The following is a 57671-nucleotide window of genomic DNA, read 5'->3' on the forward strand; positions in this document are numbered from 1 at the left end:
AAACCAATACTATTGGATACCCTTTAAATGCTTCAGGAATATTGTTAAATTCTAATCTTTCTCTAATACCTGCTAACAATACAATTGCAATTGTAAACCCTAGTGCGGCACCTAATGCATAAACAACACTTTGAATTAATGAATAACCTTCTTGAATATTTGTAATTGCAACACCAAGTACAGCACAATTTGTTGTGATTAGTGGTAAGAAAACCCCTAATGCTTGATATAAAGTTGGACTCGCTTTTTGAATGATCATCTCAACCAACTGAACCAAAGATGCAATAACAAGTATAAAAGCAATTGTGTACATAAACTCTATATTTAGAGGATCTAAAATAAATGTATAAACAACATATGCAATGATTGAAGCCAATGTCATAACGAATGTAACGGCAAGGCCCATACCTGTAGCCGTTTCCACTTTTTTAGAAACACCTAAGTAAGGACAGATACCTAAGAATCTTGCTAATACAACGTTATTAACTAATGCTGCCCCAACAAATAATAAAATCAATTCCATCTAAACCCCTCCTTAAGCTTTCTTCATTTTTTTATTTTTAATATTATTAAATATTGCTAATAAGAATCCTAGTACGAAAAACGCACCCGGTGCAAGTACAAAGATACCAATAGCTTCGAACTGCTCACCAATTACTTGCAAACCAAATAATTGACCATCTCCAAGTAAATTATAAATAAAACCTGTAATAGCATTCATTACTTCAAAGCCAAAGATTGCTCCTGCACCAAGAAGTTCACGCACTGCACCAATTAATGTAAGTGCAAGGGTAAACCCAAGACCCATACCTACACCATCAAAGACAGCTGGCAATAATTTGTTCTTAGATGCATAGGCTTCTGCACGACCTAAAATAACACAGTTAACAACAATAAGCGGAATAAAAATTCCTAATTGATCATGTAAATTAGGTATATACCCTGCCAAAATTAAGTCAATCATTGTAACGAAAGATGCAATAACAACAATAAATGCTGGTATACGCACTTTATTAGGTATAATATTTCTAAGTAGGGAAATAACAAAGTTAGCAGCTATAAGAACGGCCATTGTTGCTAATCCCATCCCCATACCATTGTAAGCACTTGTTGTAACGGCTAAGGTTGGACACATACCTAATATTTGAATAAAAATAGGATTCTCTGTAAAAATACCAGTTTTTAGTCTATTTATAAAACCATTCATATTACTGTGCCCCCCCTAAATGTTCATTATAATAATTTACTGCTTTATTAACACCATTTACAACTGCCTCAGAAGATACAGTTGCAGAACTAATAGAATCAATTGTATTATCACCTGAAGTTCCTGATGAACCTAACTTAAACGGTTCAGCCACTTCATCTTTAAACTGGTTTTTGAATCCTGCTTCAGTGATCCTTGAACCTAATCCAGCCGTTTCTGTATGGCTTATAATTTCTATACCATTAATGGTACCCTCTGAACTAATACCAACTGCAATAGTAATTCTTCCATAATACCCTCTGTTATTATCAAGAATAAAATTATAACCAATTACAGCATTATCCTTAATAATCTCAAGAACTTCTCTAATCTCAATAGCTGTATCTCCATCATTAATTACATCAAGAGGGTTATAAGTATCCACTTCTGGGGTAATACTATCTAATGCAGCATATTGTCTTAACATTCCTTGTTCAGCGATTGCATCTTTTGTTAATTCATAAACCAAACCAAGTAATGCGCCAGATATTAATGTAATTGCAAATAAGATTAATGCATTTTTAAAGATATTATTTTTTCCCATGGGAATCCCCCTCTCCAAATGCTTTTGGAATAGTGAATCTCTCTATAATTGGAACCCATAAATTCATAAATAAGATTGCATAACTTACACCTTCAGGCATACCACTGTAAAGTCTGATTACAGCTGTAACAATACCTGCACCAATAGCAAAAATTATTTGCCCTTTAGGTGTTACTGGTGAAGAAGCATAGTCTGTTGCCATAAAGAAAGCCCCAAGTATTAAACCACCTGTAAATACATGGTAAGATAAATAATTAATATCAAAGCCATTGCCATTAAAAAATTGGATTGCAGCAATAACGGCAATAGTTGTACCGATATATACAAATGGAATTCTCCAAGTAATTACTTTTCTAATTAATAGATAAGCTGCTCCTATTAATAAGGCTGCTGCTGAAACTTCTCCTAAACTTCCACCGATGTTTCCTAAAAAGGCATCTTGAAGCGATGGCATATTTCTACCACCAGCTTTTAATATATCTAATGGCGTCGCTGATGTCACACTATCAAAGGACCAAATAGACATAATTCTTGGGAATGACAATACTAAAAATGCTCTCGCAGCTAATGCTGGGTTCATAAAGTTTTGTCCTAAACCACCAAAAATTTGTTTAACAACTATAATAGCAAAAGCACTACCTATCACAGGAATCCAAAAAGGAACTGTATATGGTATATTTAATGCTACGAACAACCCTGTAAGTGCTGCACTTAAATCAGTAACGGTATTTTTTCTACCCGTTGCCTTTTGAAAAAGCCATTCCGATGCAACAGCACCTAATATAGCTAAAATTGTAACAATTAAAGCCCTGCTGCCAAAGTTATACACAGCAAAAAAAGTTGCTGGTAAAAGAGCTATAATAACATCTCTCATAATGGTTTGTGTTGATTCATTTGAACGCATATGAGGAGATGAGGATACAACTAACATATTATCTGTCATCTAAACCACCCCTATTTTTTTCTATTTGCTAATATTTCACGTCTAGTCGTTTTAATTGTTTGTGCGATATGTCTTTTGGATGGACAGGTGTATGAACAACTTCCACATTCACAACATTCCATTCCTTTGTACTTTAAGAACATTGCTTCATCTTTTCTTAATGCGTATTGGTTAAGATACATTGGCAACAAGCCATTTGCACATGCACCAACACATTTCCCACATCTAATACAGCTAGATTCTTCAAATAACTCTGCTTCTTTTTTTGTTAAGCATATAATACCTGATGAACCTTTCATAATTGGTAAATCAGTTGAAAATACCGTTAAGCCCATCATTGGGCCACCTGCTATAATTTTCACAGGCTCTTCTATAAAGCCGCCTGCCGCTTCAATTAACTCTTCAAAGTTTGTTCCAATTCTTACTTTAATGTTTTTAGGCTCTTTTATAGCACCACCTGAAACAGTTACGATTCTGCGCATTAAAGGTCTTCCTCTGTGAATTGCTCTGTGGATTGCAATAACTGTATCAATATTTTGTACAATACAACCAACATCTAAAGGCAACATTCCTGAGACGAAAGTTCTTCCTGTAACAGCATTAATAAGCTGCTTCTCTGCACCTTGTGGATACTTAGTTTTCAGAGCTACAACTTCCATTCTTTCTTCGTCTTTTACTAACTCTTTAAGAATTTTAATACCTTCTGGTTTATTGTTTTCTATGGCAATTACACCTTTTGCTTCTGGGAATAATTTAAGAATTATTTTTAAACCTAGAATAATTCTATCAGGTTCTTCTAACATAACTCTATAATCTGAAGTAAGATAGGGTTCACATTCCGCACCATTTACCACAATATAATCAATTTTTTTCTCTGGTGGCGGTGTTAATTTAATATGTGTTGGAAAACAAGCACCACCCATTCCAACAATTCCAGCTTCTCTAATAATTTTTCTAATTTCTTCTGGTGTTAACTCATCAATATTCTCTCTTGGTTGAATGCTTTCATGTTCTTCATAAAGGCCGTCATTCTCAATAATAATAGCTTCTACTTTTGAACCGTTTGGTACTAGGACAGGCTTAATATCTTTTACTGTTCCAGATACTGAGCTAATAATTGGTGAAGCAAAAAACGCATCCGTATCTCCAATTTTTTCTCCTAATAATACACGATCACCTTTTTTAACCAATGGTTTACAAGGTGCTCCTAAATGTTGAATAAGCGGAAAAACCAAATCTCCTTTTGGAAGAATATACTCAACTGGCTTATTCATTGTAGCTTCTTTGAAATCTTTAGGATGAATTCCCCTTTTAAATGTCAAAGCCCCCATGATAGACCTCCTATTTATATATGATTATTGTATACAGTGTTAACTTTATAATAATACAAATAACCAATAAGCACAACGATTGATAAAAACTCTACAAAGGATGTAATCTCAACCAAATTCAAGGCCTTACCCTTGTTTCTTAATTTAATCAGTAGCCTTTCTCAACATTTTTTTACAAAATTTGTTGAAAAAAAATAATAATCATCTATTCATTGTGAAATGATTATCATTCTTTTGGTATTAAACACCAATAATTTTTATTATCTGTTAATGATTATAATTAAAATAACTAAATTATAACAAATTTTTAGAGTAAATAAGTCAATTTTACCTAAATATTATATAATTCACTAATATTTTCTTTGATGTATTCTTTTAACCATAGGTATATTTTAGGATTATTTATTGATAGTTCATTACCTAATATTTCATAAATTTCCTTAGATGTTATTTCAAATTTTTTATTGTTATATAAATGTCTGTAGCTAAAATTACTCTTGTCCATGGATATTATAATGCCTGCAATTGACGTTGGCAAATCACCTAACGGGGGCCTATCAATATGATTGTATGCCATGGAAGCAGTGATTTTAGTACCTTGGTTTTTTTTTGATTGTATTACTAGATTCCCATTACATTGGTTACAGGTTTGATCAAATAAGGGAATTCCTAAACCAATTTTTCTTAGTGTTCTACTGGTAACAAAAGGATCTTTAATGGTGAGTATTAATTCATCATCAATTCCGATCCCATCATCCATAATAATGACTTTTAATAAATTATTTATTAAATCCTCTACAACTTCAACAGTAATATTGTTGGCTTTTGCTCTAACACTATTTGAAACGATATCCGTTATATGCATTGAAATTTCTTTCATAGCTATCCTATTCCTATTTCTATAAGTTCTTTTATCATATCATAAGAAGATTTATTTGAAACTAAAATAGAGATATCTTCTTCATTCGCTTTAATAATTGCATCTTGGTCTATTTCAAAGCCCTCTGTAACTATAATACAAGCAATATTGGTTAAAACAGCTACAGCAACAATATTAATATGACTCTGAATGGTCACCCATACTTGCCCTTCTTTTGCATTTCCCATTACAACACTAAGCAAATCACCAGTAAATCCTCCTTTTACTTCTTTGTTAATCCCTTCTTCTCCTGCAACAATTTTAAGAGATAACTTTTCTATTAATTCCTTTACTGTCATATTTTTCCCACCTTATATTTTTTATTCTTTAATTGAACGTGGTAATTTTTCAGCAAGTTCAACCATACGTTCTGCAAGTTGACCAACTTCTTTTCTTAACATAAATATACAATCTTCAATATTAGCATTTTTTAATACAATGTCTTCTGCCAAAGCTTTACAAGTTGGGGAACCACAGGATCCACAATTAATTTTAGGTAGTTCTTGGTAAATCCTTTCTAATTCTTCCATTTTTTTTATGGCTTCTGATATATCTTCATCTAACCGTAACACTTCTTTAGGCTTTAGAGGTTTTTCCCATGCATAATCCAATGACTCTAATACAAAATGGATATCCCTAGTTTCAGGATGATTCTTATGGTACCTACTTAATTTATCCATTCTACATCGAGATACAAATGGATTCTCAACAGTTAATGGACCGCCTAAGCACCCCCCAGTGCAAGCCAAACATTCAACATATTCCACATTATTCAACTCATTATCTTCAATCATTTCTAGAATTCTAATAACATTTTCTATGCCGTCAACTGCCACATAATTAATGGTTTTTGAAGCACTCACCTCACCTCCAGGTGCCGCCCAAAACATACCTCTATTAGAACTTAATCTTAGATGTTCATAATGATGATCATTCTTTTTTATGGCCTTAACCATAGATTTGTATATGTCTTTAATGGAGATTACCCCATCAACCTCAGACTTCTCTATTAAAGTGGGGTACCTGCTATTGGTGATTTTTGCAGCACACGGAGATATAAAAAATACACCTATATCCTCATCCTTATACCCTTTATCCAAAAAATGGGTTCTTGTCATTCGACCAGTGATTTCTTTAGGCGATAATAATGGCAATATGTTTGGAATTAAAGTAGGAAATCTACTTTGAACAACTTTTACAACAGCTGGACAAGCCGAAGATATTATAGGCTGTTTCCTACTATTGTTTTTAATATATTCCTTCGTTTTTTCTGTTACCAACTCAGCACCTTTTGCAACTTCTATGACTTCATCAAATCCAATATCCTTTAATGCCATAAGAATTTTATTAACATTATGTATGCCCTTAAACTGAGTATATAAAGAGGGTGCTGGAATGGCAATTTTAACCTTATACTGATTAATAATACTTACATCATCTGCTTTGGCCTTCTTAGCCATGTTTTTACAAACTTTAATACACATACCACAGTCAATACATCTTTCATCAATAATAACTGCTTTTTTATTTCTTACTCGAATTGCTTCTGTTGGACACCTTTTGATACAATCTGTACAACCAGTACATCTATCTTTATCAAGATAAACCGAATGTTGCTTCACCATAAAAAAGTCAACTCCTTACAATTCAGTATTAGAAATCGTCAAAGTATCACATATTATTTTCATTCCAAATTTATCAATTAACCAGTCTTGTAGTTTCTGGAAGGTATATATAATTGAGTTGGCGTCGACCGGCTGAAAGGAAAGGCAACAATTCAACTTAAAAAAACAATAATCTCAACAACAGTTCCCTTCCCAACTTCACTAGTAATCTTCAAATCATCACTATGCCTCTTCATATTAGGCAAACCCATACCAGCTCCAAAACCCATCTCCCTAGCTCTTGCAGTAGCAGTAGAATACCCAGCCTTCATTGCCAACTTAATATCTTCAATACCTGGCCCTTCATCCTTTAAAACAATATATATTCTATCTTCATTAATATCACCATCTATTACCCCACCATTGGCATGAATAACCATATTAATTTCAGCTTCGTACATTGCAATAGCAACTTTTCTTACAATCTCAGCAGGGACTCCTAATTGCTTTAAAATCTTTTTCACTTTACTAGAAGCCACACCTGCATGGGTAAATTCATCTCCTAATACATCATAATGAAAAGTCATTGTGAGCAATCTCCTCTCCTAATAGACCTTTTTCAAATAATATGCCACAAGCACTAAACAAAGAATGTCTTGTTGCTAATACCACAATTTCTTTTCTTTTAGCCATGGATATAAATTCATCATCCACTTTTTTACCTCTTACAATAACAATTGCTTTAATGTCAAGAATATCTGCAGTTCTAATAACTTGTGGATGGGTTAAACCTGTAAGAAGTAAAACATTATTACTTACAAAAGCTAACACATCACTCATTAAGTCACAACCATAACCATAATCAATGCTTTCCATAAGCATTTCTTCTCCTGTCAGGACTGTTGCATCTAAATATTCCTTTACTTCTTTTAAAAGCATCGCTTTCCCTCCGATTCAAATGAAGGATCATTAAATTTAATGTCTATATTCAATAATCCGATTCCATACATCAAGATAAATTTCTTTTTCATATTCTTCTTCAAAATTTGGTATATTACCCAGTCTCCAAAGAGATAGTCCTTGAACACCAAATAATCTAGCCAATTCAATTTTTGCTTTAACACTTCTAGAATCTTCATACCATAAAACATTATAGCTATTATCTCTATCATCGTAAAAGTTAACAAATGGGTTTTGGTTAATGCTAGAATAACTTATACTTACATCTTTTATTAATCGATTTTTAATAGATTCATATGTTGGAGAATAAGGGTATTTATTGATTACTTTACCTTCTTGAAGCTTCCATTGTACAGAATCAAATGAAATTTGCAACATAATTTTACTTCTATCACTTATTCCTGTTTCTTCATTTGTTATGGCCATTAAGGCATAATATATTTCTTCAATTGGCGTTAAAGGGGTTAAGGTATACCCTAATGCCATATCGCGTTCTGATAATTGTTTGGCATTATAGTCATGAGCCATTAATATTACTCTATCTGCAATTTCTCCTATGGTTTTATAATCATACCCATCAAAGTAGGGTTGGCCTGTTCTTCTTTTAGGATGAACTGCAACATACAATTTTTTATTGTATTGACTTAATATTTCTTTTAACTCAGATAAAAAGTGATTAAATTCCCCAGCCAAATACTCACCTTTCATCTTTTCAAAATCTATAACAACACCATCAAATTCATACTGATCATTGCCATTAATACTGTTCAATTCTTTTACTATTTGACCAATGACTGTACTTCTCACATTTTTATTAGAAACAATATAGTCCACCAAAGGCATACTTTGACCATTTACAAGAATACTTTCCTCTCTAACAAAAACCATTAAGTGGGTAGATACATTCCTCTCATAAGCCAAATCAAGAGGCACTGTAAAACCCGATGGTATACCAAATTCATTGTTATTTCTTCTGCTTGTATTTAAAACAACATTATTGTTGGTATTAACCTCTAACCTGCTCCACCCAAAACCAACCGAATCTAGATCTTTTATAAATGCCATTTGATTAGCAGAACTGATGGCATAAAACCCATGAAGCTCATTAATCTTATTATTCTGAAGATGGTACATTCGCATCATCATTGTTGCAGCTTGCTCTCTTGTAGCCGTATCATAGGGCTTAAACTGATTTTTTCCCACACCGTTGATAATACCAAAGTCTTTAGCCATGTTAATATAGCCTATATTACCACTTACATCTTCAAAAGAATTGGGGAGATAGATAAGCTTACTTCCTAAGTCATTGTATCCAAGGGCCCTTACAATCATAATAGCCATTTCTTCTCGTGTGATAGGCTCATTTGGTCTAAAATGTTCTGTATCTCTAACTATTATGCCATATTTTACAGCCGTCTCAATGTATTTGTAATAAAAGTCATTTTTATTTTCATTGTCTTTAAAACTTCCTACTGTTGGTATTATTAAGTCATAGTTTAATAATCTTACCAGAAAAGTAATAAAGTCTCTTCTTGATATTGTATTCCCTACCCCAAATTGGTTATTCCCTATACCATTTGTTATATTTAAAATCCTTAGGTCATGTATGTGATCCTCAGCCCAATGCCCAGTAGGCACGTCGTCAAATCTATTTTTTTCATTTCCATAAGAAAAGTTAAAGGCAAAAAATATACAAAGTACTACCATACATACTTTTTTCATATAATCCCTCCTTTCATTAATTAATCTTTATCAAAAGTAATTCTTCCATCCCCTGTAATATTGATAACCTCACCTAAGTATGTTGGCTCTGGTTTAAAAACATTCACATATAAAAAGTCTTTATTTCTTGCTAATATTTCTCTTGTTTTAAACACACTCATCTTTGGATAAGTTCTTAAATCAGAAGTTACCCCTTGTGCTTCTATACCTAATTTTTTTGAAACATATAAAGCGCGCTTTAAATGGTATTCTTGAGTTACTATAATTAATCTTTCTACTTGAAATATTTCTTTTGCACGGTACACACTCTCATAAGTGCTAAAACCTGCATGATCCATAAAAACATCTTCTTCAGGAATCCCTCTAGCAACTACATAGTTTTTCATTGCATTTACTTCATCATAATCCAGTTGTCCATTATCACCACTTAGTAATAATTTTGGTGCTTTTCCCATTTCATAGAGTTCAACCCCCACTTTTAAACGATCCTCTAAAATATTTGAAACATTGCCGCTTTGATATACCAATGCACCTAATATCAAAATTGCGTCTGCTTCAAAGACATTATCTTTTGTCATAATTAATTGATTCCCTTTTTTTCTAACATGACCATCTATTGCTAATACGCTTGTTACTCCTAAAAGACCTACTATAACTAAACTAACCATAAACCTTTTAATACCTTTTCTCATCATTATCACCTATACCATATACAATTTTTCTTTCATCCAAAGGTAAGCCTTTTTTCCCCACACTTCGTGTTCCCCATTAAATACATCAATCTCAATATTATTGTCTGCATTATATTTGTTATATATTTCTTTAAGTTTAGAAACGGTTGTTTGAGCGCCTTTAAGAGGGAAGATAGGATCATCTACTCCTGATTCTATAAATAGATCTCTAGGGGCTATTAATCCAATGAGATCTGACATTTCACAACAATTAATAATTCCTGGAATATAATTATCCAGACAATGTCTCATAGCCATAATACTATCTTTAAAGGTATTTGTATAACCACTTATTACAGTTGCTTTAATTCTCTCATCAACAGCAGAAGTTAATGCTGTCACAAGTCCACCTCCTGAAAATCCCATACAGCCAATTTTAGAATGAATAATATCTGAACGAGTATTTAGATAGTCCATCGCTCGTATGGTTTCATAAACTCTATGACCTATTAAAGTTTGTCCCATCATTAATAAATTTGTTGCTAATCTATAACAGCTATTCTCCTTTGGGTCTTTATCTTGATCTTCTTCCAATCGTCTATCGCCAAAACCTAAAATTTCTGGAACCATAACTGTAAACCCATTTTTCACTAGTTCTAGAGCAAAGTTTTTATGAATGGTAGGGTCACCCTTATTAAAGGACCCATCTGGTAACAAGCCTATACACTCTTTACTACCATAACCATGTCCTGGACAAGCAATGACTGCTGGTCTTGTTTTTTGATTATTTTTAGGAATAATAAGATAAGCAGGAACCCTCATATGTAAATAAGTTGAATATTCTATTCTATCTATAGTATACTCTTCAAACTCTTCCTTTTGTATGACAATGGCATTCAGGGATTGCTTTTCTTCCGGAAATCCTCCAAGTAATTCTATCAGTTTTTCTTTTAATAATTCTTTTTGATCAATCCAAAGGCTAATACTGCTACTGTTAAAACCATAGCTTTGTTTTGTCATTTTATAGCGTTCTTCTAAGTATACATCCGGCGCCCACATTTATATTCTCCTTACAGTAACTATTGATTATACTAACATTATAACTTATTTAATATATAAAAAAAAGGTATACATACAAATGCATACCTCGTAAACTACACTATTATTTACTGCCCTACTTCTAAATAGGTGTATCCATATTAAAACAAATTTTAATGAATCTCTCATACAGTGAGACTTTTTTCATAATACACTCTAAACAGCCTAGAACAAAATGTCCTAGGCTTATATATAAAAACTTCTTGAAAGACAAGAAGTTATTTTCTCTATCAGGTATATGTTCTCACCTTTACTATATGTTATGCAGTATAAAAATTTATGTGATTTAAAACAAAAAAATAGATAAATATAGGCTGTTTTATATTATAACATCCTATATTTATCCACCAAATTATTTATTTAAGACCGATAATGGATTGCACCATCTCTGGATAACCGGTTATTATAACGTCTATATCATACTTCAATACACGTTTCATATTGCTCTCATTATTCACAGTCCAAACCCATATTTCCCTATCTATTCTTCTTGCATTATTTATTATCCTATTTGACAACATATTTTGTTCGATGGAATAAAAATCCACATCAAGTGTTGCTAAGTTACCTGTAACTGCATACATCAACTGTCCAATTTTAATGTCTGGATTAATTTTTCTTATTTCCTGTAAGACGGGATAGTTAAAGGATTGAATATAACACTGTTCTACCATTTCATATTTTTCTATTAATGCTACTAAATTTTCTGCAATATCTATTTTATTGCCATATGCCTTTATATCAAGAATGAGCTTAGCTTGATCTTTAACTTCAATTAAAACTTCTTCTAAAGTAGGGATTTTTTCTCCCATAAAGTCATCTGAAAAATGTGACCCAACCTCTAATACTGATAATTCTTCATAGGTTAAATCTATAACTCGATAAGGAACTCCAGCAACCCTTGCTAAATCCCTATCATGATTTAATACTATTACATTATCCTTTGTAATTTGTATGTCTATTTCAACAAAATCCACTTCTTTTTCAATTGCAGACCTCACACTACTAATGGTATTTTCAGGGCTATTATACATATCCCCTCTATGGCCAGCAACTGCTACACTTCTCCCAATATATGCTATATTATCTGTAACAGTATAATGAAAATATATTGCCATAATTAAATACACCGTTAGTAAAATCAAATTAAAAACACTCTTTTTCATAATAAATGTTGATATTTTATCTTCCATTTCATATATTTTTTTATTTTTAGAAATAATCAATTTGTCTTCAATTTCTACATCTTGATTAATATGATATCTATAAAACAATCTCGTAACAAATGTTATATTGATAGGGATTAGCATCAAAGCAAATACATATGTTATAAAACTTGATAAAGTAACTAGAGAATTATCTAAAAAAAACAAATTAATATCTGTAATTAATGATGGAATTAATGTAATGCCAGAAATTATAAATATACCTATTAAAAATATAATAATGTTTAAAACAAATAACCCTACTATGATCCGTATTTGATTTTTCTTGGTGAGTTCCATACTGCTACTAACGGCTTTTCTAACAGATTTATTTTCAATAATTATAAAATGCAATGTAAAAATCCATCGAATGATAATATATATAATTAAAATGAATACTAACCCATATAAAGTCATTAATAGCCTTGAACTAAATATTTGATTCCTAATAAATGATTTAATCTCTATATCTTCACTCAGGGACCCTAACAAAGGGGAGTCTATAAAAGGTATTAAAAAAACAAATAAAGTTATTAATTGAAAAACACCGAAACCAACAATTTTAGGTGTTTTTTTAATTACCGTATCAAAAGCATGAAGTATTGAAATAGACTTAGAGAAATACTGCTTTTGTGAGATAACAATTATGACGCCAAATTGAATAAATAAGATAACAACAGCAATAGTTGCTATACTCAATAATCCAAAAATGCCTCGGTAATTTAATACAATCCTAAATATTTCAGTATTTAATAAAGAACCTGATCCTAATGACCAGATCACTCGATTAAAGATATACGCAATTATAGGAACAAAAATAAAACCAGTGATTAACATATAAAAGAATTCAAAAATAATATGTTTCTTATAGGTTTTCTTTAAGTCTAATAAACTTCTACGAAATAACAACTCAACCATACTATCGCCCCCTTCAATGTAATTACCTGGTTAGCTGTATATATTAAATTATATCAAAAATTTAAAAATATATCTTCTTCATTATTAAAATTTTTTTATTCAACCCCTAATAATTCTTGAATTTTCTTCATCTCTTAATCTTTTAAGCAGCTACTTTTTGATTTTTGATTATGATTTGATTGAGAATTTGTCTATTAATTTGTGTGCATAAAGTAATGGCAAATTTAATGTCATTTTCTATATTTACACTTGCTTTTTGATATTCTGTTTCAAGAGAGTGTATTGTAGTGACTATGTTTGGATATAGATTACCCGTTATATCTAATGCTTTTATACTTAGTTCATTTTTTTTTGTCATTTCTTTAAATTTCTCATTTAACTTAAATTCATATCTTAAATGCTTTACTATATTTTTAAAATAACTTCCTTTATAATAATGTGGCGCACAAAAGAAATCTGATAAAAAATGATTAATAACACCTAAATTCATGGAAAATGTTTCTATGTTCTTTTCATCGTTCATTATTAACTTATCTATTTCCTTTAGTACAAAATCCAATGAATCTTGAAGTCTGTGAGATTTATTTGAAAGTGTGTATGTAATGTCAGGCTTAATATTGCCGTACATAAAATACTTTTTATTAAGTTGAATATTGTATTCCTCTTGTATATTTTGATATGCATTTTTGCCAATAAGCATATGTGTTTTTATTATCATTAGACATCTCCTATCTACTATTTTTCAACTTTTTTATTATAACGTATAAATGCTAACAAATAGTAAACATAGTGTTGAATTTCAGTTAATAATCTAATAACAGTCTATTGCAATTAAGTAAACAAATTTTCCAGTAGAGTAAAAAAAATCCAGTTATAACTGGATTTTATAAATTTATAATCTTGTGTTCTACCATTGTTTGAAGGGCTTTTATGACACCAAATTTTGCGTGTGTATATGTTAATCCCCCTTGAAAATAAACAATATACGGCTCTTTAATAGGCGCATCCGCACTTAATTCAATGGAAGATCCTTGAACAAAAGCGCCTGCAGCCATTATAACTTGACTGTCATAACCTGGCATATCCCACGGTTCCGGAGACACATAACTGTCCACTGGTGCAGCCCCTTGTATACCCTTACAAAAAGAAATAACGCTTTCTGGTGATCCTAATTGTATGGCTTGTACAATATCATGTCTTGTTTCTTGTCCATTTGGTAGGGCTTTATAACCTAATGCTTCAAAAACATTAGCAGCTAGTATAGCCCCTTTTAATGCACCTGCAACCACTTGAGGGGATAAAAACAGACCTTGAAAAAACACTTGATTTAAACCTAATGTTGGTCCCACTTCGCTTCCTAGACCTGGTGCTGTTAAACGGTATGCAGCTCTTTCTACATAAGCTTCTTTACCAACTATGTATCCTCCAATTGGTGCTAATCCTCCTCCTGGATTTTTTATTAATGACCCAACTACTAAATCTGCTCCAACATCAGATGGTTCTATTGTTTCTACAAATTCACCATAACAATTGTCAACCATACAAATAACATCACTTTTAATACTTTTGATATAACTTATTAATTCACCAATTTCTGTAACTGAAAGGGTTTTTCTCCAAGCGTATCCTTTGCTTCTTTGTATGGTTATTAGTTTTGTATGGTCCGTAATTTGTTTTTTAATTCCTTCATAATCAAAGGTTCCATCCTCTAATAAATCAACTTGTTTATATCTTATGCCGTATTCTTTCAAAGAACCTATAGCAGGTCTAATACCAATAACAGATTCTAATGTGTCATATGGTTTGCCAACAGGGGATAACAATTCATCTCCTGGTAGTAAATTTCCAAACAATGCAACAGTAAGTGCATGTGTACCTGATATTATTTGAGGTCTTACTAATGCAGCTTCAGCATTAAATACCGACGCATATACTTTTTCTAATGTTTCCCTCCCATAATCATTGTACCCGTATCCTGAAGTAGATGTAAAATGGGCGTCACTTAATTTGTTTTTTTGCATTGCACGAAGTATTTTCAATTGATTGTATTCTGCAATTTCATCTATTTCTAAAAAACGTTCTTTTAGTTTGTTTTCTATACCTTTGCTGAATTTAAAAACTTTTTCATCTATATTTAAATTTTCATATAATCCACTTAAGTTTAAATTACTCATCTTGACCATCCTATTCTCTAGTGCTTTACCATATAGAATCCCGATTCATAAAATTTTAAGATAAAACCTTATGAATCGGGATTCTATTTATAGTTCCAATTTGCTAATAATTTTTCTATTTTTAATTATTGGCATCCATAGTTGCGGCATTAAAATTAACCTCTACAGTTGGAATAATTGTCGAAATAGCATGTTTATATATCATTTGAGTTTTACCTTCCACCTCTAAAATCACAATAAAGTTATCAAATCCTTTAACTGTACCTTTTAGCTGAAAACCATTTGTTAAATAAACAATTAATGCTACTTTCTCTTTTCTTACTTGATTTAAAAATAAATCTTGTAAATTAATAGCTTTACTCATCTTAAATCGCCCCCTTAAGTTATTTATTAGGATATATTTTATTTATATTATACCTAATACAATTTCATTTTATTATAAAATTTCATTTTCTTCAATATTTTTTATTATTTCTTCAAATATCGAAGGAAAATCAAAATTAAACTTAGTAATATCTACCCATTTGACATTTTTCTCTCTTTTAAACCATGTAAGCTGTCGTTTTGCAAAATGTCTTGTATCTCTTTTAATAATATACTTGGTTTCTTCAAGGGTAATCTTGCCTTCTATATAGTCTAATACTTCTTTATACCCAAGACCTTGCATAGACACTAATTCTTTTGTAAATCCTTTGTCTTTCAAATCTTTTACTTCTTCAATAAGTCCCTCATTAAACATCAAATCAACTCTATAGTTAATTCTTTCATATAATTTTTCTCTATCCATTGTTAGGACAAAATAACTATATTCATAAGGTGATTTTTTTTGTCGTTGTTCTTCGTTATGCTTAGAGATAGGTTCTTTATAGGTCATATAGTATTCTAATGCCCTAATAACTTTTTTTTCATTATTATGGTGTATGGCTTTTGCAGATTCAATATCTACATCGGCTAACATATTGTGTAGATATAAGTTGCCTTCTTTTTCTAAAATTTTAGTTAACTCTTCTCTATAATGGCTACTCTTATCTTCACCTTCTGTAAAATCTATATCATATAGTACTGCTTGTATATAGAACCCTGTTCCTCCAACAATAATAGGTATTTTTCCTTTATTGTGTATCTCTTCAATGTATTTTTTAGCACGTTGTTGAAATATATGAACATTAAATTCATCATCTGGATCAAATTCATCAATAAGATAATGGTTAATACCATCCATTTCATCTTCTTTGATCTTTGCTGTACCTATATCCATACCTCTATATACTTGCATAGAATCTGCAGAAATAATTTCTCCATTTATTCTCTTTGCTAATTCTATTGATAATGCTGTTTTTCCAACTGCCGTTGGACCTGCTAATATAATTAATGGTTTTTTCAATGGTATTTCTCCTTTTAAACCTATTGTATACGTTTAAATTTTCTTTCTAATTCATATTTTGTCATAGAAATTATAGTAGGTCTTCCATGAGGGCAAGTATATGGATTTTCTAGATTTAGTAAATCATCTATTAATTTCTTGGTTTCCATAAATGACATATTGTTATTGGCCTTTACTGCTGCCTTACATGCCATGAGTGCCACTCTTTCTAATAGAATATCAAATTTATTGATATAGTTTTCATCTGATAACAAATCCAATATCTCCAAAAATACTTCTGGTTTTAAGTTTTCACCTAATATATATGGAACAGCTCTTATTGCATAGCTATCACCACCAAAATCTTCTATAACAAAACCTAATTCTTCAAAAACCCTTTTGTATTTTTTAATGACTTCTTGCTCCTTTAAATCTACATCAATAATCAGAGGCTGAAGCAAGGGTTGAGATGATGTGTTGGCTTTTTTAATATTGGATAAGATTTTTTCATAAAGTATTCTTTCATGAGCAGCATGTTGATCGATTAAATAAAACTTTTCTTTAAACTCTACTATCCAGTAGGTATTGAACAATTGACCAATAATCTGATAAAAAGAGACTGCTGACTTTGAGAGTAATGGTTCATTTATAATTAATTGTTCTACAGGGTTTTTAGACTCACTTTCTTTCACTTCACTATAATTATTAATATTTTCTTTAACAAAGGTATTCTGAGTTGTTTGACCCTTACTAGGTTGATTATTGTCCTTGTTATTCTTTTCAACTTTTATTTTAGATAAAGTTGTTTCTTTTTTTCGATCTAATTCTTGGTCCTTACTATCTTTTAAAATATAATCCTTTTCATTATTCACTTTTTCACTGGTTGTATTTAATGCTTTTATTTTTTCCTTTTCAAATGGTTCAGGAATGCCTTTTTGGTAAATCGTTTTATTTTCTTTTTCTTTGTCTAATGTAATCTCTGGTATTAATTCTATTTGCCTTAGACCATCTATAATAACCTTTTTAGTTAACTGAAATAATTCTTCACTGTTGTTAAACCTTATTTCCATTTTTGTAGGATGAACATTGACATCAATTCTTGAACTTTCTATTTTATAATGTAATACACAAAAGGGATATTTATGCATTGGTAGATAAGTTTTATAGCCTTCTTCTAATGCTTTTTGTATTAACGTACTTTTGATATACCTACCATTAATATACGTACTTTCATAATTTCTATTAGAACGGCTAATTTGAGGTTTACCAATAAATCCAGTAATCTCTACCTCTTCTGTTTTATAATTTATAGGAATGATATTTTTTGCAATATCTTTACCATATATATTAAAGATTACGTCTTTTATCTGATTGTTCCCAGAGGTATGTAACTTTACTTGATTGTTATAAATGTATTTAAAAGATATATGGGGATGGGACAATGATAATCGATTCAATAAATCGCTTATATGGCCTGCCTCTGTTCCTGGGGATTTAAGAAATTTTCTCCTTGCAGGGGTATTAAAAAAAAGATTTCTAACAATAATAGTCGTGCCCTCTGGGCATCCTATTTCATCCTTTGAGATTTCATTACCCCCTTGGATAACATACCTTACTCCCGTAATTTCTTCCCTAGTTTTTGATATAACTTCTACTTGGGATACAGAGGCAATACTTGCTAAGGCCTCCCCCCTAAACCCTAATGAAGATACTGTGAATAAATCTTCTATTGATTTGATCTTACTTGTAGAATGTCGTAAAAAAGCTGTTGTAATATCCCCTTTGTTAATCCCTAGTCCATTATCAGTAATTCTAATGAATTGGATACCGCCTTCTTTTATTTCTACGGTAATTGCGCTAGACTTAGCGTCTATTGAATTTTCCACTAGTTCTTTCACGACAGATGCTGGTCTTTCTACAACTTCTCCTGCTGCTATTTTATTTATGGTATGTTGATCTAATAATTTAATTGTTGACATTTTTATCACCAACTATTTTTTTATTATTTTTTGTAATTCATATAACTTATTCAATGCATCCATTGGTGTCATTTCTAAAATGGATAGTGCTTGTAGTTCTTTTATTACTTTATTATGTGTTGTTTCTTCAAACAAACTCATTTGTTGAGGCCTTGATTTATTGTCATCAGTAACTACTTCTTTTTTTTCCTTTAATACCTTTTCTACATTCACGTTCTTTGTTATATCTGCATCTGCTAATTCACTTACCAATTCTTTTGCTCTATTAATAACAAATTCTGGTACACCTGCTAATTTTGCAACTTGGATGCCATAGCTTTGATCGGCTCCACCCTTAATTATTTTTCTAAGGAAAATTATATCGTCACCCAACTCTTTTACTGCGATACAATAATTGTTTACCCCCTCTAATTTGCCTTCCAGCTCAGTTAATTCATGGTAATGGGTAGCAAAAAGAGTTTTGGCACCAATTTTATTAAGATCACTTATGTATTCAACAACTGACCAAGCGATACTTAATCCGTCAAATGTACTTGTTCCTCTACCTATTTCATCTAATATAATCAAACTATTTTTTGTTGCATTTCTTAGTATATTGGCTACTTCTGTCATTTCAACCATAAAAGTACTTTGACCAGAAGCCAAGTCATCTGATGCACCAACTCTTGTAAATATTCTATCTACAATCCCTATATTGGCTTCTGTGGCAGGCACAAAACTTCCAATTTGACCTAATAGGACGATAAGAGCAACTTGTCTCATATAAGTGGATTTTCCTGCCATATTAGGCCCTGTGATAATGGAAATCCTCTGGTCTAGATTGTCTAAATATGTTTCATTAGACACAAACATATCATTATCAATCATCTTTTCAACTACTGGATGTCTACCTTCTTTAATATCAATAACGCCTTCCTTATTGATTGATGGTCTAACATAGTTTTGCCTGTCAGCTACAAACCCATAGGATAGCAAAACATCTAGTGTAGCCACTGCTTTAGCAGTCTTCTTAATTCTAAGTACTTCTTGTCCAATAGCTTCCCTTACTTTCACAAATAAGTCATACTCTATGGCTACAACTTTTTCTTCTGCACCTAGAATGGTATCTTCCATTTCTTTTAACTCTGGCGTAATGTATCTTTCTGCATTTGCCAAAGTTTGTTTTCTTACATAACCCTCGGGTACAAGACTCAAGTAAGATTTTGTAACCTCTATATAGTAGCCAAATACTTTATTGTATTTTATTTTCAAGGATTTGATATTGGTTTTTTCTTTTTCTTTTGCCTCTAACTCACCAATCCATCTTTTACCCTCAGTTGTTGCTGTTCTAAGTTTATCTACTTCTTCATTGTAACCTCTTTTTATAATATGCCCATCTTTTGTAGAAATAGGCGGTTCGTCTATAATGGCTTTGTCTATTAATTCATAAACATCTTTTAAAGGATCTAGTTCATCAAATATCCACTTACTTAATGTACTATCAATGTCATAAATCAATGCTTTAATTCCTGGTAACATTCCTAAAGATTGTTTAAATGCAACTAAATCCCTTGGACTAGCAGTTCCATAACTGATTCTACCTAATAATCTTTCTAAATCATAAACAGGTTGTAATAATTCTCTTAACTCTTCTCTTAGCAACGGTTGATTTTTAAACACCTGAACCATATCTAGTCTATTATTAATTGTATCCATATCAAGTAAGGGTTGCTCAATCCATGTTCTAAGCAATCTTGCACCCATAGCAGTTTTTGTTTTGTCTAACACCCCTATTAGCGACCCTTTTCTCTGTTTATCCCTTAGTGTTTCAACCAATTCTAAATTCCGTCTTGTAAAGTTATCCAACATCATGAAAGCATCTGTTGAATAGGGCACTAAAGTGGTTAAATGTTGCAGTGTATTTTTTTGGGTTTCATAAAGGTATTCTATTAGAGCTCCCGATGCATTGGTTCCAATATTGTACTCTGAAAGACCTAACCCATCTAAGTTATGGACATTAAAGTGATCTTTTATTTTTTGTTCACATCTAGAACTTTCAAAGTACCAGTCTTCTAATGTATTGATTACAGCTATGTATTTTTCTTTGATTTCTTTTATGAATTCGCCATTTAATCCTTCGTTATAAAGCATTTCTGTTGGAGAAAACTTAGCAATTTCATCTAATACCTTTTTCCAATGGTTTACTTCGGTAACATAAAAATCCCCAGTGGTAATATCAACGGTTCCGATCCCATAACGATTTTCACTGCTATAAATACACATTAAATAATTGTTCTTTTTTTCATCTAATGTATTTGGATTAATATTCGTTCCAGGTGTTACAACTCGTACCACATCTCTTTTTACGATGCCTTTTACATCTTTTGGGTTTTCAACTTGTTCACAAATTGCAACTTTATATCCTTTTTGAATTAATCTATTTATATAGTTCTCTGCTGAATGATAAGGAACCCCGCACATTGGTGCTCTTTCTTCTTGCCCACATTCTCTTCCCGTTAGTGTAATTTCTAATTCTCTTGAAGCTGTTATGGCATCTTCAAAAAACATTTCATAAAAATCACCTAATCTAAAAAACATAATGGCATCTTTGTATTTTTCTTTCAATTCCATATACTGCTGCATCATAGGCGTTAGCTTTATCATAATCATTCAAATCCTTTCGATACATCCTTAGGGTATGAGAAACAACAACATTTAGTATGTTGTTGTTTGATATCCTTTTTATTATGCTTGTTCACCTATTAAATAAAAGTTTTTAGCTTCTAATATTTTAACATCAATAATTTTTCCAATTAAATCTTTGTCACCTTTTAAATGTACTAAATGGTTGCTAGATAACCTTCCTGTAACCAATCCATCTCCTTGACCATTTAACTCTTCTACTAATACTTTTACTGTTTTCCCAACTTGTTCTTTTGCTTTTTTATTTACTGAGGGATGCAATGTTTCTAATAATCTATTAAATCGATCTTTCACAATGTCTTCTGGTACTTGTTCTTCTAATTTTGCAGCTGGTGTACCTGTACGTTTTGAATAAATAAATGTAAAAGCGTTATCGTATTCTACTGCTCTCATTACTTCAAGGGTTTCTTCAAAATCTTCTTCTGTTTCTCCTGGGAAGCCTACAATAATATCTGTAGTCAATGCTATATCTGGTCTTACAGCTTTTATTTTCATAACCAAATCTAAGTATTGATCCCTTGTATATTTACGATTCATCTTTTCTAATATTCTTGTACTTCCAGATTGTAATGGAAGATGAAGATTACTGCATATTTTAGTTGATTTTCCAATGGTTTCAATTAATTCATCTGATAAATCCTTAGGATGAGACGTCATAAAACGAATTCTTTCAAGTCCTTCTATTGCTTCTATTTGCTTTAATAACCCAGCAAAGGTTATTTCGTTATCTACTGTTTGTCCATAAGAATTTACATTTTGTCCCAGTAACATTATTTCTACAACACCATCATCAACCAATGCTTTTATTTCATTTACAATATCTTCAGGATTCCTACTTCTTTCACGGCCTCTAACATATGGCACAATACAGTAACTGCAGAAATTATTGCATCCATACATAATATTTACACTGGCTTTAAAATCGTGTTTACGAATGCTTGGTAAGTCTTCTACAATCTCTTTATGCTCTTTCCAAATATCAATAATCATATCCCCTGTATCTAATTTTGCTTTGATTAATTCTGCTAGTTTATAAATATTATGTGTTCCAAATATAATATCTACATGGTTGTAGCTTTTTTTAATGGTTTCAATGACAGCATCTTCTTGCATCATACAACCACACAAAGCTATCATTAAGTCTTTTTTACTCTTTTTAAGGGTTTTTAAATGGCCTACTCTACCATATACTTTCTGATTGGCATTTTCTCTTACTGTACAAGTATTATATAAAATAAAATCTGCATTGATTTCATTATCTGTTTCAATATAGCCAATATGTTCTAATATTCCTTTTAGTTTCTCTGAATCTCTAGCATTCATTTGACAACCATAAGTTTGTATATAAAACTTCTTTTTATTACCGGTTCTTTCATACTCTTCTTGAAATCTAGTAGCCAATTCTTCTATAATATTTTTTTGAATTCTAGCTTCATTTTCTCCTATTACAATTTCCTTTTCTCTTTTAGACATAATTTCCTCCACAAATTCTATATTAAATGACCTTATTTTTTTACTACGTATCTACTTACATTCATCAACCATTAATTATAACAAATAATTCTTCATAAGAAAAGCATATACATTTTATTTTCTACAAGAATAGAGGTTTCCTTACAAAATCAACCTTTTAACAAGAATTATATGCTTATTTTATCTACTAAAATGATAATTTGTTTAAAAATTAATTTGTGAATCTATAATTGTGTCTGTTTTACCGCTTAAGGCCTATTCATAGTTTAAAAATATCCAATAATTGAAATACTTTTTTCTACTTTTTTTATCTTAATTTTATCAATTAATTATGCTATAATAAGTTGACGAAAGGGGAGTACATATGAACAAAAAGCTGACTTTTTACCTTCTTATATTTTCTTTAATTTTAAATTTTACTATTTCTAATGTTTTAGCCTCTGAGGAGATTCAAATTGAATCAACTGCCGCAATCCTTATAGATGCAACTTCAGGTACAGTGCTTTTTGAAAAAGATGGTTATGGTAAACATTATCCAGCAAGTATCACAAAACTTCTGACCTCATTACTTGTTATGGAAACTTTGTCGCCGGATGATATCATTACCCATTCCCATAATGCTGTCAATAGCCTACCACCTGGTAGCAGTAGCATAGGTATGAGACGGGATGAACAATTAACTGTTGACCAAGCCCTCCATGGATTATTACTCATGTCAGCAAATGAAATTGCTAATGCATTTGCTGAGGAAATCAGTGGTTCTATTGAAAATTTTTCAAAACAAATGACTACCCGTGCAAAAGAACTAGGGGCTTTAAACTCTAACTTTGTTAATCCCCATGGCTTACATGATGATAATCATTATACAACAGCATATGATATGGCTATAATCACTAGAGAATTGGTTACTCATCAGTATTTTAGAAATATAATGAAGAATATCACATATCAAATTCCTGAAACAAATGTGGTTTCAGAAATTAGATATTTAGCTCAACGCCACCCTTTTATGAATCATATTAGAGATGTTGCGTCTTATCGTGAAGAAGTAATTGGTGGAAAAACTGGTTATACCATCCCCGCTGGTCATACCCTAGTTACTATAGCTGAAAAAAATGATTTAACACTCATAGTTGTCATTTTAGGCTCTGATAACAACAAAAGATATTCTGATACAAATAAATTAATTGATTATGGCTTTAATAACTTTAAACAAGTAAAACTAATACCACCAGATTTAATGGAAACATTGGCTATTGTAGAGCATTCAGATAATGCTAGCACTGATTTAGGAAGTTCTGTTGTCTCGGTAAATACTTTTTCACCATTTTATGTTCTTGCTCCCATCTCTGAAGCTGAAATTGTTACAAAAATGGAACTGCCTGAATATTTAAGTAAGGATGTTGCTATCGGAGATAAAGTGGGCACTTTTTCCTATTATCAAAATGATAGATTTCTTGCCAGTATTGACTTAGTCATAGAAGATGTTAATTTATTGGTTTTAGAAAAGGCATCTGCTATTAAAGCTTCCTTAGATTGGAAAAGATTATTAGCATTCCTAGTAGTTGCTATATTTTTACTTTTGATTGCAATAAGAAGTAAATTTAAGAGAAACCGATTGTATTACTATAGAAGAAGTCGTAGAACACGTTATTTCAACTAAAAAGTGTGCAATGCACACTTTTTTTAGTTGAAAGTTATATAAAAAATTAAAGGATTCATATGCAAATTTTTATAAATTGTTTTTAGACCTGTCCCTAGTAACCCCTAGTAAAAAAAGCTACTATTGCTTTTTTTATAGCTTCAGCGTATTTTTTATGACCGTCTTCCTCTGTTAATATTTTTAAGTCATTAGGATTGTCATGAAATGCCCCTTCAATAATAAAGCTATGGGTAGTTTCAGTTACTGAATTTCTTAATATCCCATACCAATCTATAGGTCTTTCATTGGTACTTGAATCTAGTTTTCTTGAAAAAACCCTTCTTGTCCTTACTCCAAGATGTTCTGCTATTGTTTTCATCATAGTTTCAGCTATTACTTTATCATTTGGATGCTTCACACTATATATTATTTCTGTACCACTTACATTGGTTTGAGAGACATTGCCAATTGCATTTGTATGAACAGATATTAATAGGTCTGGGGCATTGTCAGAATACATTTTCCCTCTCTCTAGTAGTGTAATATTTGTACCATCTCTTCTTGTTACATACACTTCTGCCCCTTCTTCTATGAGTATTTTTTCTAGTTCATAAGAAACCTTTAGAACATAGTCTCCTTCAGCGTAATTTTTATCTACTGGACTAACATTCATTCCTGCTCCATGACCTGGATCAATAACAATTTTTTTCCCTTTTAGTGGTCCATTGTTTGGATTAGAATCCACTATTTCTATCTTCTTAATAGGGTCTTCATTTATGATATTTATAGCATTTCCTAAACCTTGTACTTCTAAATTGAATAGTTTTGCTAACTCCGTAACCTTAAAATATTCTTCACCTATAATCTCTAAAAAGTCTTTAAGTTTTATTGTTGTATAACCTTTATCAATTAAATAGTTAGCCTCTCTATTAGTATTTTCGTCATTTAATAAAACTTTAACTTTTCTCATATTTATCACCTCACATTTTTCTCTTCTTACTTTACTCTATGTTTTTTCTTAAGGATTTGTCCACCTTAATGTAGTATTTTGGTATTTATTTTTTATCTATTATTTTGTACAATAGTATTTATAAGGATGTGAGCTTATGTACCTAAACGAAAGTGAACTAAAAAATGTGACTATAGATTATGAATGTTTAAAATTGTTAAATGTAGATTTATCATCAACTTTAATATTTGATATTGAGACTACTGGTTTTTCTTCTTTAACAAACCAAATATATCTTATAGGATGTATTTATTTTTCTAATAATAAAGTATTGCTTAAACAATGGCTATGTGAATCTTTAGGTGAGGAAAAAGACATTTTATTAGCATTTATTTCTTTTATCAAAGACTTTAAAGATATCATTCATTTCAATGGTAGCCGATTTGATATACCCTTTATGACTAAAAGATTAAATAACCATAATATCCTTTTTGACTTAAATACCATTAAAGAACATGACCTTTATCTAAACATGAAACATTATAAAGATTATTTGAATATTAATTCATTGAAACAAAAAGAATTAGAATTATATATGGGAATAAATAGAGAAGATAAATATACAGGGGGGGAACTTATAGGGTATTTTTATCATTTTATAAACACCAAAGATGAAGGTATAAAGGATATGCTCCTATTACATAATAAAGATGATCTAAAAGGTCTTGCCTCCATATTATCACTATTTCGAATACCTTGTTTTTTTATAGATCTGAAAAATAGACTTTTAACAAAGGATTATGCTCTATTGGTTACTGATCATACCATTGAAATAGCATTAGAGAACTTAATGGATTTACCTAAAGATTTGAATTATAGAAATGAAGCGTTTATATTAAAAATATCTGATCATAAGATTATAATAGAAATTCCATTTTCAGACACTGAAATGAAGCACTTTTTCGCCAACTATAAGGATTATTTTTATTTACCTAATGAAGATGAAGCTATCCATAAAAGCATTGGTGTATATGTAGATGGTTCTAGTCGAATACAAGCTAAAGCATCCAATTGTTATATAAAAAAAAGAGGTAAGTTTATACCCCTTTTTGAGAAAATTGATAGCTGTTTATTTAAAAAAAGCTATCAAGATTCTATGTATTATATATGTCTTGATGACTTACAAAATAGTATCTCCACTAGGGAAAATTATATAAATCATCTCATTCAAAACTTATAAATCATTTTCTTTTTGATAGAAGAAAGATTTAAATGCAGAGAATTTAAAAACCTGAGGTTGTATTATTTGTTCTGTGCTTCCAACAAATAATATACCTTCTTTTTTTAATCCTTTATTAAACTTTTTATATATCTCAATTTTTGCATCTTCTGTAAAGTATATGAGTACATTTCTACATACAATAAGATCACATTGACTAGGATATTCATCTTTTAAAAGATTATGTTGCTTAAATTCAACGCATTTCTTTATATCCTCAATTACTTGAAAAGAAGATGTCCCTACTTTTCTAAAATACTTTTCTTTAAATTCTACTGGTAGTGCAGCTAAACTTTTCTCAGTATATAATCCTAATTGAGCTTTTGATAATACTTGCTTATCAATGTCTGTGGCTATAATCTTAATTTGTGACAAAGGCATAAATTTAGATAATAACATTACTAAGGAATAAGGTTCATCACCTGTAGAACAAGCTGCACTCCATATTTTTACTTTTTTACCAGCTTTATTAAATAAATGTGGCAATACATAGTCTTCAAGAATTTTCCACTGCTCAGGATTTCTATAGAATTCTGATACATTAATGGTTAAGTAGTTTACAAATTCTTCGAATAAATCTTTATTGGTTTTTAATGCTTTTACATAACTAACATAATCATCATAGCTATTTTTCTTAATCAACGAATCTATTCTTCGTTTCATTTGACGTTCTTTGTAGGCATTAAGGTCTATGTTAGTTAACGCATATATTTCTTTCTTAAAGCTTTCATAATCGTTTAACAAGTTTCTACCCCTTTAAATTTAAGCTTCCGTAGTTTCAGATTGTTTTTCTTCCATTGATTTAATACTTAAGCTGATTTTTTTATCTTCTTCTTTAAAATCAATGATTTCTGCTGTAACTTCTTGACCAATTTTTAATGCATCTGATGGCTTTTCAATATGATCTTTAGATATTTGAGATACATGTAATAACGCATCTACACCCGGTTGGATTTCAACGAATGCACCAAACTCAGTCATTCTTGCAACTTTACCAGTAACTACAGTTCCTACAGCAAATTTTTCACTAGCCTTTTCCCAAGGATTTTCATTAGGAAATTTTAAGCTTAGTGAAATTTTCTTACTATCTTTATCAATATCTTTAACTAAAACTTTAACTGTTTCATCAACCTTTAAAACTTTACCTGGGTTTTGGATTCTTCCCCATGACATTTCAGATATATGAAGCAGTCCATCTGCACCACCAAGATCGATAAATGCACCAAAATCAGTTACATTTTTAACTCTACCTTCTACGATAGCACCTTTTTCAATGGTTCCAAATAATTCTTTTTGTTTCTTTTGTCTTTCAGCTTTTAATAATTGTTTTCTACTTCCAATAATTCTTCTGCGTTTTGGATTGTATTCTATTATTTGGAATTCAATTTCTTTATTCAAATAAGATTTCAAATCACTTTCAAATTGATCTGATACCAAACTAGCAGGTATAAACACTCTAGCTTCATCAACAATAACTACTACTCCACTAGGTAATACTTCTGCAACTTTTTCCACTAAAACTTCTTTGCTATTTGCAGCATCTTCAATTCTTTTATATCCTTTTTCTGCTGCTAATCTTTTATAGGTTAATAGAACTTGTCCATCACCATCATTAACTTTTATTACTTTAGCTTCTAATTCATCACCTATATTAACCAATGTTCTTAAATCTACATTAGGATAGTTTGAGAATTCTTGTCTTGTAATAATCCCATCAGACTTAAATCCAATATTTAATATTACTTCATTTTCACTTACTGCGATTACCTTTCCTTTTACTATTTTACCATTATGAATGGAAAAAAGTGATTCCTCTAATAATTTTTCAAAACTATTTTCATTATCATGATCGTTATGTGTCATTTTAAAAATAACCTCCTCAATTATGTTATTTGGTGTTGAAGCTCCTGCTGTAATCCCAACAATATCGTCAGGCTTAAATTCTTTAAAATCAATATCATTCACTGTTTCTATGTGATAGGTATTCTGACACTCATTTTTGCAAATTTCATAGAGCTTCTGTGTATTAGAACTATGTCTTCCACCAATTACTATCATTTTATTTACTTTTTTAGCAATCTGCAACGCTTCACTTTGACGTTGATTTGTAGCACTACAGATTGTATTAAAAACAATTACATCATAAACCTTTTTCCTAACAATTTCAACTATTTCTTCAAATTTATTGGTATTAAATGTTGTTTGTGCAACAACACATATTTTGTTGTTTACTTCTATATCTAAATTATTAGCTTCTTCCACTGAGTTTATTACCATTGGATTAGAATAACTCCAACCCATTATTCCTGCAACTTCTGGATGATCTTTATTACCTACAATCAATATCCTATAATCTTTTTTACTATGTTCTTTAACGATTCTATGAATTCTTTTAACGAATGGACATGTTGCGTCTAAAACTTTATTAAATTTTACTTCAGCATTATTATAAACTTCCTGTGAAATACCATGGGATCTAATAATTAGTGTTCCATCAACTATTGTATGAATATCTTCTACAGATTCCATTACTTTTATACCATTTCTATTTAAATCATCTACAACTTGTTGATTATGAATGATTGGACCTAAAGTATAAATGTTTTTTAAATTTGAGTATTCATAAGCTTTTTTTACTGCTCTATCTACACCAAAGCAAAAACCAGCACTTTTAGCTAATATAATTTTCAATCTAATTCAATCCTTTTCGTATAGATAGAAATGATTTTCTCCACTACTTCATCTATTGTCAAATCTGAAGTATCGACTACTACTGCATCTTCAGCTTTTCGAAGTGGTGCAATCTCTCTATTCATATCTTTATTATCCCTTGCTTCGATCTCAGATTCAACTCTTTTTAAGTCAATATCTTCGCCTTTTTCAAGCAATTCAGTCCAACGTCTTTTAGCTCTTTCAAAAATACTAGCTGTAAGATAGATTTTTAAGTCTGCATTAGGCAAAACATATGTCCCTATATCTCGCCCATCCATTATTACATTTCCTTCTTCAGAAAGCTTTCTTTGAAGTTCTACTAGTTTTAATCGAACAGGTTTGTATATGGAGATAACCGATGCCATTTGCCCTGCCTCAGATGTTCTAATTAAGCTATTAACATTTTCTCCATTTAAAATAACTTGTTGTTCGCCATTAATATATTGTATCTTTATATCAATGTTAGAACAAGTATTATATATAGTATTTTCATCATTTAAATCAATTTTAAGGCGACAGAATTCAAGGCCCATTGCTCTATACATAGCTCCTGTATCTATATAAGTATAATTTAGTTTATTGGCTATTTTTTTTGCAATTGTACTTTTCCCTGCTCCCGCTGGCCCATCTATGGCTATACTTTTATATAATTTCATCTTTTGCCTCCAAGTTGACTCATTTAATTATATGTATTTTTACATTTATTTGTCAACATCTGCAATATCTGGTCTTAATTTTATTGCCTCTTTTAAGTAAATATGTTTTATATTTTTTTTAGGTAGATTTGTATTACAGTGGACTAAAACTCTAATACATTTTTCAAGACTACCTATTACATCCATTTCTTGAACACAAAATAATGGGGTTTCTGTAATGCCCATTTCTCTAGCAGCTACTGCAGGGTACTGACTATCTAAATCTTTTGTAGCAGAAAATAATATTGAAACCATATCATCTTGTTGAATATTGTTTTCTGCAATGATCATTTTTATAAGTTCTTTTGTGCATTCATTTATATCTTTTTTTGTATTATTATCAACTGTAATTGCGCCTCTAATTCCAATCATCTAATCACCTATTCTTATTTAGTTAATACTTAATCCAGCCAAATATCCAGTTGACCAAGCAATCTGTAGATTAAAACCCCCGGTCAAAGCATCTAAGTCTAGTACTTCACCAACAAAATAAACTCCAGATACTAATTTGGATTCCATGGTGTGGGGATCTATGTCTTTTACATCAATGCCACCATAAGTAATAATAGCCTCATTATAACCTCTTAAATCAATAATATGACAGGTTAATGCTTTTAAGGTTTTTACTAAATTATTTCTTTCTTCCTTTGTAATTTCAGATATTTTCTTGTCTTCAGGAATATTAGAAAGCTTAATAATCACTGGTATTAATTTTTTAGGTAGCAAATCGTCTAAAGTATTCTTAAATTGTTTTTTTTGATATTTATCAAAATCTTTTAAAATACGTTTGTCTAATTCATTTTCATTTAATCCAGGCTTTAAATCTATGGATAAGGTTATATTCTTATTAAATTTAGGGAGTATAAATCTACTTGCACTTAGAATTATTGGACCAGATACACCAAAATGTGTAAATAGCATTTCCCCAAAATCTTCATAAAGTTTATTATCTCCGTCATTAATGGTAATCTTCACATTTTTTAATGATAGCCCTTGTAAGTCCTTGATCCAATTTTCTTTTGTAACTAAAGGTACTAAAGATGGAGATGTTTTTGTAATATAATGTCCCATAGTTTTAGCAAATTTAAAACCATCACCTGTAGAACCTGTAGGCGCATATGACAAACCACCTGTCCCTATTATAACCGCATCACCATATATGGTAGTGTTGTTTTTAAGACAAATGCCTTTAAACCTATTTTTCTCTTGAATGATAGAAATAACCTCACTATCTAGTAATATTTCTACACCCAGTTTATTTAATTCTTTTTCCAATACTTTTATAACATCAGATGATTTATCGGACTCTGGAAAAACTCTATTACCTCTTTCCACTTTAGTCTTTAAACCTAATTCATTAAAAAATTGAATGGTAGCATCATTTGAAAATGTATAAAAAGCACTGTATAAAAACTTTGAATTGGTAATAACTTGTCCAAACAAATGGTCCATATCACAATCATTGGTAATATTACATCGACCTTTGCCTGTAATAAAAAGCTTTTTCCCTAATTTATTATTCTTTTCACATAGTACAACCCTATGTCCATTACGTGCAGCTATTATGGCAGATACCATTCCAGCAGGTCCACCACCAACAACTATAACTTTTTTCATTCTATTAACTCCTAGTCCTGATTATTAGGTTTTTGTCTATTGAGATCATAATTAATATTGATATTAATGTCATCATCATTTTTATCGTATACTTGATACTCTTCCCAAATTGATTCTAAACTTTGCAAAGTATTAATAAGTTCTTTTTGTTTTTTCATACACAATGCCACAATAAGGGCATTTATAACACTTAATGGTGCCACTAATGAATCAACGAAAGAAGCCATATCACTTCTTGCAAGCAAGCTTAAATTTGCATAAGGAATCATTGGAGATAATGAACTATCTGTTATTGTAATTACATTTGCATCTCTAGATCTAGCAAATTCCATAGCTTTTAAAGTACGTTTTGAATATCTTGGAAAACTAATACCAATAACAACATCTTCTGGCCCCATACGATAAATTTGCTCAAACATCTCACTAACACTATTCGTATGTATTAACTTTACATTATCAAATATTAAATTAAAATAAAAACCTAAAAAACTAGCTAAGGCAGCACTACTTCTAACACCAAGTATATATATTTTCCTTGCTGATAAAATCATATCTACTGCTTGGTCAAAAGTTTCTGCATTAATGTCTTCTAATGTGTATCTGATTTTTTCTGCATCTGATTGGAGTACTGATTTTAGAATATGTTGTTTGTTTATTCGATCAGATGCAACTTCCATTCTTTGAATGGATGTCAATTTATTTTTAACCAATTCTTCTAATGCTCTTTGTAATTTTGGATACCCGTCATAACCTAATTCATTAGCAAATCTAACTACTGTTGACTCACTAACACCTACAATTTTACCAAGTTTTGCGGCAGTTAAAAATACCGCTTTTTCATAATGTTTTATGATATAATTTGCTAATAATCTTTGTCCCTTACTAAGTTTAGGATAATTTTCATTAATACGCTTTATTAAATCATTTTGATTCATCTTATCTCACCATTCGTCTTATTATAGTTAATGTATTTTTTTTATTAAACATCTATTTTATATAATTTTCAACATGTTTTCAAAAAGAAATTTGTCTAAATATATAATCTAAATAATTATATCACAAATGAAGGATTTTTTGCAAAGAATTTCATTATATATTATTATAAATTTATTAATCTAATGGTTATGTTTTAATCCTTTACATTGAATACCATACACTAAATAATCAAAATAATGCTAAGATAAGAGTATAAAGTTATTATGACACCCTGATAAAAGTTCATTTATCCAGGGTGTCATTTTTATTACTTTATAGGAAAGTTCTATTTCCTATAAAGTAACACTATTGATTAAATGCGCGGCATTTTTCTAGCACAGTTAGAAAAAGCTTGATGCGCAAGAACAAAATGACTTCGAATAAGCAACTAATAAATGTTTTTGAGAGTGACGAAGTCACTTTTTTCTATACTAGGATAATGCTAGATTCTCCGTACATAAAAAATTTTTATTAAAAGTGCAATATTTTATCCTTATACTGGATATGCTTTGCTGTTAATGTCTGTTACTTGTGGATCTATTTTTGTTTTTTGAGCTTGTCTATACTTGAAAAATTCCTCTGCCACTTGTGGGAATAAAGCATATGATAATATATCTTCATCTTGTTCTTTGTATTGTTTCATTTCTTCTTCGATTTTCTTTAATTCTGGTTGAATTAAATCAGCAGGTCTACAAATGATTGGTTCTTCATTACCTATGATTTTTTTTCTAATTTCATCACTTATAGATACTGGTGTTTTACCATATTCACCTCTAACCACAGCTTTAGATTCTTTTGTAACCATTTTATAACGTTCCCCACCTAGTACATTAAGAACTGCCTGTGTCCCTACAATTTGACTTGAAGGGGTTACTAGAGGTGGATACCCAAAATCTGCACGTACTCTTGGTATTTCTTTTAAAACTTCTTGGAATTTATCTTCAGCTTTTTGTTCTTTTAGCTGAGATACTAAATTAGATAACATACCACCTGGTACTTGGTACAATAATGTTTTAATATCAACACCTAATACTTTTGGATTAAGTAAGCCTGATTCTATAGCTTCTTCTCTTAAAGGTCTAAAATAATCTGCTATTTCTGCTAACAAATTCTGGTCAAATCCTGTATCAAAACTTGTTCCTTTAAGGGTTTCCACCATAACTTCTGTAGCTGGCTGAGCGGTACCCATAGCAAAGGCTGAAATAGCTGTATCAATAATATCTACACCTGCTTCAATCGCCTTTAGATAGGCCATCCCAGCAACACCACTAGTGTAATGACTATGAATACAAATTGGAACTTTAACAGCGCTTTTTAATGCTTTAACAATTTCTTCCGCTGCATATGGTACAAGTAGCCCTGCCATATCTTTAATACATATAGAGTCTGCCCCCATATCTTCTAGTTGTTTTGATAATTTCACATAATAATCTAAAGTGTGGACTTCACTTAGTGTATAAGAAATAGCAACTTGAGCGTGACCACCCTCTTTTTTTGTTGCATTAACAGCTGTTTTTAAGTTACGAATATCATTAAGGGCATCAAAAGTCCTAATAATATCCATACCATTTGCAACTGTTTTTTGAACAAAGTACTCAACTACATCATCTGCATAGTGACGATATCCTAATAAGTTTTGACCTCTAAGTAGCATCTGTAGTTTTGTATTTTTAAAACCATCTTTTAGTTTTCTAAGGCGCTCCCAAGGATCTTCTTTTAAAAACCTTAAACAAGAGTCAAATGTAGCCCCACCCCAACATTCTACTGAGTGATAACCTACTTGATCTAATTTCTCTATTATAGGCAACATTTCATCTGTTGTCATTCTTGTAGCAATTAGAGATTGATGGGCATCTCTTAATATGGTATCCGTTATTTTAACGGGCTTTTTAATTATTTCTGCCATTTTTCTTCCTCCTTCCAATTAAATCTACTAATTTATCCAAATATTGCTAAAAATGCTCCTGCTGCAACTGCTGAACCGATAACGCCTGCTACGTTAGGTCCCATTGCATGCATTAATAAGAAATTATTTGGATTTTCATCTCTACCAACTTTTTGCACAATCCTTGCTGCCATAGGTACAGCAGAAACCCCTGCCGCCCCAATCAGTGGATTTACTTTTCCACCTGAAAGCTTGCACATAACTTTTCCAAATAGAACACCCGCTGCTGTCCCAATACAAAATGCAACTAACCCTAAAGCAATGATTGCTAATGTGGTTGTATTTAAGAAGTTCTCTGCTAAAGCTGAAGCCCCAACGGATAACCCTAAAAAGATAACAATAATATACATAAGGGCATTAGAAGCCGTATCAACTAAGTTTCTAACAACGCCTGATTCTTTTAACAAGTTCCCAAACATTAACATCCCAACTAATGGTGCAGTCTCTGGTAAAACTAATATTACAAGTATTGCAACAATGATTGGAAATAATATCTTTTCTAACTTTGACACTGGTCTTAATTGTTCCATTTGAATAGCCCGTTCTTCTTTAGTAGTAAACAGCTTCATTATTGGTGGCTGAATAATAGGGACCATTGCCATATAAGAATAAGCTGCAACTGCAATTGGAGATAAAAACTCTGGTGCCAAACGGGTAGCTATATAAATAGCTGTAGGGCCATCGGCTCCTCCTATGATCCCAATGGCTGCTGCTACTTCCTTTGTAATATCTTCTAAACCAGGGATATAAGTCCCTAAAAATACTGCTGATATAAATGCAAAAAAGATACCAAATTGTGCTGCCGCTCCAAGCAAGAAACTTTTTGGATTGGCTAGTAAAGGTCCAAAATCCGTTAATGCACCAACACCAACAAATATTAATGGTGGGAATATTCCCAGTTTATTACCTTGTGATAAATAATATAATAAACCGCCTATATTTTCACCTTCAGGTGGGGCATATATTCCCGGGAATAAGTTAACTAATAACATACCAAATGCTATAGGAATTAATAACAATGGCTCATATTCTTTTTTTATTGCTAAATATAATAAAATCAATGAAACAATGATCATAATGACATTGTTTAATTCAAGGATATTAAAAGCACTTTGTAAATACAATTGATTTAAAATTTTAAATATATCCATTTGTTCAATCTTACCTCCCTCTATCGTTTAGGGGTTTTTTTATTAGTTTAATGTAACGATAATATCCCCAGACTCAATGGCTTGACCTTTGTTGACATTTATACTGGCAACAGTTCCACTTTCAGATGCAACAACTTCGTTTTCCATCTTCATAGCCTCTAATATTGCTACAACATCACCTTTATTCACTTGTTGGCCTTGAGATACTTTTACATCTATAATTTTCCCTGGCATTGGTGCAATTACTTTAACGCCTCCTGCTGAAGCAGGTGCTGACGGAGCTTTTGGTGCTGCCTGAGCTATTTGTTGTACTGGTGCCGATGGTGCGGATACTACTGAAGATGCTCCTGTGCCTATTTCTTCCACATCTACTTCGTATGTATTGCCATTAACTGTAACTCTGAATTTTTTCATATCTATAGTCCTCCTATAATCTCATAATTTTATACATATTTTTATTGGTATTGCCATTTGCTTCTTTTTTCATTTACACGTCTTATGGACCTTACTTGAAGTTGGTCAGAAGTCGTATTAAGAGATGATGCAATGGCAGCTGTAATAACTGCAACCAATTCTAAATCATCTACATTTTCTCTTTCAATTGCTTTTATTGGCTCTTCTTTTACCACAGGCACATCACTTTTTTTATTGGATGCTCTTGTTGTAAGCTTATAAACATGTTTAAACTGGCTAATTATAATGGCAATGATTATAAGAATCGTAAAAACTATTGCCATACCAATAATCGTAACCCATAGTGCATCAATAATAACATTCATTTTTACACCTCATTTATAAAACCGTACCATGTTTTTTATCTGGACGGCTTTCTCTTTTAGATAATAACATTTCTAAAGTTGCTATTATTCTTTTTCTAGTAGCGCCAGGTTCTATGATATCATCAATATATCCTCTGCTTGCTGCTGCATATGGACTTTCTTGTAACGCTTCATATTCAGCAGTTTTTTCATTTAATATTGCATTAATATCATTAGATTCTTTGATTTCTTTTGCGTATATTATTTTCACAGCAGAAGAAGCTTCCATCATACCAACTTTTGCTGATGGCCAAGCATATACAAAGTCTGCACCTATATGTTTGCTATTCATTGCTATATATGCACTTCCATATCCTCTATTGACTAATACATTTACTTTTGGCACTGTTGCATTGGCAAAGGCATATAACATTTTACTTACTGATTTTGAAATACCTTTTGATTCTTCTTCAACTGTGGCTTTAAATCCTACAACATCTGTAAACGTTACAATTGGAATGTTAAAAGCGTCACAAATGCTTATAAATTTTGTTCCTTTATCACTTCCATCAGATGTTATTGAACCATCCCCATCTAATGTTTGATTAGCAACAACCCCAACAGTATTACCATTTAAACGGATAAATCCTGTAACCATAGATGTAGCAAAATTCTCTTTTACAGGTATAAACAAATGATTATCAGCTATTTTGGTGATGACAGAAACAGCGTCGAATCCATTGGTTAAATCCAAGTTATTAAATTCTGAGTCCACTCGGTTAAGATCATCTGTACACTCTACAAGTGGTGATTCCTCTAAATTATTAGATGGTAAGATGTCTACCAATTGTCTAATCCTCTGTAATAGATCATTTTCATTGTCAAAAACAAAATCCACCAAACCAGATGCTTCACTATGGAATTTTGATGATGCTACTGTATCAAATGTAGCTGCTTTACTATCTAGCGCATTAGGACTATTAACATATAGCCTTGCACCTTTATTAATCATAAATGTGAAATCAGATAAAGACGGTATGAATGTTGTTCCCCCGCCACAGTTGCCTAAAACAGCTGTTATTTGCGGAACAACCCCTGATGCTAAGGTTTGTTTTAAAAACAACTCTCCAAAGCCTTGAAGTGCATCTGTTGACTCTTGTAGACGCATACCTGCAGAATCAACTAGACCTATAATTGGTGCTCCCATTTTAAGAGCCAAATCATAGATATGACTTATTTTTTTTGCGTGCATTTCACCTAATGCACCGCTTAAAACTGTGTTGTCTTGACTATAAACATAAACCAATCGACCTTCGATCGTTCCATATCCTGTAACAACGCCATCAGCAGGTGTTGATTCAGTTGTCATATTAAAGTTAGTGGATCTATTAGAAATAAATGCACCAATTTCAACAAAACTATACCCATCTAGTAACAAAGAAATTCTTTCTCTTGCTACTAGATTTGAAGGATCTTTTTGATTATCTTTTTCACCGCCACCAGATTCGATATCGGTACGGCGTTTTATGAGTTCATTTAAATTCGTTGTATTGCTCATTTTTCGCCCTCCATATTTTATTTAATATTCAAGATAAATGTATATATACTTTTAGTAATATATTGGAGAATTTTCGCAATTTTTTATACAAAAACTCTTAAATATCTTAAAAAAAGCAACCTTCCACCGATTACCATTTTACAAGAATTACCTAATAATATCAAGTGTTTATAAAAAAAATGTACAATGTATACCAAAGAATGTATACATTGTACAAATTTTATGTAATAAATTGGATTTGTTTAACTTGAAAAATATATTAGTAAATGAACCTTTTAATCATTTTTAGCAATATTTGTTATTGATTTTTTAATCATCTAATTACCTATAAGCTTTTTAGGTATTTTATTTCTTCTTTTGTAAGTTTTCTATACTCTCCAACTTTTAGATCTTCTATTTCAATTTTACCAATAGCAATTCTTCTCAAAGAATTAACGGGATGACCAATATGATCAAACATTTTTCTTATCTGCCTATTTTTACCTTCATACAAAACAACTTCAACAACTGTATCATTTTTATATTTTTTTGCAATTCTAATATCCGTTTTGGACGTTCTGTACTCTCCTAAGTCCAAACCTTTTCTTAACTTTGCCAGTTTGTCATCTGTTGGGAATCCCTTTACTTTTACCATATACGTTTTTGGAATGTGATGTTTTGGATGGGTTAGTCTATATGTCAATTCTCCATCATTGGTTATTATTAATAACCCTTCACTTTCATAATCTAATCTTCCTACTGGAAAAACCCTTTCTTTTTCCTTAATTAAATCAATAACCGTTTTTCTTTTTCTAGGATCTGTTACTGAAGAAATATATCCAACTGGCTTATTAAGTAATAAATATATGAATTTTTCTTTTTCACCCACTGGTTTGTTTTTATATTTTACAACATCTTTTTCCGAATTAATTTTTGTACCTAATTCTTTTACTACCTTATCATTAACTTTAATTAAACCAGCTAATATAAGTTCTTCCGCTTTTCTTCTAGATGCAATACCTGCATCTGCTAAATATTTTTGCAATCTAATTTCCATAATATCCTCCATTTATCTTTTGTATATCAGTAATTTCCTTAGAGTAATTAGAATAAGAATTTCTTTATTATAATGTCTAAGCAAAATTTAAAGTCAATTTTCTCAACGCTTTCTGTTGTCTTAATAGGTAACATGGTATACAGTTCATCGTCTATATAAACACTAAGATAACCCACTGTCACATTATCTTGTATAGGTGCATCCAAATATTCAGGAATGCTAATATCTTTTCGCACAACTTCATTATCATTTAACAACAAACCTACTTCTCCACCATAAAGTTCTATTGGTACATCTTTCACTTTACCATCAATTACTTCAACAGGGTCTAAGTTAATTTTACCCTCTACGACTTTTTGATATTCATAATTATCTAAAGCATAGTTCATTATTTTTTGAGTGTCTTGCCATTTATATTGACGATTATATGGCCAACCCGATCCTAAGACGACAGAAATAAACAGTTTCCCATCCCTTTCAACTGCACCAACAAAACAGTATCCTGCTTGATTTGTAAAACCTGTCTTTACACCGATAGCTCCATTCATTTGGTCTAAAAATGCATTTTTATTATATACGTGAAAATGTCTGTTATTTGTTAATTCATAAAATTGTTTGTTTCGTGTCCTAATAATTTCTCGAAATTGTTCATTCTCTAATGCATATTTAGCAATAATAGCTAAATCATAAGCTGTTGAATAATGCCCTTCTGCATCTAAGCCATTTGGTGTTTTAAAAGATGTATTATGGGCACCTACGTCTTTGGCTTTTTCCGTCATCATTTGAGCAAATTCTTCTACACTCCCACCTACATGTTCAGCAATGGCAATGGCTACATCATTAGAGGACTCTAACATAAGAGCATATAACAAATCACCTAAACGGTACTTTTCCCCTTCTCTTATATGTAATTGGACGTCAGGTGCCTGAGAAGCTCTTTTACTTACTTCTACTTCGTCTTCTAAGTTCCCATACTCCAGTACAATCATGGTTGTCATTATCTTTGTCGTACTTGCCATAGCCCTCTGCTCTGTTCCATTATGCTCCCACAACACTCTACCATTATCTCCATCCATTAATATAGCTGCAAGAGCATGGAGTCTTAAATCAACGTCCTCCGCACTGATAGAATTGTTAACTACCACGAACCCTAATATTATAGAAAATATAAGACATAAAAATCTTCTTTTCCTAAAAGAATGCATAAACAATAACCTCTAAGTTTTTCCTTATCTAATTTTATATCTTTTTCCCTATAAATATGCTTTTAAATTTTCTTAGAGATTTTTCTTTTCTGTGGTAACATCATTTATTTCTAATTGAACTTCTTCTTCTGCCTCTGTTTTAAATTTTGCTAGTTCCTCATCTTTTATTATAGGTAAATCTTCTAAAGATTGCATGCCAAAATTCCTCAGAAAGGCTTCAGATGTACCGAATAATAAAGGTCTACCAGGCGCATCCATTCTACCAACTTCACATACCAAATCATAATCTATTAATTTATTAACGGCATGATCCGATCGAACCCCTCTAATATGCTCAATTTCTGCTTTAGTAATGGGCTGCTTGTAGGCAATAATAGATAATGTTTCAAGTAAGATATCTGATAAGACAACTTTTTTAGGTTGAGCAGTAATTTTCCTAAGGTCATCATACATAGCTGCTTTGGTACACATTTGATAAGCATTGTCTAATTCAATAATTTGTATGCCTCTATCTTCACCTTGATACTTATCTATCATGTTTTTTATTATTTTTTTAGTTGTTTTTTCATCCTGTTCTATAACTTTTGCAATACTATCAACAGGTACAGATGTCCCCATCGTAAATAATATGGCTTCTATTACAGCTTCAATTTTACTCAATTGCATACATACTCCTTTTTCTTGTCAATTCACATAGGCTTTGATTTAATATTTTAAATTCACTCACCTTACAAAAGTAATTTCTATATCATCAAAATTGTTTTCTTGGGTGATATGAATTGCACCAATTTTTATAAGTTCTAGTATTGCAAGAAATGTTGCAATGATTTCTTGTTTTGATTTTGTTTTTTCTAACAAGTTATGAAAACTTAGTTTTTTAATGTTTTTAGACAAATCTTTAATATAATTTATCTTATCATTTATTGAGAATTCTTCCCTCTCAATCTTCCCAAAATTACTTCTAATCAAATCTACTTTATCTACTTGCTTTCTCATAACATTTTTAAATATTTTATAAAGTTTTGATAAATCAATGTCCGCCATTAATTTTTCTACTGGAATTTTTTCTTCGTAGTTTTTTATTTCTTCAGGAATAGTGGATTCCTTAAAAATAACTTTTTGTGCATCAATTTGCTTGTCCTTTAATTCACCACAAATAAACTTGTATTTTTTGTACTCTAAGAGCCTTTCTACAAGTTCTTCTCGTGGATCTATTTCAGATTCTTCTTCCATTTTTTCTTTTTTAGGGAGTAGCATTCTTGATTTTATACTAATAAGGGTTGCCGCCATAACTAAAAATTCACTCATAATATCTAAATTTTTATTTTCCATTTGTTTAATATATTCAAGATATTGATCTGTGATTGACACAATTGGTATATCATATATATTCACTTTGTTTTTTTCAATTAAATGTAATAATAAGTCTAGTGGTCCTTCAAATGCTTGAAGTTTAATTGAAATACTCATACGTCACTTACTTTCTTTATCTAAATAATAATTCTTCTATTGGTCTTAAAAGTATGGTAAAGAAGTTAAAAGCTACTAAAATAATAAAAAATAGTTTAATAAAATGTTCGTATTGATACAGCGCAAAATATTTTTTTGGTGATTTGCTAGCTATTAACAATCCTATATTAAATGATGGGAATGGAATAACCAAATTCACTAAAAACAAAGATATACTTAATAAAACAATACATCTAATAAAAAACTCCAAAAAATAATACAATTGTCTCATTGCTTCTGTTTCAGAAAAGAATCTAGTATATATGCTTAAATTAACAGCTAAGGTTTGATGTAAACTATAAAAAAGCAAGGCTACAACTAAAGTAGATCCTAAACCTACAATACCTAATATATAATTTGTCTTTTTATCCTTGATCCTATAAGCATAAGGTCTTGAAAAACCAACAAATGCTATTATAAAAAAAATCAATCCTAACGGATCAATATATTGCCTAATTTTATATATTGATTTTTTGTTTTGTGCGTTCTGTAAAGGGTTTAAATGCATATAGGCAATACTTTTTGGCACTTCATGTAAATACATTACAACTATTGCTGCTAAAACTATTGCTAAAAACTTTAATATTTCCTTAAGCATAATTAGTACACCTCATTTATTTATTCTTATTGATTATTGTATCAGAGTTATTATTACAACGCAAAAGATTTTATTATAAGATTATTTTACTTGTTATTACTTAGATTTTCAACACAAAAAAAAGCAAAGAACGGATTAATCTACCTTCCAGAACTCTTAAACAAAAGATGTGTAATTTTTGCAAATCACACATCTTTATAAAAGAAAAAATTCAGTTATTGTTTTTATAGTTTAAAAGCACTTACGATTTCATTTAAATTATTAGCCGTATGGGTTAATACTTTTGAAGATTGATCAACTTGTACTGTTTGACTTATAATTTCTTTGACCATATGTATTGCCGTTAGACTTTCATCTTCACTTCTATTTGTATCTCTATCCAATTTCGCCGCTGCTTGTTCAGTCCCTTTTGCAATTTCATTAAGTTCTATAGCTTGAATACTTACCAATTCAGATATTGATTTCACTTTATCAGCTATATCTTCAATTTCCCCACCAATTTCTTTGAATGTATGAACTGAATTTTTTACACTTGAACTCCCAATATCTACTTGGTTAGATATTTCTTTTACACTATTAATTGTTTTTGTAGCTTCTTCTTGAACATATTTTATAAGACTAGAAATAGATACAGTAGCTTTTTCTGACTCTGTTGCTAGTTGAGAGACTTCATTAGCAACAACAGCAAACCCTCTACCATGCTCACCAGATCTTGCTGCTTCTATTGAAGCATTTAATGCAAGCATTTGAGTTTGCTTGCTAATTTTTTCAATGACATCAACAACTTCACTGATTTCTTCTGAGTATTTTTTTAATCCTATAATACTTTCTTGAGCTATCTTCATAGAATTTTCTAGCCCTAACATAGTCTCTAATACTTCTATGGTATTTTTTTCACTGATTTTTGCCTTATTACTAGTATTTGTAGTTTTCTCATTAACCCCTTCTAATATGTCATCTATATTAACAATTGAGTTTGATAAGATATTAAATTTTTCTTGAGTGTTCTGAAAAATTTGATTGTGTTCAACAGAGTTGTTAACCAGATCCCCTACAATACCTTCTATATTTTTAGCATTATTATAAAAGCTTTCCGTCATCCCTGATAATTCAATAGCAGAATTCTTCGAATCCCGTGACGATATGCCAATTCTTTTTATAATAGTCATTTGATTATTAATAAATTTATTAAACCATCTTGAAAGTTCACCAATTTCATCATTAGACATTTTTTCCACTCTTAAGGACAAATCACCTTCACCTTCTGCAATCTCTTGTAAAATATTAACAGTTTTATTAATTGATTTTACTACATCAAATTTAATCAATGCATACATTATAACAAGATTAGCTAACCATAATAAATAATTGGAAAAGGGAACAATAGAATTTAAAACAGTTAATGAACCGCTTAATATTCCAAATTTTAATGGGATTTTAAAATTCAAACTTTTAAATTTATATATTTCTTGAATATCTCCTTCACACATCATACCCCAAATTTCATCAGAATGTGGCGGCGTAATAAGAATGCCTTTACCACCTACATATATATGTCTATATTCAGGATACCCTGGCCAGCTGTTTAGATTCTGTCCCGTTTTTATAGTATTTAAGACGCCTTCATGGAGTTCATTTGTTGCAGGGTCTTTAAATACAATTTCAAATTCTGTGTGTTTTTTTATTTTTACAGTGCCCCATTTTTTTGTACTAATACCGTCCTTTAAATTTTCTCCACCAGTAAAAGTATTGTCTTCAAAGCGACTTCTAGAAATGGCTGTACCTATTTGAATATCCCTGTTGGTTTTAACCATAAAAAGATAATTATCACCAGACTCCTTGTAAACATGCGTATCTTCGTCCTGTATAACATCACTCATAACATCATTAGGAACTCTACCGCATAAAATAGATATTTTACCATCGTTTTCAAAAGGCAAAGAAAACATTAAGGTTACTTCATCAAAAAATTTTGAAGAGCAATTGCCTATTTTCAGTGTATCTTCATCTATGTATGGCCCATACATAAAAGGTTTATTTTGTTGTCCTATATTAAAATTTGGCAAATCTTTTCTTATTCTCCCTATTTGCCCTTCATATGTAGAAATATTAACTTGTCCTTGGGAATTAATGATAAAGAATTCAGAAAAATCTTCAAATCTTTTTCTTTTATCTTTTAAGATGTTAATTAGATCTTCAAAATCTACGCCATTTTGACCTAAATACGCTAGAATTGTGTCTCTTGTCAATTGCATTGCGACCCACATATCCTGAAACCAGTTGTCAAGAGCTCTTTTTCTACCATTAGCAATACCTTCAAATATTTTTTCTGACTGATTTTTAAGCTTTTTGTTTAGCAAATACGATAAATAATATTTTCTGTCCATACCATCGCTCCTAATATAATGAATGTTGTTAATTAAGTCTATTCATTTTATAAAATTTTTCCTATTTATATTCTATTGTTAAAAGGGATGTATGTCAACAGTTTAATGTGATTTTGATTTATTCACCGGACATTTCGTGCAAGTATTTTATTTTTATGTTTCATTTAATTCACAAATCAACTTTGTATCAATAGGAAAGAGAAATTTTCTATAACACAAAAAAACAGATAAATACCATTCAATGGTACTTATCTGTTTAATAATTACTTAAATAACATTCTTAGTACTTTACTAAAACTGAATCCAAATGTTGTTTCTTCTACTTCGTCTTTTGCAACGATTTCAATTTTCCCGATTTCTTGACCAGCTAACTTATAGACCACTTCTCCAATTACTTGACCTTTTTGAATTGGTGCTTGTATGGACTCTGGAATAATGATGTCTTTTGTTATTTCATTTGCACTATCTTCTTTACCTAGCACATAACTAAAATTATCTTTTACAATTGCTTCTACTGTATTAATTTTACCTCTTTTAACTGGTACTACTTGAAGGATATTACCCTTTAATTTGTCTTCATAAACGCTTACGTTAGCAAAACCATAGTCAAGAAGTTTCATTACTTCGTCAAATCTTGTTTTATAGTCAGGCGCTGCCATTACCACACCAATTAACTGCATACCATTTCTTTCTGCAGTTCCCGACAAACAATACAATGCTTGACTCGTTGAACCAGTTTTTAAACCCGTAGCACCATTGTACCATTTGATAAGTTTATTTGTACTTGTTAAACCAAACTCTTCTTCTCCTCTTTTTGTTCGATGAATAATACTATCTTGCCAAATAGTTGTATATTCAAATATTTGAGGGTATTTGGTTATTAATTCTTGTGACATTAATGCAATGTCATAAGCAGTTGTTAAATGCTCATCATGATCTAATCCATTGCTATTCATAAAATTGGTATTGACCATTCCCAATTCTTTTGCTTTGTTGTTCATAGCATTTACAAAAGATAATTCACTACCAGCAATATGTTCAGCCATAGCTACTGATGCGTCATTAGCAGATGCAATGGCTATACATTTTATCATGTCATGTACCGTTTGAATTTCTCCAGGTTCTAAATAGACCTGTGATCCTCCCATACTAGCTGCATGTTCACTAACAACGACTTCATCTTCTAATTTTATTGTCCCATTATCTAATGCTTCAAAAATTAAAAGCAATGTCATTATTTTAGTTACACTAGCTGGTCGAAGTTTTTCATGTGCATTTTTTTCATAAATTACTTTACCACTAGTTGGTTCCATCAAAACTGCTGATTTTGATTGAATTTCTAAACTATCCTTACTTTCTTGGGCAAAAATAATCCCTGGATCTACTGCACTGAATGTTAAAATAACGGTTATGAGTAAAGTGATGATTCTTTTCATGTTTACCCGCTCCTTTAAGCTATAATAATTGTCAATTCGATTTCAGTTTTGCTTAATTTATTTACTCACAATATATTTTGTCTCTACTGTTTGTAGAACTACATCGTGTAAATCACATATTGAAATCTTATATCCGTTACTATTAGAGTAAACATTTTTTTAAAAAATATTCATTTTTAGCATTATTTTGTTATGGTCATAATCCTATATCACTAAAATTTAAAAATACCATCTCTCGTTACATATCCTTTGATTAATTTATTCATTTTGGGTTGCTCTTTTTTAATTACATACGCTTTAATGAATTTTTCTTTTGCTTCTTCTAATTTATTCCTATCATTAGCGTATATGGTTCCTACTGATTCACCTTCTGCTACATAATCACCTATCTTTTTATTAATAATAAAACCTACTGATAAATCAATATCACTTTCTTTTGTTTCACGTCCACCACCAAGAATAAGGGTTGCAATGCCAATTTGTTCTGTTTTTATTTCATTTACAAAACCTTCAACTACAGAGTGAATACTTTCAATAAATTTTGCCTTTGGAAATAGATCTACATTATCTACAACTTCTTCTTCTCCATTTTGTCCTTTTATAAATTCCTTAAATTTCCTTATAGCACTACCATCTTCAATGGTTTTCATTAATAGTTGTTTTCCTTCTTCAATGGTCTCAACATGCTTTACGCCTTTTAACATATAGCTACCTAGATGAATACATAAGGCCTCTAAGCTTTTATCCCCCATCCCCTTCAGTGTTTGGATGGCTTCAATTACTTCTAAGGCGTTACCCACTGCTCTCCCTAATGGTTGATTCATATCGGAAATAATAGCATAGGTTTGCCTTCCTACAGCATTTCCTATTTTCACCATAGCCTCTGCTAACTTAAATGCATCCTCTTCATTTTTCATAAAAGCACCATTACCTGTTTTTACATCCAAAACAATTACCTCTGCACCAGAGGCTATTTTCTTACTCATTATACTACTTGCAATAAGGGATAAATTATCAACTGTGGCTGTTACATCCCTTAGAGCATATAATTTTTTATCCGCTGGAGCAATATCTGTTGTTTGCCCAGCTATGGCGATTTTAATATTATTGACATTGTTAATAAACTCATCTTTTGAAAGAGCGGTATTAAACCCTTGAATACTTTCTAATTTATCAATTGTGCCACCTGTATGACCTAATCCTCTACCAGACATTTTAGCCACTGGTATCCCTAATGCTGCGACCATAGGTCCTAAGATTAAAGATGTTTTATCACCAACGCCACCAGTACTATGTTTATCCGCTTTAATTCCTGTGATTTCCGATAAATCTAACTGTTCACCACTTTCCGCCATTGCCATTGTAAGGGCAACGGTCTCTTCTTCATTCATTCCATTAAAATATATGGCCATAAGAAAAGCTGATACTTGATAATCAGGAATTAAACCCTTTGTATATCCCTCTATAATAAACTTTATTTCTTCATCTAATAATGTTTCTCCATTACGTTTTTTTATAATTAAATCGTACATTCTCATACTGTCACCTAAATTTTATCTACGATATGTTTTATTAGATTTTTAAAGGCTTCTTTGACTCTTTGAGATGTTTCTACCACTTCATCATGATTTAAAGGCTGGTCTAGAATACCCGCCGCCATATTGGTAATACAGGATATCCCTAATACTTTTATTCCTGCATGGACAGCAGTAATGACTTCTGGAACTGTTGACATTCCAACTGCATCACCACCTAAAGTTCTGACCATTCTTATTTCTGCTGGTGTTTCATAAGTTGGTCCTGTCAGACCACAATAAATCCCTTCTTTTATATCTAAATCAAGGTCCTTGGCACATTCTTTTGCCACTTGAAACAACCCTTTATCATAAGCACTGGACATATCTGGAAACCGAGGTCCAAATTCATCATAATTAGGTCCAATCAATGGGTTATTGCTCATAAAATTAATATGATCTTCAATAATCATTAAATTACCTGGTTCAAAATCCACATTTACCGATCCCGCTGCATTGGTTACAATGAGTGTTTTTATGCCTAATTTTTTCATCACTCGTATAGGCATAACCACCTCTTCCATAGTGTATCCTTCATAATAATGAAATCTTCCTTGCATAGCAATGACAATATTTTTTCCTAACTCACCTACAACAAATTGACCTTTATGCCCTTCAACCGTTGATACAGGAAAATGAGGTATATCTTTATATGAAATCATTACTGGATTCTCAATTTGCTCAGCCAAGTCACCTAATCCTGATCCTAGTATCAATCCAATTGTAGGTTGTTTATCTAATTTTGATTTCAAATACCCTACTGCTTCATTAATGTTTTTCATCGATATACCCTCCTATTATTTCATTAGCAAAACTTTCACCTAATGAGATTGGCTTAACATTTAGTATTTCACCAATCGTTTGACCTATATCTGCAAATGTTAATCTAGTTCCTAAGTTCACATCCCTTTTCAAAGATAACCCATAACCAACAAAAGGTACGAATTCTCTTGAATGGTCTGTACTTTCTGTTGTTGGATCACATCCATGATCAGCCATTATAAATAAAATATCATTATCCTTCATAGCATCTATGATTTCAGGTATTCTACCATCAAACTCTTCCAATGCATTGGCATATCCAATATGATCGTTTCTATGTCCATATTTTGAATCAAAATCAACTAAATTTGTAAATATTAAACCTTTCGTATCTTTTTTTATATATTCTATTGTTTTATTAACACCGTCCATATTGTCTTTTGTATGAATAGCTTTTGTAATGCCTTTTTTTGCAAATATATCTTCTATTTTACCAATCCCTATAACATCTAAATTGGCTTCTTTTATATGATCTAATAATGTCCCTGCTGGTGGTTCCAATGAAAAATCTTTTCTATTGGCTGTACGTGAAAAGTTACCGACTTCTCCATTAAATGGTCTTGCAATGACTCTTGCTACAGCATTAATACCTACTAATTGTTCCCTAGCAATTTGACATATTTCATACAGTCTCTCTAATGGAATAATATCTTCATGCGCCGCAATTTGAAAAACACTATCTGCCGATGTATAAATTATTGGATAGCCAGTTTTTATATGTTCTTCTCCTAATTCCTTGATGATTTCTGTTCCAGATGCGGCATAATTACCTAATATCTCAGTGCCTATAGCCTCTTTAAATGGGTTTATAATCTCTGTTGGAAAGCCCTCAGGATATATTGGGAAACCATTTTCAGAATACACACCAACCATTTCCCAATGGCCCGTTGTGGTATCCTTACCTTTTGATTTTTCTGCAACTCTTGCAAAAACACCTGCTGGATTAATGCTTCTATTAAGTCCTTTAATATTGTCAATATTGCCTAAGCCTAATTTAATCATATTGGGTATTTTTAACCCACCGATAGCTTTGGATATATTTCCTATTGTATTACTACCTACATCTCCAAATTCATGGGCATCTGGTAACTCACCCATACCTACGCTATCTAAAATTATCCATATTATTCTTTTCTCCATATAGATCACCTTACTTTCTATATTATTTATAATATTATATTAATAAGATTGCTTTTTTAACCAACTTTAGATCAAAAATCCTTAATCCCTAACAAGTTTCCTATCTACAAATTAATATCCATATAAATATCTATAATTTATTATCCTATTAAATCCTTTTTTTGTCAAAAATAAATTATTTTTAATTTTAGTATTGACATTTTATGTATTTATAATTATAATATGAATCAGGAGTTAGGTAATAATAATTATTATCTAATAATAATTTAAAATTAATTTCTTGGGAGGAAATATATTATGAAAAAATGGATTTGTACAATTTGTGGATATTCTCATGAGGGAGATGCTGCTCCAGATAGCTGTCCTCAATGTAAAGCACCAGCAACTAAATTCGTAGAACAATCAGGTGAATCATTAGCTTATGCTGACGAGCATCGTATAGGTGTTGCTAAAGACGTTGACGCTGAAATTATTGAAGGTTTAAAAATGAATTTTACTGGAGAATGTACAGAAGTTGGTATGTACTTAGCAATGGCTAGACAAGCTGATCGTGAAGGCTATCCAGAAGTTGCTGAAGCATATAAAAGAATTGCTTGGGAAGAAGCAGAACATGCTGCTAAATTTGCTGAATTACTAGGTGAAGTTGTTGTTGCTGATACAAAAACAAACTTACAAATGCGTGTAGATGCTGAACATGGTGCCTGTCAAGGTAAGTTAGATTTAGCAAGAAGAGCTAAGGAATTAAATTTAGATGCAATTCATGATACAGTACATGAAATGTGTAAAGATGAAGCAAGACATGGAATGGCTTTCGCAGGACTGTTAAAAAGATACTTCTAATCCTTTTTGATATACATTGAACGCTTAATTAGGTCAATTAAGCGTTCAATAAAAACATTATACTTATACCTTTTTATATGGGCCATAATCCTTTGCCCCTGAGGATTATGGCCCATCTTAGAATTCACAAAAGCGTATGCAACTTAAATTGCATACGCTAATTTTATGCTCTAGGATGAGCCTTTGAATACACTTCTTTTATTTTATTGTTATTGATTTTTGCATAAATTTGAGTTGTCGATATATCTGAATGTCCAAGCATTTCTTGAACAGATTTTAAATCTGCCCCATTTTCCACTAAATGAGTTGCAAAAGAGTGTCTTAACATATGTGGTGTGATTTTTTTATTGATATTGGCTTTGTTTGTATAGTATTTTATAACTTTCCAAAACCCTTGTCGACTCATAGGCTCCCCTGAACAATTTACAAACAAGTTTTTTTCGTCTTTGTTTTTAAGCATTACATAACGGCCTTGCTCTAAATATTGTTTCAATGCCTCTTTAGCAACTGTTCCAATAGGTATAATTCTTTCTTTTTTGTCGTCTTGGCACCTAATATAGCCTAAGTTCAGATTCAAATCCTCTACTTTTAAATTAATTAACTCTGTTACCCTTATACCCGTAGCATAAATAACTTCTAGCATTGCTTTATCTCTAAGTCCCTTTGCATTGGCATCACTAGGTTGGTTAAGCAATATGTCTACTTCTTCTGTTGTTAATACATCAGGTACTTTTTTTTCTATTTTAGGAGATTTTATACTCTCAGTAGGATCTTCGTCAATTATTCCTTCTTTGAATAAATAATGAAAAAATGCCCGAATAGAGGCAACATTTCTTGAAATAGTAGAAGTTGCTCTACCCTCTTTTTCCAAATAAAGTATGTAGGAATTAAGATTTGTAATATTAATCTTCTTGATTACTTTAAAGTCTTGCACATAAAAGTAATCTACTAACTTTTGCAAATCTCGTTGATAAGACAAAACTGTATTCTGAGAAGATCCTTTTACATCTTTAAGATATGAAATAAAATTTAGTAAGGCTTCTTCCATGATTTATTCTTCCTTTTGTTATATTTGACATTATCAAAACAGGTTAAATCTCTAAAGAAGATTTGATAATCTCTCAGTAAATATAATTATATAACTTGTTTATGTGAAAATCAAACATTTTTTGCAGTATTTTCCATACATATTTCGAGCCTTGAAACAAAAAATACAATATGCAGAAGTTTTTCGAAAACAAACTACAACATATTGTATTTTTTTAGTGTTTTAAATTATTTTTCATAATTTTTAATTATTTCAATTCAATTCCAAGTTGCTTCACTTATATTCTTTGAATCATCCATCTAACGATACCTGGGTTAACAAAAGTCTCAACTAATGCCCCTATAATAATAACCAGAGTACAAAGTAATAGTACTAAAATATATTCCGTAAATAATTGTTTGTTATTTAATCGATAACTTTTTGTAGCTGCTAATTTTTTATAATATAAAGTAGCACATAATTCAAAACTTTTATGTATTAAATACAATACCAAAGGAACATAAATCAAAAAATGCGGAAATAAAAATACCAAATTAAGCAAAATGCCTTTACTTCCATATACTATAGTTCCTAAAGAAAGCATAAACCCAAAGGATATTCCAAAATAAAGTAAGGCAATTACTATTGTAGGAATACCAAAAAAAGTCAAACCAAAAAACCATATGTATAATACAATTCTAATTCTGTTCAATACAATATGTCTAAGCAAATCTATATGATTTAATGTTATACTAGAATATTTATCCAAGAAATAATTATTTAAAATACCTAATTCATCTTTTTGGCTGGGATCTAAATAGTTGGCAAATATTGATCCGATTATAACACCAACAACAAATAATATTAAAAAGGTTAAATTTCTATTTATTTTTATATTTAATTTTTTTATGGCTCTACCCACTCACATCTACTCCTTTATCCCTAGTGTTTTTTGCTAACTGTACATTTTATTACTGTATAGCTATATATATGCACTTAGAATAAGAAATATGATGCTTGTCTTGAAAAAATAAGATCCCATTATAGAGATGGAATCTTTATCACATTTTTTTCATTGATATAGTTTTTATAAGCCAATATTGCCGAAATGGTTTTACTATCCACAATAGTTCCATCAAAGATCATCTTAGTAATTTCCTCTAAGGAATAGGTCTTCAAATTTACAAATTCATCTTCATCAAGATTTTGTTGTGATTCTTGTAAATCATTAGCTATATAGACATGAATCACCTCATCACAGAAACCAATTGATGTATAAAATTTGATTAAAAAAGTTAAATTCTCTGAAGTAAAACCCGTCTCTTCTTCTAGCTCTCTCTTTGCACATACCAATGGATCCTCATCTTTTTCTAATGTTCCTGCAGGAATTTCTAGTGTTAGTCCATTGGCAGCATTTCTAAATTGCTCAACTAAAATAATCTTGCCACGTTTATCTACTGGAACAATAGCTGCTGCTCCATTATGTTGTACTAATTCAAAGTAAGTCTCTTTATTATTTGGTAATTTAACTTTATCCTTAACAAGTTTAACGATTTTTCCATTATAAATTTCTTCTCTTCCTAATTTAATAAAGCTATCTTTATCCATATTTAAAACTCCTTACTTTTTAATTTATACACTACCTTACTTACTTAATTTTATGCATTTCTCATAACAATCATTTACTGCTTCTAATATAGCATTTCTAAACCCATTTTTTTCAAGGGCTGCAACAGCTTCTATTGTTGTGCCTCCTGGGGAACATACTTGATCTTTTAAAACACCTGGATGTTCTTTTGTATCTAAGACCATTTTGGCTGACCCCAGTACAGTTTGAGCTACTAATTTGTAAGCATCTTGTCTTGAAATACCTAATTTTACAGCCCCATCCGCTAGTGCTTCGATAAACATAAATACATAGGCAGGAGAACTTCCAATGATTGGCACAACACTATCCATAAGTCTTTCTTCTAAAACCACCACTTCACCAAAAGAAGTAAAAAATTCATTAATTAGTTTTTTTTCTTCTTCTAAATAATTGTCTTTAGAATATGCTATAGCTGTCATACCTGTATTAACTAAAGCAGGTGTGTTTGGCATAGCTCTTATAATCCTAGTCTCTTCTCCTAATTGCTCTTTAAGACTATCAACAGAAATACCAGGGGCTATAGAAATTATAATATGTTGTTTTGTAATATATTCTTTAATATGGGTTAGAACATTACTATAGTATTGTGGTTTTACTGCCAAAATTACTATTTTTGTCTCTTTTATCAGTTCGCTATTGTTTTTGCAATAGTCAACACCCGTTTGCTCATTAACCCATTCTAATCTTTCTAGGTTAACGTCTGTAAACGTGAGATTCACTTTGTCAAATACATTTGCAGCACCGCTTAGCATAGCATACCCCATATTGCCAATACCAATGAATCCAAATAATCTGGTCATCCTCATTCCCCCTAAACACTTAGGTTAGCTGTTCTACCTAAAAGATCTTTGTATTGATCCAAAATGCATTCTATATGTTCTTTTACAAATTCCTCTGTTTGTTCTGGCGCTCTTCCAACAAAGTTTTCAGGTTTTAATATAGAACGAATTTCTTCTTCACTCATCATAAATGATGCATCAGAGATAATTCTTTCAATTAAATCATTTTCTTTACCTTCAATTTTTACTTGTTTGCCAGCTTCCATTGAGTGAACTCTAATCTTTTCGTGTAATTCTTGTCTGTCACCACCACGTTTTACACCTTCCATTAGAATAATTTCTGTTGCCATAAAAGGTAACTCACTCATAATTCTTTGATGAATTACTTTTGGATACACCACTAATCCATCCATAACATTAATGTAAATCTCTAATATGGCATCTATCGCTAAGAATGACTCTGGTATCGTTATTCTTTTATTAGCACTATCATCTAATGTTCTCTCAAACCATTGTGTTGATGCAGTAATGGCTGGATTAATGGCTGTAGCAATAACATACCTTGCTAATGAAGAAATTCTTTCTGTTCTCATTGGATTTCTTTTGTAAGCCATTGCCGATGAACCTATTTGATTTTTTTCAAATGGCTCTTCAATTTCTTTTAAATTCTGTAACAAACGAATGTCATTACTGAATTTATATGCTGATTGAGCAATCAAACTTAGTACATTACATACTTGACTATCCAACTTTCTTGGATAGGTTTGACCTGTTACTGGATATGTTGTGTTATAACCTAATTTTTTAGCAACTAATTTATCTAATTCTTTTACTTTTTCATGATCATCATTAAACAAGCTTAAGAAACTTGCTTGGGTTCCAGTTGTCCCTTTTACCCCTCTTAACATCTTTTTAGCCAATAATTCTTCTAATTCAATAAAGTCTATCCATAAATCTTGTAGCCATAAAGTGGCTCTTTTTCCTACTGTTGTTAACTGTGCTGGTTGATAATGAGTAAAGCCAAGAGTTGGTAAATCCTTATACTCTAGAGAGAATTTAGCAAGCTTGTCCATTACATTTACCATTTTGGTTTTAACTAACTCTAATGCTTCCATCATAATGATAACATCTGTATTATCGCCCACATAACAACTTGTAGCACCTAGATGAATAATAGGCTTTGCTAATGGGGCTTGTACACCATAAGCATGGACATGTGCCATAACATCATGGCGGACTTCTTTTTCTTTCGCAATGGCTTCTTGGTAATTAATATCATCTTGAAATGCTTTTAATTGATTAATTTGTTCATCTGTAATGTCTATACCTAAGTCTTTTTCTGCTTCAGCTAAAGCAATCCAAAGTTTTCTCCAAGTTTTAAATTTCTTATCAGGTGAAAATAAATATAACATCTCTTTACTCGCATATCTACTACCTAAAGGTGTACTGTATGTATCCGTCATAAAAAATCCCTCCATATAATTGTTCAATTGGTTTTATTATACCATATATTATCCCAATAATAACTTATTTAAAAACCCTTTTTTATTATAAAATTTAATATATATATAAATCACTTAAAATTTTGATTGGTTTTTTGAATCACTTTAAAAGTCTGAAGCCGCATAGTTTGAAGAAGGGCTATATACTATGTCCTGGCGTCGACCGATTGAAAAGTAAGGTAGCCAGAATATAGTATATAGCCCTTCTTCAAACGAATATATAGCAAACCATAAGAAAAGCATAGATCATTAACCTATACTTTTCTTTAAACCACTATACTATTGAAGTTTATTTAAAAAACTCTCAATTCTATCTAAACCTTTTTCAATCTGCTCTAATGATATAGCATAAGACAAACGAATATGATCATCATATCCAAAATCATTACAAGGAATAATTGCTACACATTCTTCTTCTAATAATATATCCGCTAAATCGTCAGCATTATTTATTACTTTTCCGTTAAAAGTCTTACCAAACAGCTCACTAATATCTATAAATAAGTAGAATGCTCCTTGTGGTTTTATAGCTGATAGGTAATTCATTCCTTCAACTCTATCAAACATGTAATCTCTTCTTTTTTTAAATTCTACTACCATCTTATCTACACATTCTTGTGGTCCAGTTATTGCCGCTATAGTAGCCTTTTGTGCAATGGAATTGGCATTAGATGCAGAATGAGATTGTATGTTATTCATTAATTTTGCTACTTCTTCACTTGAAGCCGTATATCCAATACGCCATCCTGTCATAGAATAACTTTTTGAAACACCATTTATTATAATTGTTTTTTCATATATTTTTTCATTTAATGATGCAATACTAATATGTTCCACATCATCATATAATAATTTTTCATATATTTCATCTGATATGACATATAAATCATTTTCAACTGCAAAATTTGCTATCTCATTTAATTCATCTCTAGTATAAATCATACCTGTTGGATTACTTGGACTATTTAAAACAATAGCCTTTGTTTTATCATTTAAAGCTTCTTTTAATTGTTCTACGCTTACTTTGTATTGCTGTTCTTTTGTTGTTTTAACAATAACAGGAACACCATCGGCAAGTTTTACCATTTGAGGATAACTTAACCAAAAAGGCGCAGGAATAATAACCTCATCACCTAAGTTAAGTATTGCCATAAATGCATTAGTTAAGGAGTGTTTTGCTCCATTACTTACAATTATTTGTCTTGGGTTATATTTTAACCCATTATCATTTAATAATTTATTACAAATACCTTCTTTTAAAGGTACTATTCCAGACGCTGGTGTATATTTTGTAAAACCCTGATTAATAGCTTCAATGGCAGCAGCTTTTATATGTTCTGGAGTATCAAAATCTGGCTCACCTGCACCAAAACCTATTACGTCTAAACCTTCTGCTTTAAGTTGATTCGCTTTTGCAGTTATAAATAATGTAGAAGAAGGTTTAATTGTTTTTGCTTTGCTTGATAACACTTAAAATCACCTCAATTAAAATATTAGTATCATTGTAATACCTTTTTCTGAAATTTGCAAGTTTAACTTTTCATTTATTCGTGTTTTGTATATTTAGTTTTATTTTAGTATATCTATACAACTCTCTTTTGTTAATTATTGACCTTACCCCTAAGGTCTTTAAGGGTTTTCTTACACTTTTCCCTGTTTATGTTTTTTTACTCCAAAAAAAAAGACACTCTGCGTGTCCTAATTTTATGTTACTAGAAGGAGTTTTTGATTATAAATAATTGAATCATATACCTTATACCTTCCCCAATATTTAGTATAATATTCTAATTACTTCTCCTACGTATGTATTATTGTTTTGAAACCACAATAAGTTTTATTGCTGTTCTTTCTTCTCCATTTATCTCTATATCCGTAAATGCTGGTGTACATACTAAATCCACACCAGATGGTGCTACATAACCTCTTGCAATAATAATTGCTTTGATTGCTTGATTTAACGCTCCTGCACCAATTGCTTGTACCTCTGCTCCTCCTTTTTCTCTGATTGTATTTGCCAAGGCACCTGCTACAGAGTTAGGATTAGATTTTGCGGCT

Annotated in this window: 53 protein-coding genes (2 of these 53 cut by a window edge); 3 read left to right on the top strand and 50 right to left on the bottom strand. The window is 31.0% G+C overall.

All coding sequences use genetic code 11. From position 1 onward, the window contains the following. From rsxA to miaB, 21 genes are all read right to left on the bottom strand, one after another. A protein-coding gene (gene rsxA / locus EDC18_RS07585) for an electron transport complex subunit RsxA (RefSeq protein WP_132251857.1) crosses the window boundary here: on the bottom strand, positions 1-523 show its 5' portion. Its footprint begins 50 nt before the window's first position; 523 of the gene's 573 nt are visible here — the first part of the coding sequence; the start codon lies at positions 521-523; its stop codon lies beyond the left edge, outside the window. A gap of 12 nt (positions 524-535) precedes the next feature. Next, complete coding sequence (gene rsxE, locus EDC18_RS07590) at positions 536-1207, bottom strand: electron transport complex subunit RsxE (RefSeq protein ID WP_132251858.1); 672 nt, start codon at positions 1205-1207, stop codon at positions 536-538. Position 1208: 1 nt separating this feature from the next. Then, positions 1209-1790 (bottom strand): RnfABCDGE type electron transport complex subunit G, encoded by a 582-nt coding sequence (locus tag EDC18_RS07595; protein WP_132251860.1) that lies wholly within the window; start codon positions 1788-1790, stop codon positions 1209-1211. Then, a complete protein-coding gene (locus EDC18_RS07600; RefSeq protein WP_132251861.1) occupies positions 1777-2733 on the bottom strand; it encodes an RnfABCDGE type electron transport complex subunit D in 957 nt (318 codons plus the stop codon). Before EDC18_RS07600 ends, EDC18_RS07595 begins: the two co-directional genes overlap by 14 nt. A gap of 11 nt (positions 2734-2744) precedes the next feature. Further along, positions 2745-4064, bottom strand: a complete 1320-nt coding sequence (rsxC, locus tag EDC18_RS07605) for an electron transport complex subunit RsxC (protein ID WP_132251863.1) — start codon at positions 4062-4064, stop codon at positions 2745-2747. Positions 4065-4395: 331 nt separating this feature from the next. Continuing rightward, complete coding sequence (locus EDC18_RS07610) at positions 4396-4944, bottom strand: ATP-binding protein (RefSeq protein ID WP_132251864.1); 549 nt, start codon at positions 4942-4944, stop codon at positions 4396-4398. Between the two features lie 2 nt (positions 4945-4946). Beyond that, positions 4947-5282 (bottom strand): DRTGG domain-containing protein, encoded by a 336-nt coding sequence (locus EDC18_RS07615; protein ID WP_132251866.1) that lies wholly within the window; start codon positions 5280-5282, stop codon positions 4947-4949. Positions 5283-5303: 21 nt separating this feature from the next. Continuing rightward, positions 5304-6608: a [Fe-Fe] hydrogenase large subunit C-terminal domain-containing protein gene (locus tag EDC18_RS07620; protein WP_132251868.1), complete on the bottom strand. Its 1305-nt coding sequence runs from the start codon at positions 6606-6608 to the stop codon at positions 5304-5306. A gap of 152 nt (positions 6609-6760) precedes the next feature. Further along, positions 6761-7174, bottom strand: a complete 414-nt coding sequence (locus EDC18_RS07625) for an ATP-binding protein (RefSeq protein WP_132251869.1) — start codon at positions 7172-7174, stop codon at positions 6761-6763. After that, positions 7158-7526 carry a DRTGG domain-containing protein gene (locus EDC18_RS07630; RefSeq protein WP_132251871.1) on the bottom strand — a complete coding sequence of 123 codons (369 nt, stop codon included), beginning with the start codon at positions 7524-7526 and terminating at the stop codon, positions 7158-7160. Before EDC18_RS07630 ends, EDC18_RS07625 begins: the two co-directional genes overlap by 17 nt. Positions 7527-7562: 36 nt before the next feature. Next, positions 7563-9269 (bottom strand): S-layer homology domain-containing protein, encoded by a 1707-nt coding sequence (locus EDC18_RS07635; RefSeq protein ID WP_132251873.1) that lies wholly within the window; start codon positions 9267-9269, stop codon positions 7563-7565. A 20-nt stretch (positions 9270-9289) separates the two neighbouring features. Further along, entirely contained in the window at positions 9290-9961 is a 672-nt protein-coding gene (locus EDC18_RS07640) for a SanA/YdcF family protein (RefSeq protein ID WP_132251874.1), read from the bottom strand. Positions 9962-9970: 9 nt separating this feature from the next. Further along, a complete protein-coding gene (locus EDC18_RS07645) occupies positions 9971-10999 on the bottom strand; it encodes a dienelactone hydrolase family protein (protein WP_132251876.1) in 1029 nt (342 codons plus the stop codon). 395 nt (positions 11000-11394) lie between these two features. After that, positions 11395-13161 (bottom strand): glycerophosphoryl diester phosphodiesterase membrane domain-containing protein, encoded by a 1767-nt coding sequence (locus tag EDC18_RS07650; RefSeq protein WP_132251878.1) that lies wholly within the window; start codon positions 13159-13161, stop codon positions 11395-11397. Between the two features lie 142 nt (positions 13162-13303). After that, positions 13304-13879: a zinc dependent phospholipase C family protein gene (locus tag EDC18_RS07655; protein WP_132251880.1), complete on the bottom strand. Its 576-nt coding sequence runs from the start codon at positions 13877-13879 to the stop codon at positions 13304-13306. A 166-nt stretch (positions 13880-14045) separates the two neighbouring features. Continuing rightward, on the bottom strand, positions 14046-15335 hold the full coding sequence (locus EDC18_RS07660; protein WP_132251881.1) for a methionine gamma-lyase family protein: 1290 nt from the start codon (positions 15333-15335) through the stop codon (positions 14046-14048). A 121-nt stretch (positions 15336-15456) separates the two neighbouring features. Beyond that, on the bottom strand, positions 15457-15699 hold the full coding sequence (hfq, locus tag EDC18_RS07665) for an RNA chaperone Hfq (protein ID WP_132251883.1): 243 nt from the start codon (positions 15697-15699) through the stop codon (positions 15457-15459). 72 nt (positions 15700-15771) lie between these two features. Next, complete coding sequence (gene miaA / locus EDC18_RS07670; protein ID WP_132251884.1) at positions 15772-16719, bottom strand: tRNA (adenosine(37)-N6)-dimethylallyltransferase MiaA; 948 nt, start codon at positions 16717-16719, stop codon at positions 15772-15774. Positions 16720-16739: 20 nt separating this feature from the next. Further along, a complete protein-coding gene (gene mutL / locus EDC18_RS07675; RefSeq protein ID WP_132251886.1) occupies positions 16740-18677 on the bottom strand; it encodes a DNA mismatch repair endonuclease MutL in 1938 nt (645 codons plus the stop codon). 12 nt (positions 18678-18689) lie between these two features. Further along, entirely contained in the window at positions 18690-21320 is a 2631-nt protein-coding gene (mutS, locus tag EDC18_RS07680; protein WP_207669180.1) for a DNA mismatch repair protein MutS, read from the bottom strand. A gap of 81 nt (positions 21321-21401) precedes the next feature. Continuing rightward, complete coding sequence (gene miaB / locus EDC18_RS07685; protein WP_132251888.1) at positions 21402-22832, bottom strand: tRNA (N6-isopentenyl adenosine(37)-C2)-methylthiotransferase MiaB; 1431 nt, start codon at positions 22830-22832, stop codon at positions 21402-21404. Positions 22833-23196: 364 nt separating this feature from the next. Here miaB and EDC18_RS07690 point away from each other — a divergent pair, with 364 nt between their 5' ends. After that, positions 23197-24495, top strand: coding sequence for a D-alanyl-D-alanine carboxypeptidase family protein (locus tag EDC18_RS07690; protein WP_132251890.1), 1299 nt, complete (start codon positions 23197-23199; stop codon positions 24493-24495). A 94-nt stretch (positions 24496-24589) separates the two neighbouring features. Here EDC18_RS07690 and EDC18_RS07695 read toward each other — a convergent pair whose 3' ends face one another. Then, on the bottom strand, positions 24590-25444 hold the full coding sequence (locus tag EDC18_RS07695) for an N-acetylmuramoyl-L-alanine amidase family protein (RefSeq protein WP_132251892.1): 855 nt from the start codon (positions 25442-25444) through the stop codon (positions 24590-24592). A 136-nt stretch (positions 25445-25580) separates the two neighbouring features. Here EDC18_RS07695 and EDC18_RS07700 point away from each other — a divergent pair, with 136 nt between their 5' ends. After that, a complete protein-coding gene (locus EDC18_RS07700) occupies positions 25581-26663 on the top strand; it encodes a ribonuclease H-like domain-containing protein (protein ID WP_132251894.1) in 1083 nt (360 codons plus the stop codon). On the opposite strand, the gene EDC18_RS07705 is transcribed toward EDC18_RS07700, so the two are convergent. From EDC18_RS07705 to EDC18_RS07805, 21 genes are all read right to left on the bottom strand, one after another. Then, a complete protein-coding gene (locus EDC18_RS07705; RefSeq protein WP_132251896.1) occupies positions 26658-27446 on the bottom strand; it encodes a CheR family methyltransferase in 789 nt (262 codons plus the stop codon). The two genes, EDC18_RS07700 and EDC18_RS07705, sit on opposite strands and share 6 nt — an antisense overlap. Before the next feature lie 18 nt (positions 27447-27464). After that, positions 27465-29393 (bottom strand): bifunctional 4-hydroxy-3-methylbut-2-enyl diphosphate reductase/30S ribosomal protein S1, encoded by a 1929-nt coding sequence (locus EDC18_RS07710; RefSeq protein WP_132251898.1) that lies wholly within the window; start codon positions 29391-29393, stop codon positions 27465-27467. Beyond that, entirely contained in the window at positions 29390-30070 is a 681-nt protein-coding gene (gene cmk, locus EDC18_RS07715) for a (d)CMP kinase (protein ID WP_132251900.1), read from the bottom strand. The genes EDC18_RS07710 and cmk overlap by 4 nt, the downstream gene beginning before the upstream one ends. Before the next feature lie 45 nt (positions 30071-30115). Next, positions 30116-30481 carry a chorismate mutase gene (aroH, locus tag EDC18_RS07720; RefSeq protein WP_132251902.1) on the bottom strand — a complete coding sequence of 122 codons (366 nt, stop codon included), beginning with the start codon at positions 30479-30481 and terminating at the stop codon, positions 30116-30118. Between the two features lie 18 nt (positions 30482-30499). Then, complete coding sequence (locus tag EDC18_RS07725) at positions 30500-31726, bottom strand: BaiN/RdsA family NAD(P)/FAD-dependent oxidoreductase (protein WP_132251903.1); 1227 nt, start codon at positions 31724-31726, stop codon at positions 30500-30502. Positions 31727-31737: 11 nt separating this feature from the next. After that, positions 31738-32661 carry a MurR/RpiR family transcriptional regulator gene (locus tag EDC18_RS07730; RefSeq protein ID WP_132251905.1) on the bottom strand — a complete coding sequence of 308 codons (924 nt, stop codon included), beginning with the start codon at positions 32659-32661 and terminating at the stop codon, positions 31738-31740. 533 nt (positions 32662-33194) lie between these two features. Next, positions 33195-34607, bottom strand: a complete 1413-nt coding sequence (locus tag EDC18_RS07735) for an oxaloacetate decarboxylase subunit alpha (RefSeq protein WP_132251906.1) — start codon at positions 34605-34607, stop codon at positions 33195-33197. A 32-nt stretch (positions 34608-34639) separates the two neighbouring features. Next, positions 34640-35797 (bottom strand): sodium ion-translocating decarboxylase subunit beta, encoded by a 1158-nt coding sequence (locus EDC18_RS07740; protein WP_132251907.1) that lies wholly within the window; start codon positions 35795-35797, stop codon positions 34640-34642. 42 nt (positions 35798-35839) lie between these two features. Continuing rightward, a complete protein-coding gene (locus EDC18_RS07745; RefSeq protein WP_132251909.1) occupies positions 35840-36211 on the bottom strand; it encodes a biotin/lipoyl-containing protein in 372 nt (123 codons plus the stop codon). A gap of 41 nt (positions 36212-36252) precedes the next feature. After that, positions 36253-36576, bottom strand: a complete 324-nt coding sequence (locus EDC18_RS07750; RefSeq protein ID WP_132251911.1) for an OadG family protein — start codon at positions 36574-36576, stop codon at positions 36253-36255. A gap of 13 nt (positions 36577-36589) precedes the next feature. Continuing rightward, a complete protein-coding gene (locus EDC18_RS07755; RefSeq protein ID WP_132251913.1) occupies positions 36590-38113 on the bottom strand; it encodes an acyl-CoA carboxylase subunit beta in 1524 nt (507 codons plus the stop codon). A 325-nt stretch (positions 38114-38438) separates the two neighbouring features. After that, positions 38439-39149: a pseudouridine synthase gene (locus EDC18_RS07760; protein ID WP_132251915.1), complete on the bottom strand. Its 711-nt coding sequence runs from the start codon at positions 39147-39149 to the stop codon at positions 38439-38441. Positions 39150-39196: 47 nt separating this feature from the next. Then, entirely contained in the window at positions 39197-40354 is a 1158-nt protein-coding gene (locus tag EDC18_RS07765) for a D-alanyl-D-alanine carboxypeptidase family protein (protein WP_132251917.1), read from the bottom strand. Between the two features lie 72 nt (positions 40355-40426). Continuing rightward, positions 40427-41020, bottom strand: a complete 594-nt coding sequence (gene scpB, locus EDC18_RS07770; RefSeq protein ID WP_132251919.1) for an SMC-Scp complex subunit ScpB — start codon at positions 41018-41020, stop codon at positions 40427-40429. 57 nt (positions 41021-41077) lie between these two features. Further along, positions 41078-41824: a segregation and condensation protein A gene (locus tag EDC18_RS07775; protein ID WP_132251921.1), complete on the bottom strand. Its 747-nt coding sequence runs from the start codon at positions 41822-41824 to the stop codon at positions 41078-41080. Between the two features lie 16 nt (positions 41825-41840). Further along, a complete protein-coding gene (locus EDC18_RS07780) occupies positions 41841-42461 on the bottom strand; it encodes a hypothetical protein (protein ID WP_132251922.1) in 621 nt (206 codons plus the stop codon). Between the two features lie 224 nt (positions 42462-42685). Further along, entirely contained in the window at positions 42686-44848 is a 2163-nt protein-coding gene (locus tag EDC18_RS07785; RefSeq protein ID WP_132251924.1) for a methyl-accepting chemotaxis protein, read from the bottom strand. Between the two features lie 263 nt (positions 44849-45111). Continuing rightward, positions 45112-46284 carry a D-alanyl-D-alanine carboxypeptidase family protein gene (locus EDC18_RS07790; RefSeq protein ID WP_132251926.1) on the bottom strand — a complete coding sequence of 391 codons (1173 nt, stop codon included), beginning with the start codon at positions 46282-46284 and terminating at the stop codon, positions 45112-45114. Between the two features lie 212 nt (positions 46285-46496). Beyond that, positions 46497-47822, bottom strand: coding sequence for a pyrimidine-nucleoside phosphorylase (locus EDC18_RS07795; protein WP_132251928.1), 1326 nt, complete (start codon positions 47820-47822; stop codon positions 46497-46499). An 8-nt stretch (positions 47823-47830) separates the two neighbouring features. Next, a complete protein-coding gene (locus EDC18_RS07800) occupies positions 47831-48640 on the bottom strand; it encodes a purine-nucleoside phosphorylase (RefSeq protein ID WP_132251930.1) in 810 nt (269 codons plus the stop codon). Further along, positions 48627-49820: a phosphopentomutase gene (locus EDC18_RS07805; RefSeq protein ID WP_132251932.1), complete on the bottom strand. Its 1194-nt coding sequence runs from the start codon at positions 49818-49820 to the stop codon at positions 48627-48629. Before EDC18_RS07805 ends, EDC18_RS07800 begins: the two co-directional genes overlap by 14 nt. 297 nt (positions 49821-50117) lie before the next feature. Between EDC18_RS07805 and EDC18_RS07810 the strand changes: the two genes are divergently transcribed. Then, positions 50118-50660: an NADH peroxidase gene (locus tag EDC18_RS07810; RefSeq protein ID WP_132251934.1), complete on the top strand. Its 543-nt coding sequence runs from the start codon at positions 50118-50120 to the stop codon at positions 50658-50660. A 163-nt stretch (positions 50661-50823) separates the two neighbouring features. Here EDC18_RS07810 and xerD read toward each other — a convergent pair whose 3' ends face one another. From xerD to EDC18_RS07845, 7 genes are all read right to left on the bottom strand, one after another. Next, positions 50824-51708: a site-specific tyrosine recombinase XerD gene (gene xerD / locus EDC18_RS07815; RefSeq protein WP_132251936.1), complete on the bottom strand. Its 885-nt coding sequence runs from the start codon at positions 51706-51708 to the stop codon at positions 50824-50826. Between the two features lie 277 nt (positions 51709-51985). Next, positions 51986-52609 carry a stage II sporulation protein M gene (locus EDC18_RS07820; RefSeq protein ID WP_132251938.1) on the bottom strand — a complete coding sequence of 208 codons (624 nt, stop codon included), beginning with the start codon at positions 52607-52609 and terminating at the stop codon, positions 51986-51988. A 119-nt stretch (positions 52610-52728) separates the two neighbouring features. After that, the gene (locus tag EDC18_RS07825) at positions 52729-53295 is read right to left on the bottom strand and encodes an NUDIX hydrolase (RefSeq protein WP_132251939.1); all 567 of its coding nucleotides are present in this window, start codon (positions 53293-53295) and stop codon (positions 52729-52731) included. 36 nt (positions 53296-53331) lie between these two features. Continuing rightward, the gene (gene proC / locus EDC18_RS07830) at positions 53332-54135 is read right to left on the bottom strand and encodes a pyrroline-5-carboxylate reductase (RefSeq protein ID WP_132251941.1); all 804 of its coding nucleotides are present in this window, start codon (positions 54133-54135) and stop codon (positions 53332-53334) included. Positions 54136-54146: 11 nt separating this feature from the next. Next, positions 54147-55577: an adenylosuccinate lyase gene (gene purB / locus EDC18_RS07835; protein WP_132251943.1), complete on the bottom strand. Its 1431-nt coding sequence runs from the start codon at positions 55575-55577 to the stop codon at positions 54147-54149. Positions 55578-55895: 318 nt separating this feature from the next. Then, positions 55896-57086, bottom strand: coding sequence for a pyridoxal phosphate-dependent aminotransferase (locus EDC18_RS07840; protein WP_132251945.1), 1191 nt, complete (start codon positions 57084-57086; stop codon positions 55896-55898). Positions 57087-57424: 338 nt separating this feature from the next. After that, on the bottom strand, positions 57425-57671 hold the 3' portion of the coding sequence (locus tag EDC18_RS07845; RefSeq protein WP_132251947.1) for a stage V sporulation protein S. The gene runs 17 nt beyond the window's last position; only the last 247 of its 264 coding nucleotides appear in the window; its start codon lies beyond the right edge, outside the window; it ends in the stop codon at positions 57425-57427.

It is taken from the genome of Natranaerovirga pectinivora, from assembly GCF_004342165.1.
GTDB lineage: Bacteria > Bacillota > Clostridia > Lachnospirales > DSM-24629 > Natranaerovirga > Natranaerovirga pectinivora.

What these genes read in the sequence shown, in the direction of transcription:
- proC (WP_132251941.1), bottom strand. Translation starts at nt 54,135, where the DNA reads ATGACCAGATTATTTGGATTCATTGGTATTGGCAATATGGGGTATGCT.
- EDC18_RS07600 (WP_132251861.1), bottom strand. Translation starts at nt 2,733, where the DNA reads ATGACAGATAATATGTTAGTTGTATCCTCATCTCCTCATATGCGTTCA.
- EDC18_RS07800 (WP_132251930.1), bottom strand. Translation starts at nt 48,640, where the DNA reads ATGAAAAACATTAATGAAGCAGTAGGGTATTTGAAATCAAAATTAGAT.
- EDC18_RS07650 (WP_132251878.1), bottom strand. Translation starts at nt 13,161, where the DNA reads ATGGTTGAGTTGTTATTTCGTAGAAGTTTATTAGACTTAAAGAAAACC.
- EDC18_RS07595 (WP_132251860.1), bottom strand. Translation starts at nt 1,790, where the DNA reads ATGGGAAAAAATAATATCTTTAAAAATGCATTAATCTTATTTGCAATT.
- EDC18_RS07785 (WP_132251924.1), bottom strand. Translation starts at nt 44,848, where the DNA reads ATGGACAGAAAATATTATTTATCGTATTTGCTAAACAAAAAGCTTAAA.
- EDC18_RS07660 (WP_132251881.1), bottom strand. Translation starts at nt 15,335, where the DNA reads ATGAGTAATTTAAACTTAAGTGGATTATATGAAAATTTAAATATAGAT.
- miaB (WP_132251888.1), bottom strand. Translation starts at nt 22,832, where the DNA reads ATGTCTAAAAGAGAAAAGGAAATTGTAATAGGAGAAAATGAAGCTAGA.
- EDC18_RS07640 (WP_132251874.1), bottom strand. Translation starts at nt 9,961, where the DNA reads ATGAGAAAAGGTATTAAAAGGTTTATGGTTAGTTTAGTTATAGTAGGT.
- EDC18_RS07750 (WP_132251911.1), bottom strand. Translation starts at nt 36,576, where the DNA reads ATGAATGTTATTATTGATGCACTATGGGTTACGATTATTGGTATGGCA.
- rsxE (WP_132251858.1), bottom strand. Translation starts at nt 1,207, where the DNA reads ATGAATGGTTTTATAAATAGACTAAAAACTGGTATTTTTACAGAGAAT.
- EDC18_RS07730 (WP_132251905.1), bottom strand. Translation starts at nt 32,661, where the DNA reads ATGAATCAAAATGATTTAATAAAGCGTATTAATGAAAATTATCCTAAA.
- EDC18_RS07625 (WP_132251869.1), bottom strand. Translation starts at nt 7,174, where the DNA reads ATGACTTTTCATTATGATGTATTAGGAGATGAATTTACCCATGCAGGT.
- EDC18_RS07755 (WP_132251913.1), bottom strand. Translation starts at nt 38,113, where the DNA reads ATGAGCAATACAACGAATTTAAATGAACTCATAAAACGCCGTACCGAT.
- EDC18_RS07775 (WP_132251921.1), bottom strand. Translation starts at nt 41,824, where the DNA reads ATGAGTATTTCAATTAAACTTCAAGCATTTGAAGGACCACTAGACTTA.
- cmk (WP_132251900.1), bottom strand. Translation starts at nt 30,070, where the DNA reads ATGAAATTATATAAAAGTATAGCCATAGATGGGCCAGCGGGAGCAGGG.
- EDC18_RS07795 (WP_132251928.1), bottom strand. Translation starts at nt 47,822, where the DNA reads ATGAGAATGTACGATTTAATTATAAAAAAACGTAATGGAGAAACATTA.
- mutL (WP_132251886.1), bottom strand. Translation starts at nt 18,677, where the DNA reads ATGTCAACAATTAAATTATTAGATCAACATACCATAAATAAAATAGCA.
- EDC18_RS07615 (WP_132251866.1), bottom strand. Translation starts at nt 5,282, where the DNA reads ATGACAGTAAAGGAATTAATAGAAAAGTTATCTCTTAAAATTGTTGCA.
- aroH (WP_132251902.1), bottom strand. Translation starts at nt 30,481, where the DNA reads ATGATTGGAATTAGAGGCGCAATTACAGTTGATAATAATACAAAAAAA.
- EDC18_RS07695 (WP_132251892.1), bottom strand. Translation starts at nt 25,444, where the DNA reads ATGAGAAAAGTTAAAGTTTTATTAAATGACGAAAATACTAATAGAGAG.
- xerD (WP_132251936.1), bottom strand. Translation starts at nt 51,708, where the DNA reads ATGGAAGAAGCCTTACTAAATTTTATTTCATATCTTAAAGATGTAAAA.
- purB (WP_132251943.1), bottom strand. Translation starts at nt 55,577, where the DNA reads ATGACGGATACATACAGTACACCTTTAGGTAGTAGATATGCGAGTAAA.
- EDC18_RS07630 (WP_132251871.1), bottom strand. Translation starts at nt 7,526, where the DNA reads ATGCTTTTAAAAGAAGTAAAGGAATATTTAGATGCAACAGTCCTGACA.
- EDC18_RS07740 (WP_132251907.1), bottom strand. Translation starts at nt 35,797, where the DNA reads ATGGATATATTTAAAATTTTAAATCAATTGTATTTACAAAGTGCTTTT.
- EDC18_RS07635 (WP_132251873.1), bottom strand. Translation starts at nt 9,269, where the DNA reads ATGAAAAAAGTATGTATGGTAGTACTTTGTATATTTTTTGCCTTTAAC.
- rsxC (WP_132251863.1), bottom strand. Translation starts at nt 4,064, where the DNA reads ATGGGGGCTTTGACATTTAAAAGGGGAATTCATCCTAAAGATTTCAAA.
- EDC18_RS07620 (WP_132251868.1), bottom strand. Translation starts at nt 6,608, where the DNA reads ATGGTGAAGCAACATTCGGTTTATCTTGATAAAGATAGATGTACTGGT.
- EDC18_RS07645 (WP_132251876.1), bottom strand. Translation starts at nt 10,999, where the DNA reads ATGTGGGCGCCGGATGTATACTTAGAAGAACGCTATAAAATGACAAAA.
- EDC18_RS07765 (WP_132251917.1), bottom strand. Translation starts at nt 40,354, where the DNA reads ATGCATTCTTTTAGGAAAAGAAGATTTTTATGTCTTATATTTTCTATA.
- EDC18_RS07700 (WP_132251894.1), top strand. Translation starts at nt 25,581, where the DNA reads ATGTACCTAAACGAAAGTGAACTAAAAAATGTGACTATAGATTATGAA.
- EDC18_RS07825 (WP_132251939.1), bottom strand. Translation starts at nt 53,295, where the DNA reads ATGGATAAAGATAGCTTTATTAAATTAGGAAGAGAAGAAATTTATAAT.
- EDC18_RS07760 (WP_132251915.1), bottom strand. Translation starts at nt 39,149, where the DNA reads ATGGAAATTAGATTGCAAAAATATTTAGCAGATGCAGGTATTGCATCT.
- hfq (WP_132251883.1), bottom strand. Translation starts at nt 15,699, where the DNA reads ATGAGTAAAGCTATTAATTTACAAGATTTATTTTTAAATCAAGTAAGA.
- EDC18_RS07745 (WP_132251909.1), bottom strand. Translation starts at nt 36,211, where the DNA reads ATGAAAAAATTCAGAGTTACAGTTAATGGCAATACATACGAAGTAGAT.
- EDC18_RS07655 (WP_132251880.1), bottom strand. Translation starts at nt 13,879, where the DNA reads ATGATAATAAAAACACATATGCTTATTGGCAAAAATGCATATCAAAAT.
- EDC18_RS07610 (WP_132251864.1), bottom strand. Translation starts at nt 4,944, where the DNA reads ATGAAAGAAATTTCAATGCATATAACGGATATCGTTTCAAATAGTGTT.
- EDC18_RS07690 (WP_132251890.1), top strand. Translation starts at nt 23,197, where the DNA reads ATGAACAAAAAGCTGACTTTTTACCTTCTTATATTTTCTTTAATTTTA.
- mutS (WP_207669180.1), bottom strand. Translation starts at nt 21,320, where the DNA reads ATGATAAAGCTAACGCCTATGATGCAGCAGTATATGGAATTGAAAGAA.
- EDC18_RS07780 (WP_132251922.1), bottom strand. Translation starts at nt 42,461, where the DNA reads ATGCTTAAGGAAATATTAAAGTTTTTAGCAATAGTTTTAGCAGCAATA.
- EDC18_RS07725 (WP_132251903.1), bottom strand. Translation starts at nt 31,726, where the DNA reads ATGAAAAAAGTTATAGTTGTTGGTGGTGGACCTGCTGGAATGGTATCT.
- EDC18_RS07790 (WP_132251926.1), bottom strand. Translation starts at nt 46,284, where the DNA reads ATGAAAAGAATCATCACTTTACTCATAACCGTTATTTTAACATTCAGT.
- scpB (WP_132251919.1), bottom strand. Translation starts at nt 41,020, where the DNA reads ATGCAATTGAGTAAAATTGAAGCTGTAATAGAAGCCATATTATTTACG.
- EDC18_RS07810 (WP_132251934.1), top strand. Translation starts at nt 50,118, where the DNA reads ATGAAAAAATGGATTTGTACAATTTGTGGATATTCTCATGAGGGAGAT.
- EDC18_RS07735 (WP_132251906.1), bottom strand. Translation starts at nt 34,607, where the DNA reads ATGGCAGAAATAATTAAAAAGCCCGTTAAAATAACGGATACCATATTA.
- EDC18_RS07805 (WP_132251932.1), bottom strand. Translation starts at nt 49,820, where the DNA reads ATGGAGAAAAGAATAATATGGATAATTTTAGATAGCGTAGGTATGGGT.